The 57671-nt window shown below is 52.3% G+C and carries 44 protein-coding genes (2 of these 44 only partly in view); 12 read left to right on the forward strand and 32 right to left on the reverse strand.

What is annotated here, in order from left to right; translation table 11 throughout:
* The 4 genes from SACSAC_RS23265 to SACSAC_RS28110 all read right to left on the reverse strand — a co-directional run.
* Window positions 1-754: the 5' portion of a hypothetical protein gene (locus SACSAC_RS23265; protein WP_037290809.1), read on the reverse strand. It extends 371 nt beyond the left edge of the window; the window shows 754 of its 1125 coding nt (coding positions 1-754); it begins with the start codon at window positions 752-754; its stop codon lies beyond the left edge, outside the window.
* A 119-nt stretch (window positions 755-873) separates the two neighbouring features.
* On the reverse strand, window positions 874-2739 hold the full coding sequence (locus tag SACSAC_RS23270; protein WP_037290810.1) for a hypothetical protein: 1866 nt from the start codon (window positions 2737-2739) through the stop codon (window positions 874-876).
* Between the two features lie 741 nt (window positions 2740-3480).
* Entirely contained in the window at window positions 3481-5556 is a 2076-nt protein-coding gene (locus SACSAC_RS23275; RefSeq protein WP_037290811.1) for a DUF927 domain-containing protein, read from the reverse strand.
* A gap of 171 nt (window positions 5557-5727) precedes the next feature.
* Window positions 5728-5907, reverse strand: coding sequence for a helix-turn-helix domain-containing protein (locus tag SACSAC_RS28110; RefSeq protein WP_156951075.1), 180 nt, complete (start codon window positions 5905-5907; stop codon window positions 5728-5730).
* A 292-nt stretch (window positions 5908-6199) separates the two neighbouring features.
* Between SACSAC_RS28110 and SACSAC_RS23280 the strand changes: the two genes are divergently transcribed.
* Window positions 6200-7315, forward strand: a complete 1116-nt coding sequence (locus SACSAC_RS23280) for a tyrosine-type recombinase/integrase (RefSeq protein ID WP_037290812.1) — start codon at window positions 6200-6202, stop codon at window positions 7313-7315.
* 61 nt (window positions 7316-7376) lie between these two features.
* Here SACSAC_RS23280 and SACSAC_RS23285 read toward each other — a convergent pair whose 3' ends face one another.
* From SACSAC_RS23285 to SACSAC_RS23295, 3 genes are all read right to left on the reverse strand, one after another.
* On the reverse strand, window positions 7377-8309 hold the full coding sequence (locus SACSAC_RS23285) for an S-4TM family putative pore-forming effector (protein ID WP_037290813.1): 933 nt from the start codon (window positions 8307-8309) through the stop codon (window positions 7377-7379).
* A gap of 9 nt (window positions 8310-8318) precedes the next feature.
* Window positions 8319-9320: a hypothetical protein gene (locus tag SACSAC_RS23290; RefSeq protein WP_037290815.1), complete on the reverse strand. Its 1002-nt coding sequence runs from the start codon at window positions 9318-9320 to the stop codon at window positions 8319-8321.
* 544 nt (window positions 9321-9864) lie between these two features.
* The gene (locus tag SACSAC_RS23295) at window positions 9865-10815 is read right to left on the reverse strand and encodes a sulfurtransferase (protein WP_037290817.1); all 951 of its coding nucleotides are present in this window, start codon (window positions 10813-10815) and stop codon (window positions 9865-9867) included.
* A 369-nt stretch (window positions 10816-11184) separates the two neighbouring features.
* Between SACSAC_RS23295 and SACSAC_RS23300 the strand changes: the two genes are divergently transcribed.
* The gene (locus SACSAC_RS23300; RefSeq protein ID WP_037290819.1) at window positions 11185-12489 is read left to right on the forward strand and encodes a hemolysin family protein; all 1305 of its coding nucleotides are present in this window, start codon (window positions 11185-11187) and stop codon (window positions 12487-12489) included.
* A 111-nt stretch (window positions 12490-12600) separates the two neighbouring features.
* Window positions 12601-13665: a hemolysin family protein gene (locus SACSAC_RS23305; RefSeq protein ID WP_037290820.1), complete on the forward strand. Its 1065-nt coding sequence runs from the start codon at window positions 12601-12603 to the stop codon at window positions 13663-13665.
* Between the two features lie 89 nt (window positions 13666-13754).
* Here SACSAC_RS23305 and SACSAC_RS23310 read toward each other — a convergent pair whose 3' ends face one another.
* Window positions 13755-15413 carry an S-layer homology domain-containing protein gene (locus tag SACSAC_RS23310; RefSeq protein ID WP_037290821.1) on the reverse strand — a complete coding sequence of 553 codons (1659 nt, stop codon included), beginning with the start codon at window positions 15411-15413 and terminating at the stop codon, window positions 13755-13757.
* A 484-nt stretch (window positions 15414-15897) separates the two neighbouring features.
* Here SACSAC_RS23310 and SACSAC_RS23315 point away from each other — a divergent pair, with 484 nt between their 5' ends.
* On the forward strand, window positions 15898-17316 hold the full coding sequence (locus SACSAC_RS23315; RefSeq protein WP_051507357.1) for an aldehyde dehydrogenase: 1419 nt from the start codon (window positions 15898-15900) through the stop codon (window positions 17314-17316).
* Window positions 17317-17529: 213 nt separating this feature from the next.
* Window positions 17530-18195 (forward strand): S-layer homology domain-containing protein, encoded by a 666-nt coding sequence (locus tag SACSAC_RS23320; RefSeq protein WP_037293626.1) that lies wholly within the window; start codon window positions 17530-17532, stop codon window positions 18193-18195.
* A 119-nt stretch (window positions 18196-18314) separates the two neighbouring features.
* Here SACSAC_RS23320 and SACSAC_RS23325 read toward each other — a convergent pair whose 3' ends face one another.
* The 13 genes from SACSAC_RS23325 to SACSAC_RS23385 all read right to left on the reverse strand — a co-directional run bounded on the left by SACSAC_RS23325 (window position 18315) and on the right by SACSAC_RS23385 (window position 36249).
* A complete protein-coding gene (locus SACSAC_RS23325) occupies window positions 18315-19187 on the reverse strand; it encodes a CHAD domain-containing protein (protein ID WP_037290822.1) in 873 nt (290 codons plus the stop codon).
* A gap of 259 nt (window positions 19188-19446) precedes the next feature.
* Complete coding sequence (locus tag SACSAC_RS28115; RefSeq protein WP_156951077.1) at window positions 19447-19827, reverse strand: hypothetical protein; 381 nt, start codon at window positions 19825-19827, stop codon at window positions 19447-19449.
* Between the two features lie 214 nt (window positions 19828-20041).
* Window positions 20042-20968: an NADP-dependent oxidoreductase gene (locus SACSAC_RS23335; RefSeq protein WP_037293627.1), complete on the reverse strand. Its 927-nt coding sequence runs from the start codon at window positions 20966-20968 to the stop codon at window positions 20042-20044.
* Between the two features lie 282 nt (window positions 20969-21250).
* Window positions 21251-23317: a beta-galactosidase gene (locus SACSAC_RS23340; protein ID WP_037290824.1), complete on the reverse strand. Its 2067-nt coding sequence runs from the start codon at window positions 23315-23317 to the stop codon at window positions 21251-21253.
* Window positions 23318-24021: 704 nt separating this feature from the next.
* Entirely contained in the window at window positions 24022-24900 is an 879-nt protein-coding gene (locus SACSAC_RS23345) for a carbohydrate ABC transporter permease (RefSeq protein WP_037290825.1), read from the reverse strand.
* A 51-nt stretch (window positions 24901-24951) separates the two neighbouring features.
* Window positions 24952-25842 (reverse strand): ABC transporter permease, encoded by an 891-nt coding sequence (locus SACSAC_RS23350; protein ID WP_037290827.1) that lies wholly within the window; start codon window positions 25840-25842, stop codon window positions 24952-24954.
* A 184-nt stretch (window positions 25843-26026) separates the two neighbouring features.
* Window positions 26027-27715, reverse strand: a complete 1689-nt coding sequence (locus SACSAC_RS23355) for a type 2 periplasmic-binding domain-containing protein (RefSeq protein WP_037290828.1) — start codon at window positions 27713-27715, stop codon at window positions 26027-26029.
* Window positions 27716-28230: 515 nt separating this feature from the next.
* Entirely contained in the window at window positions 28231-29886 is a 1656-nt protein-coding gene (locus tag SACSAC_RS23360; RefSeq protein ID WP_037290829.1) for a response regulator transcription factor, read from the reverse strand.
* A gap of 27 nt (window positions 29887-29913) precedes the next feature.
* Entirely contained in the window at window positions 29914-31683 is a 1770-nt protein-coding gene (locus tag SACSAC_RS23365; protein ID WP_037290831.1) for a sensor histidine kinase, read from the reverse strand.
* 165 nt (window positions 31684-31848) lie between these two features.
* A complete protein-coding gene (locus tag SACSAC_RS23370) occupies window positions 31849-33582 on the reverse strand; it encodes a methyl-accepting chemotaxis protein (protein ID WP_037293629.1) in 1734 nt (577 codons plus the stop codon).
* A 159-nt stretch (window positions 33583-33741) separates the two neighbouring features.
* Window positions 33742-34491 (reverse strand): amino acid ABC transporter ATP-binding protein, encoded by a 750-nt coding sequence (locus SACSAC_RS23375; protein ID WP_037290833.1) that lies wholly within the window; start codon window positions 34489-34491, stop codon window positions 33742-33744.
* 25 nt (window positions 34492-34516) lie between these two features.
* Window positions 34517-35185: an amino acid ABC transporter permease gene (locus SACSAC_RS23380; RefSeq protein ID WP_037290835.1), complete on the reverse strand. Its 669-nt coding sequence runs from the start codon at window positions 35183-35185 to the stop codon at window positions 34517-34519.
* Between the two features lie 221 nt (window positions 35186-35406).
* The gene (locus SACSAC_RS23385) at window positions 35407-36249 is read right to left on the reverse strand and encodes an amino acid ABC transporter substrate-binding protein (protein ID WP_037290837.1); all 843 of its coding nucleotides are present in this window, start codon (window positions 36247-36249) and stop codon (window positions 35407-35409) included.
* A 386-nt stretch (window positions 36250-36635) separates the two neighbouring features.
* Here SACSAC_RS23385 and SACSAC_RS23390 point away from each other — a divergent pair, with 386 nt between their 5' ends.
* The 5 genes from SACSAC_RS23390 (at window position 36636) to SACSAC_RS23410 (ending at window position 43350) form a co-directional block, all read left to right on the forward strand.
* The gene (locus SACSAC_RS23390) at window positions 36636-37730 is read left to right on the forward strand and encodes an AI-2E family transporter (protein ID WP_037290840.1); all 1095 of its coding nucleotides are present in this window, start codon (window positions 36636-36638) and stop codon (window positions 37728-37730) included.
* A gap of 611 nt (window positions 37731-38341) precedes the next feature.
* Window positions 38342-39952, forward strand: a complete 1611-nt coding sequence (locus SACSAC_RS23395) for a gamma-glutamyltransferase family protein (RefSeq protein WP_037290843.1) — start codon at window positions 38342-38344, stop codon at window positions 39950-39952.
* A 210-nt stretch (window positions 39953-40162) separates the two neighbouring features.
* Complete coding sequence (locus tag SACSAC_RS23400; RefSeq protein WP_037290845.1) at window positions 40163-40846, forward strand: general stress protein; 684 nt, start codon at window positions 40163-40165, stop codon at window positions 40844-40846.
* Window positions 40847-40893: 47 nt separating this feature from the next.
* Entirely contained in the window at window positions 40894-41553 is a 660-nt protein-coding gene (locus SACSAC_RS23405; protein WP_156951078.1) for a general stress protein, read from the forward strand.
* Window positions 41554-41787: 234 nt separating this feature from the next.
* The gene (locus SACSAC_RS23410) at window positions 41788-43350 is read left to right on the forward strand and encodes a methyl-accepting chemotaxis protein (RefSeq protein ID WP_037290846.1); all 1563 of its coding nucleotides are present in this window, start codon (window positions 41788-41790) and stop codon (window positions 43348-43350) included.
* Window positions 43351-43485: 135 nt separating this feature from the next.
* Here the strand turns inward: SACSAC_RS23410 and SACSAC_RS23415 are convergent, their stop codons facing one another.
* Window positions 43486-44565 (reverse strand): M23 family metallopeptidase, encoded by a 1080-nt coding sequence (locus tag SACSAC_RS23415; protein WP_037290847.1) that lies wholly within the window; start codon window positions 44563-44565, stop codon window positions 43486-43488.
* Window positions 44562-45719, reverse strand: a complete 1158-nt coding sequence (locus SACSAC_RS23420) for a hypothetical protein (RefSeq protein ID WP_156951079.1) — start codon at window positions 45717-45719, stop codon at window positions 44562-44564. The genes SACSAC_RS23415 and SACSAC_RS23420 overlap by 4 nt, the downstream gene beginning before the upstream one ends.
* A gap of 364 nt (window positions 45720-46083) precedes the next feature.
* On the opposite strand from SACSAC_RS23420, the gene SACSAC_RS23425 reads away from it, so the two are divergent.
* A complete protein-coding gene (locus SACSAC_RS23425) occupies window positions 46084-47904 on the forward strand; it encodes a flagellar assembly protein A (RefSeq protein ID WP_037290849.1) in 1821 nt (606 codons plus the stop codon).
* A gap of 577 nt (window positions 47905-48481) precedes the next feature.
* Here SACSAC_RS23425 and SACSAC_RS23430 read toward each other — a convergent pair.
* Window positions 48482-49117 (reverse strand): XTP/dITP diphosphatase, encoded by a 636-nt coding sequence (locus tag SACSAC_RS23430; RefSeq protein WP_245608680.1) that lies wholly within the window; start codon window positions 49115-49117, stop codon window positions 48482-48484.
* Window positions 49114-49872, reverse strand: coding sequence for a ribonuclease PH (rph, locus tag SACSAC_RS23435; RefSeq protein WP_037290850.1), 759 nt, complete (start codon window positions 49870-49872; stop codon window positions 49114-49116). Before rph ends, SACSAC_RS23430 begins: the two co-directional genes overlap by 4 nt.
* A 231-nt stretch (window positions 49873-50103) precedes the next feature.
* Here rph and SACSAC_RS23440 point away from each other — a divergent pair, with 231 nt between their 5' ends.
* Window positions 50104-50661 (forward strand): phosphatidylglycerophosphatase A family protein, encoded by a 558-nt coding sequence (locus SACSAC_RS23440; RefSeq protein ID WP_037290851.1) that lies wholly within the window; start codon window positions 50104-50106, stop codon window positions 50659-50661.
* 43 nt (window positions 50662-50704) lie between these two features.
* Here SACSAC_RS23440 and SACSAC_RS23445 read toward each other — a convergent pair whose 3' ends face one another.
* From SACSAC_RS23445 to SACSAC_RS23470, 7 genes are all read right to left on the reverse strand, one after another.
* Entirely contained in the window at window positions 50705-51478 is a 774-nt protein-coding gene (locus tag SACSAC_RS23445) for an enhanced serine sensitivity protein SseB C-terminal domain-containing protein (protein ID WP_037290852.1), read from the reverse strand.
* 206 nt (window positions 51479-51684) lie between these two features.
* Complete coding sequence (locus SACSAC_RS28120; RefSeq protein WP_156951080.1) at window positions 51685-51837, reverse strand: hypothetical protein; 153 nt, start codon at window positions 51835-51837, stop codon at window positions 51685-51687.
* Window positions 51838-52044: 207 nt separating this feature from the next.
* Window positions 52045-53778 (reverse strand): copper amine oxidase N-terminal domain-containing protein, encoded by a 1734-nt coding sequence (locus tag SACSAC_RS23450; protein WP_051507358.1) that lies wholly within the window; start codon window positions 53776-53778, stop codon window positions 52045-52047.
* A gap of 459 nt (window positions 53779-54237) precedes the next feature.
* Entirely contained in the window at window positions 54238-55245 is a 1008-nt protein-coding gene (locus SACSAC_RS23455) for an MBL fold metallo-hydrolase (protein WP_245608681.1), read from the reverse strand.
* A gap of 5 nt (window positions 55246-55250) precedes the next feature.
* A complete protein-coding gene (locus SACSAC_RS23460) occupies window positions 55251-56483 on the reverse strand; it encodes an ATP-binding protein (RefSeq protein WP_037290854.1) in 1233 nt (410 codons plus the stop codon).
* A 183-nt stretch (window positions 56484-56666) separates the two neighbouring features.
* The gene (locus SACSAC_RS23465) at window positions 56667-57479 is read right to left on the reverse strand and encodes a DUF429 domain-containing protein (RefSeq protein ID WP_051507359.1); all 813 of its coding nucleotides are present in this window, start codon (window positions 57477-57479) and stop codon (window positions 56667-56669) included.
* A protein-coding gene (locus SACSAC_RS23470; RefSeq protein ID WP_037290855.1) for a hypothetical protein crosses the window boundary here: on the reverse strand, window positions 57476-57671 show its 3' portion. It continues 152 nt past the right edge of the window; 196 of the gene's 348 nt are visible here — the last part of the coding sequence; the start codon falls outside the window, past its right edge — the gene reads right to left on this strand; the stop codon is at window positions 57476-57478. The genes SACSAC_RS23465 and SACSAC_RS23470 overlap by 4 nt, the downstream gene beginning before the upstream one ends.

Raw genomic sequence — 57671 nt, forward strand, 5'->3', positions numbered from 1 at the left:
CCGGAGTATCAGAAAAAACAACGGGAGCAAAATCCATGCGAGAGCTCTGCTGAACCTGCGGGAAATGTTCAAAATCTGAAAGTGTGTATCGAAGATCTGAGTCAAAGTGGACGATTTTTACGTGCTTTGGGCTGTTAGGATTTTTAAGATGAAAGCCAACTGGAATCCTCATGAGCCGCATCGCGTCGCCACAGGAGTCTGCTCCCGTGTAAGCTTCAAGACGTCGGTTTGTTTGAACAACATCTTCGACAGGATAGGCAGTATCAAGCAAAAAATACAGGTGGTAGCCTCCAGGCGTTGAGATGATGATGCTTGGAAATGGATTCAAATTCGCAATAATCTCGTCCGCTTTAGCTTCAGCAGCCTGTAAGTTTTGGTCAAGCAATTTGAAATCTATATCCAGCCAGCAAGCTGTAGCTACGGAAACATCTGAACGGGCCGCGCGAATATACCTTTCGGTGTTCTTATTAATGATCCCGCGATCCCTCGGGCACACGGTGTAAAAAACACAGCCGTCTTGATTTCTAACATAAACGTGACCGCATATCTTTTCAAAGTTCTCTCTTCGAATGCGAAATGTCTTCGTCCGCATATATGATTCCTGAACTGGCTTATCGCAAATTTCGACAAAGTATTTTTGATCGTCGCCAGCTTCGAGAATAGGCGCGTACAGGGCTTTGAAGAAGCTTTTTAAACCTACATTGTCACGCGCTACTTTGAACTGCCGATGTTTGTCGAAGGATTGAGCGGTCATTGGAATTCCTCCTATTAGTGTTTTAGGTTTTGATGTTAGTCAGAGCGCTGTACCCGCGCTCTGACTGTATTCAGGCTCTTACAACGGGTCTTACATGACCCAGTTAATGTTAGTTTGGCTCAAAAATAGTCGTCTCTGTCTTTCATTAGATCTTCGAAATCTCCCAGCTCGAACTCACCTGGGTAAGTTTCGCATAGCTGCGTGAGGTCAATCGAAAGTACCCGCTGCGTACGTCCGGCAATGGATTTTAACAAGTTGACTGATTTCACGAACCCCCCATCGTCCGCATTTTCGCGAAGCTTCATCACAATGGCTCGCGCGGACAAATTGTCCTTACTGTACCCTCCAGTGACGGCTTCGATCAGTGGTCGTTGCTTGAAGTGGCCAAGCAGCCGGTCGTTCGTAAGCTCGACAAGAAACTCGCCAGGGTTGAAAATTTTGTTGTAACGGTCGCGCACGGTAGCCATGATCTCTATGAGCTGATCACCAAAAGTGTTCTCAGGACCTGCCGCTAGAGATGCAACGGCTTCGGTAGCTTCATCGAGCGTGTACACTTTGATGCCGAGATCGTTACACAGCCGCAGCCCAAGCAACAAGCCGAACATCACGCACGCGCCGTTCTTCCGGTTTCTCGGAGATGAAAAATCGTGCTTTGCTGCAACTTCCGTCGCCTGCTTGAAAAGATCGTCCCACACACTCTCATTTTGGAGCAACCACCGCATGTAACCGCCGACGAACTCGATTTTGTTTGGAATTTTGCAAAGTTCGGCAAAAGCTTCGGGATTTTGCTCTCTGCTTCGTATGGCGACCGCAACAATGCGCTCTTGGCAAGCCTGATCGAGGATCGGATCTTCGCCTGCTACGATTAGCGGTGCGAGCAGGTCGTACCGAACCAGTTCCTGACTCGATTGCCCTCGGCTGTCGTCCCTTCGATCGTAAGCATTTCGAAGAATTTGCTTGACGGAAGCGGCTTGAGGCAAGCTTTCCCTGTATTCATCGAGGTAGACAGGCAGAGTATTAGTCATCGACAACCTCTTTAGCACGCCAAAGCGTCTTTCTGTCGGCAAGGCCTTCGGGTCCTTATGGCCCAGAAACTTCAGCAGTTCCGAAATAACGGACGTTTTGCCTGCACCTTTGGAACCGTACAGTTGGAGCGATGGAAACTTCACACCATATTTTTGGAAAATCGGCTCCTTTAGCACGCTGGCCAGAATCCATCCCAACAGGATAAGCAGCTTTTTCCGTGCTCCGATGTTCAGAACTACGCCCAGAAACTGTTTCGCCAGAACTTGCCAAGCGCCGAGCTCAGGTACCGGTACATCGTAGATGTCTGCGTGCGAATCACCTTTTTTGGAAAGTAAGACGACAGCATCGGAAATACCTTCCGGTTGGATCACGCCGTCCATAACGAGGAATCCTTCACGACGGAATCCCAGCACATCGCTAGCTTGCACGGTCCTGCGTACGGATTTTCGCAGGTACATTACGAGAAGTGCATACTCAGCCGCAGTACCCGTAACAACGAGGCCCATAATTCCGAGCGATTGAATAAGATTTGACGCGGTTGAAATGTCTGCAACTTCGATACGGCGGTTTCGATATATGCGCCCACCAGACTCTACGGTCATGATGTACTCCTCGTGACCACTCTTCTCGTTAATCAGAAGAGTCGCTTCCAGCGTGAAATTCGTGAGGCTTTTGGTTTGATAGCTATCGCCGACCTTCGATTTGATGATGTACCCGACGGGGCTTAAAAACAGTTTTGAGCCGTTGTGCTCCGCCAGCCAAGCGATCGGCTTTCCTGCAATAGGCGCTGGGGTTGCGGATTCTTCAGCTTGTACCGAATAGTCTTCGACATCTGACGTTTCGCTTACAGGGGCCTGACCGTCTTGCAGAGTATTCGAGACGGCTTCTTCAACAATGGCTAACTGTTCCGATGTTGCCTGCTCTTGCATTTCCGATCCGTTTTTTTCGATTTTCGCCATAAGTGGCACCTCCAAAATTTGGTTTTGACATCCGACGTTCCGCCCTTGCGTGCCCAAATCCAGATTTTGGGCATAAAAAAATACGCACCTGTAACCAAGAAGGCCAGACTCAGGCCGATGGTTATTGAGATTGCGCACATTGTTCGTAGACGATTCATAGATTGTTTCAACACTTTTGCAACACCAATTTACTGAACATTTAGTGCTACGTCAACCCCCAAATTGTCAGAAAAAACGACTTAAAATTGCTGTGCCCTGCCATAGCGAGAGAATAGAAATCTAAAAAAATTTTTGAAGGCTGTTTACCGCTCTGCATACACGGGTGCACACATGCACTACCCTTTGTGAACAAAGACACATAGCGCTAAGAATAATTTTTATTATTCCGACCGGTTTGTTGGGTTTACAGGCGGTCCGTATATGCTATTGAAGTCAGGTTCTTTGCCAACAAGCCAAGAAAATTTTAATCAGACCTGTAGACCGTTTAATGTTCTCAGAAAATATAGAATACACAAGATGAATATATATCCATAAAAATATGTGAAGAACGATCTACAGGGTTTACAGGTTTACAAGATAGAAAGAGAAGATATTTTTTATTTTTATTTATTTCATTTTAATTTTTTGATTTATTATGTAGACCATGTATCTTCGAACGTAAACCACCCCTATTTTGATTGTAGACCGCATCTGTATAAAGAAGCCCCAGCTGGATTGGCCGGGGCTTGTTCAGTTTTTCTATTAAAGTCTAGATGCAATTTTCACTACATTGATCAATTTCGCCCGTTCAGCTTCTATCTCAACGACTTCTTCTTCGGTAAGCAGCTCTTTCACTCGACTCATCCTAATAACGGAACACGAGATGCGCGATTCTCCGATCATAACGGAGCTCACATAGAGCATCTTTGTTTTTCCGTTGCCGCGATTCACAATTTGTCCGTTTAAAACGCCAAGCTCTTTCCACTCGTCTATGATGTTATCTGCAATGTACCCAGCAACGTTCAGGTATTTCTTAAGCTCAGCATTTGTGAAGAAAAGTACATCGCACTCGACGCCTGCTATTTCTCTTGTACCGAATTTACCTAGCTGCGCGTGGTTCTTATTATTCCCTGTAAAGTGCTTTTCGTGGTTTGTGACGGCGAAGTTATAGACATCAGACAAAGCTTCAACGCTTTTCGCTTTGCCTGCGCAGAGCGAGGTCATGTAAGAAATCACTTCGTTACACAGTTCAGATACCTGCTCCTTCGTCACAACGTCAAGATCTAAAATTTCAACAAGTAGATCGAGAACCAGGTGCATACATGCCGTATAAGATGAAAAAGTTTTGTACTTCTCATTGTCAAACAGTACTGTTGCCTTCCCTGCTGGATTCTCATACTTAGCCAGATAGACTTTAAATCTCTCAGCCACATCCTCACGGTTAGGGATCACGTAATCAAGAAAAGCGTCAAGCGCTAGGCCATAACTGTCATTTAGCGCAGCCCCAAGCTCCCTATGCATGTTTTTCATGGCAGCAGGATCATCAAAAATACCTGCAAATACATCTCTGACGTTCAGTGGGATCACCCGCCGTGTAAGTCCATCGTTCTTCACACGAGACAGAATAGAACTTTCGCCGCTCGCCACTATAATGGATGAAAAGCGTCCGTCATCCCTACTTGTACCTTCAGACGTTGCCTTGTCACTAAGCGTGGAATTGAATACATTGTAGAGCGCATCTTCAAGCACTTCAGTGCTCGCCCTATGCGACTCTTCATAGCAAACTACATGGCTGTTGTGGAACCTGACTACGGAGTTCATCCCGGCAACGGTTAGTCTTGCGCAGGAACGCATGAGTTCTGACTTCTCTTTTGAACACCCCATGGGATTCATGGCTGTGTACTGTAGCAAGTTCTTACCCTTGCCTTTTGGACCAAAAATATCCACTGTAAGGCAGTTTCCAGGAATTACAGCCCCGTCAATGATGACATTTATAAATGGCGCTGTGTACACGATAAGCGACAAAGGGTGCTTAGCTAGCACATTAAGAATGCCTGATACATTCTTCTTAACGTCCGTGCCAAGTGTTACGTAACCGAGGTCCAGACTGCGTTTTTGCTTGCTGTCAGTAACGTTTATAACATGCGCGCTTGACCTCGGATTTATAAACTCGCTGTAGTCTTCCGTCCAACCAATCGAGGTATGCACAGTCAGTGTTGGAATCAAATGTTCATTCAGATCGAGATAATCTTTGAGGTATTCAGACAGTTCGTCAAATTCAGATATTCTCCTGTTTTTTAGCAAAATAAGGCCATTTGAAATACAGGCATCGCTGAACTTCTTGCTTGAGGTATAAATGTCTGTATCAGCGACGCTAAAGTACATCCAGTATTTTTTTCTTTCATTATAGAAGCAGATTTCCGTATACGGTTTGTTTGTAAGCTCCGACATGTGATTTCTTTTTCCGACCTCTTTGCCGTCAGCGATATGCTGGCTAATGTGGATCCCAAGCGCTGAAAACTTCTTATGTGCAGGTACAAGAGCCGCCTTATTCCCTGGGAAAGTAGGATGATGGTACAGCATGTAATCAGATACGGCGGCTGGCAGTACACTTGCATGTGTAACAATGTCTGCAACGACATCCTCCTCTGTCTTATCCGGATACAAAGACAAAACGTGTTTTATGATTTTCCGTCTCGCTTCAATATAAGCGATTTTATTCTCCGTAGTTGTAGAAGCAACGCCGTAGTTTAAAGCATGGATCGCTTTTTCAAGCGTCGCCCTATATTCTGTAATCCTAGCGTTCTCTGAGACAAATTTTTCTACATATTGCTCCATTCAAATCAGCTCCTTTGATTTGAAGGCGCATGATACCCAAGTCTTGACGAAAATTAAATTTCCGTATTTTAATAAACGTGAAGATCGGGCTGATGCGCCTATCCTCATTTGCGAATTGACTCCGGCCTTAGTGTCGGAGTTTCTTTTTATATGGTCTTCTTTTGTTTACACTCAACTTTTACGATTAGTGTTGGAACGCATCCATGCACGAACTTCATTATAATCAAATCTTGGCCTTCCATTCTCTGAAAGGGTATAGGTGGGCATTCCTTTGTTTCTCATACGAAGAACATGACGACGGCTAATGTTCAACTTCTTACACAGATCACTCAATGACAACATTTCTTCCATGATTTTGTTCCTCCCTTCCCCTCCATCAAAACATGTCTGTGTATTTTCGCACAATTATTTCATGTCCCAAAAGGTCTCATATTGTCTCAAAGCGTCTCTTCAACAAAACGAGATCAGAGCATCCAGCCAAGCTATATCTACAGAAGAAATTTGATCTGTTGATGTAATCGAATTTACTAAGGTTGGATAGAGTTTTCCTCTGTTTAACAAGTTTAACTCAGTTATGCGAGTCCCTTGATCCGTCGATTTTTCGCATTGTTTACTTTTCTCGAAATGAGAGAGGAGGAATGGAATGCGAGGTTGCGTCTCCAAACGAAAAAATGGAACGTATGCCTATACGGTCGAAATGGGCAAACATCCAGAGACGGGAAAACGTCGGCAAAAGATGAAGGCGGGGTTCGCCACAAAGAAAGAAGCCGAGCAAGCGCTCAACAAAACGCTAATGGAGCTCGGACGTGGCAGTTACATTGAGGAAACAACGGAGAGTGTGCAGGATCATTTTTTGAAATATCTGGAGTTAAAGCGTCCAAACGTTAGGCCTGGAACGATGAAAACCTACAAGTGGCTGGTGAACTACCACATTATCCCGAAGCTCGGGCAGATTCCGATAGCCAAGCTCAAACCGGCTCATCTTGTCGCCATGTACGAAAGGCTGCGGGTTGAAGACGGGTTATCGCCGCAGTCCATTAATCACGTCCATAAGGTTTTGCATGATGCACTGGCTATAGCTGTCAGGCACGAAACGCTCCATCGTAATGTAGCCACGCTGGTCAAGCCACCAAAAATCCCAAAGACCAAAATGAAAGTCTGGACAAACGACGAGCTTTCACAGTTTCTCGACTACGCAAAGCCATACCGCTACTACATGATCATCTTGCTGGCAGCTGCTTGCGGATTACGCAGGGGTGAAGCCCTTGCACTCCGCTGGATCGACGTTGATCTGGAAGCAAAAACCCTCACCGTCAGGCGATCCTACACACGAGGTGAACACGGTCATGCTTTCCATGAGCCGAAGACGAAAGCCGGGATCAGAACGATTGCGATGCCAGAAATTGTAGTTGTAGCAATGAAACGACAAAAAGCCCTGCAAGCGCAGGACAAGCTAGCCGCAGGACCGAATTACAAGGATTTTGGGCTGGTTAGTCAAACCAAACGAGGTTTGCCGATCAACCCGTATTATTTTGAAACTCGCTGGCTGGACATGCTAAAGAAATCTGGGTTGCCTAAGATCCGGTTCCATGATCTAAGGCATACACATGCTTCGCTACTACTCAAGCAGAATGTGCATCCGAAGATTGTATCAGAAAGGCTTGGGCATTCTTCTGTAGGAATTACGCTGGATCGCTATTCGCATACGTACGGGATTGATTATAAGGCTGCTGAAGAGATAAATCGATTGATCTATTAAAGTTACCAAATCACACAAAAAAGCCAATCATATGTTGAGGGAAATTGGCTTTTTTGTGTGGCTATGAATTTCTGCTATTCCTATAATCTTCGACTACAATTTCAGCACTTGAATTCATATTACATTCTTGTTTATTCCTAAATACCCAATAAAACCAGTCCCAAATCATCAATGCACTTTCTCTGTATTTATAAATATCATTTTGTAGTTTTCGTGAGGATTCAGATAATTCCGGATCCTGTATGTTACTTAGTAACTTTACCCACAAGTTTTCCGCATCGTAGGACAACTTAGTTGAACGCGATATTGTTGCCTTATTGTCAGTGTATTGCTTATAAGTGTAGATACATATAGGGGCTAAAGGCGCTGCAATTGAAACAAAAGTATTTACAACACTATCATTTTTAAGAAGCCCTATAATTAAAACTATCAATACACAAAAAATAAACAAAATTTTCAGGAAGTTCTGAAAATAATCTCTTAGCTTACCATCCCATACAGTGTTGACTTGTTGACACATGATTCTTCCTGCAAAAATTTCAACTTTTGAATATTCTTGAGGATACCAATCTTTTAAAGTGTTTAACGACTTATTCTTTTTGAGATATTTATTGAATATTTGATCCAAATCATGTACAGCTTGATTTCTCGGACCACAAAGTGCACTATTCCAACTTAAATCCAAGACCATTGTATCGAAAGTTTCTTGAAATCTGGCTGCCTTCTCTTTCTTGCTTTTTACAACTTTTTCGAAAATGAATGAGTTTGAAATAATAATCAAAATTGATAACAGTGTTATTATCGCAAGAATACTTGTATTTGAAGGAATAAGGGGTTTTACAAAAACAATTAAGATAGGTAGTAATACGCAAGCAGCGAACTGATAGTGAGATACAACTTTTGCTTCTTTGTACAATTGTCTTTGAGCAGCAAGAATTTTAATGTTTCTTTCAGAGTTTTGTCGCGTTGCTATTCCGTTATCTGCTGTTGTCATATTATAATCTCACCCCGTGTATTTGGGGAAGTTGCCGCCAAATATTTCTCCCCATTTTTTTATTGACGAGGCGTGATCTTTTTCATCCTCAGCCTTACGCGCCTCAATTGCCTTTGTATAATCTGAATATGCTTTGCTTGAAATTTTCTGCTTATCTTCATAAGATAAATTATTTAAATTCCCTTGAATATTTTTAGGGTCTGCTACAGCATTGAAAATTGCGGTGTGAATATGCAAAAGTACATCAGGAATTGTAAGATCTATATAAGAAGATACGCTACCCCTGGTATCAAGATAAGAAAGCAGTAAACATTCCAACAAATACGATCCCATCGTTGGCATAGAAGCTTTTCTATTCCAATACTTCATTAGACGAATAACATTCAGCACGTTTCCATCGTGTTTTTTATTGATTCGAGAAATATTGGCTTTGTCTATTCTAGGATCGGTCTTTTTCCAATGTCCATTTCCGTCTGGTATAAGATAATAATCTTTCCCAAGCGAATCAGATGCCGTGATAAAACAAGGAACTATGTCAAATACCCAAGAATAGGTTCTCAATTTTAGTGTAGCAGCTTCTTGGTTTCTTTTAATATCAGCATTTTCATATTGAGAAATTCCTTTTAAACTAGCCACAAATTTATTGATGACTTTTCTTGAATTGAGTTTATCTGTGTAATCATGACACAGGGGATACAGTCCTATAGCAGAATCAGGAACAGTTATTTCCACTTTCCCAGAACTATATTCCAAATAAGTGCTCTGTTGAGCACTTAATCCAAACATTAGGTCTATGTCATCCAATTCTCTGATTTTTGTCTTTCTTGCAAAGGATCCGAAATGAATATCTATATCGCTGTATAAAGTTGGGAATCCATCTTGCTGATCAAATTTATCGATCTGTTGAATGAGCCAATTTCTACTGCTTCGAGCCGAAGCTGTTACATTGGAATCAAGGTTGACGTAGTCTCTCATAAATTCATTAAAAGCAGAGTTCACTGTAGTTGCCATTTTTATTCTCCTTTGAGTAAAATTCCGCTTACAATTTGATTTTCTAAGAAGTAATTGGTCTATGTATTTAAAGATCATACGTTCGTATATAAATCATAACATACTTTTTATTTCCATCAAGATTCATTGCTACTCTTTTAACTAGGGAAAATGAATTCCTCGTCGTTTGTGCCCAGTATGACACATCTACACACCTTTTACAGGGCGAAAGTATGGCGACTTTACTCCCACCGACCTTCGTTTGTTGGCTTTTTGTTGATTAAACTCGCAAAATCTCTACAGTTCTGTTGATTCCACGTTGCATCTCTTCGGCTCAGCGCCTTGTTCTTCCCGTCATCTCTACACGCCCCGTGTACTTTGGGGCGTGTATTTCTTGTTGCCCACAAAAAACATTTTCTCCAGCCCAGCGTTGACTCCTTGTTGACTTCGGGTACATCGGAATACTACAAAGCAGCCGGGCTGATCCTTCACACCGTGTACTTCTGCAATCTCCGCAATACAAAAAAGCCCGCGTCCGCCGCGGGCTTCCCTGCTCCAAACCAACTTAAACCTCTTCCCCCGTCCCGATCGGATTATCGTCATACGAGATCCAATCGCTCCAACTTCCCGGATACAGCCGCACGCTTTTGAACCCGGCCTGCTCCAACGCCAACACATTCGGCGTCGCGCTCACGCCGGAGCCGCAGTACACGACGATCTCCGCTTCTTTGTCCACGGTCTCGAAGTGTTTCTCCAGTTCCTCCGTGCTTTTGTACGATCCGTCTTCGTTAAAAAGGTCTTTCCAGAAGAAATTGATCGCGCCCGGAATATGGCCGCCGACCTGGTCCATCGTCTCGTTCTGGCCCAGGTAACGGTCGTGAGCACGGGAATCGATCAGCACCGGGGTGAAAAAGACCGTCGGATCGCCGGCCGCGGGGATCACGATGTCCTGCACCGGCACGTCGCCGCGCTCGGCCGCCATCTCCTGCTCGACGCCTTCCACGATCTGTTCCGCTTTGATCGTGCCGACGATCCGCTGCACCTCGTTCACGTCCGTCACCAGATGCTGCTGCACGTTCGGGATGAACGTCGAAGGCACGCGTACCGCCTGCTTGTCGCCGACCGGAAAACCTGCTTCTTTCCAAGCCGTAAAGCCCTTGTCCAGCACCGCCACGTTCTCATGCCCGATCCAACGCAGCATCCACCACAGCCGCGCCGCGTTCATGCCGCCTTCGTCATCGTAAGCGATAACGCGCGTATCGTTGCCGATACCCAGCTTCGCGAGTTTCGCGGCGAACACTTCAGGTTCCGGCAGCGGATGACGTCCTCCGTGATCCGTCGCTTCCGCGGACAAGTCTTTTTTCAAATCCATATAGATCGCGCCCGGAATATGTTCCTGTTCGAAGGCCTCGCGTCCCGAGTCCGGCTGCCCCAAAATGTAACGGCAGTCCACGATCGTCTGCTCCGGCTCGTACAGGCGGGCCAGCAGCCATTTGTTCGATACGATATTTTGCATGGTCGTCTCTCCTTTTTTTCTTCTTCTGTTTCCGATATACACCGTATGTTCGGCAAGCGAAACTTTTCATCAGAATAGCACCTTCGCTCTTTAAAATCCAACATCGCCCTTTTCATAAGCGCAGTCGAAAAAAATTTCAAATTTGTGAACCCTAACGTGATGCTGCACGGTTACTAAAGGTTATGGTATAGTATCTAGTAATACATTCAGGAAGGAGGTAGCAGACTTGGGAAGGCGATTAACCGTATACCGTTGTTAAACCCTGTTTCTTGGACCTGCCTCTTTCAGACGGAAAACACACTGAAGAGGCGAATCTGCTTTAAACGTTAAAAACTTACTGGAGGTGAATCCCTCGAACGAGGGAACTTATTGGACCTAATGACGATCGTCAATTTATTGATTCTTGCCGTACTGCTCGCGCTCACCGCATTCTTCGTCGCATCGGAGTTCGCGGTCGTTAAAGTACGGGTATCCCGGCTCGACCAGTTGATTTCGGAAGGCAACAAGAAGGCTGTACGGGCCAAGCAGGTCGCTCAAGACCTTGACTACTACCTGTCCGCCTGTCAGCTCGGCATCACCGTAACCGCACTCGGTCTGGGCGCGATCGGTAAACCTGCCGTCAAGCTGCTGCTCTATCCGGTATTCGAATGGTTGAACGTCTCGGACGCCACGGCTTCCGTCGTCTCTTATGCGATCGCCTTTTTCCTCGTGACGTTCCTGCACGTGGTCGTCGGCGAGATGGCTCCGAAGACGCTGGCGATTCAGTTCGCGGAAAAGATGACGCTGCTGCTCGCGCCTTCGCTGTACTGGTTCGGACGCGTCATGTACCCGTTCATCTGGGCGCTTAACGGCGCGGCGCGCGTGCTGCTTCGGATGTTCGGCGTCAAGCCGGCGGGACACGAAGACGTGTACTCCGAGGACGAGCTGAAAATCATCATGGCGCAGAGTTTTGAAGGCGGCGAGATCAATGAAACAAAGCTTTCGTATATGGAAAACGTGTTTTCGTTCGACGAGCGCGTGGCGCGCGACATCATGGTGCCGCGAACGCAGCTCGTTACCATCGATAAGGATATGGATTACGCGGAATTGATCGCGGTGCTCGATGAGAACAACTACACCCGTTATCCGGTCACCGAAGAAGGCAGCAAAGACCGGATCATCGGAGTCGTCAATGCGAAAAAGATGCTTCCCCACATCATCGCCGGACGCGCGCGCAGGCTGGAAGAGTTTATCCGCCGGATTCCGATTGTATCGGAAGCGACGCCGATTCAGGAAACGATGATCAAAATGCAGCAAGAACGCATGCACATCGCACTCGTTGTCGACGAATACGGCGGCACCGCCGGAATCGTGACGATGGAGGACGTGCTCGAGGAGCTGGTCGGCGAAATTCGCGACGAGTTCGACGCCGACGAGATCGCCGAGATCCGTCAGACGGACGAACGCGAATATGTCGTCAGCGGCCGGGTTCTGCTGGACGAGCTGGAGAAGCGCTTCGGCGTGAAGTTCGAGGAACGCAGCGACACCGATACCATCGGGGGCTGGATTCAACATCGGAAAGGCACCGCGGCTGGCGAAGGCGAGAAGCTGGTCGAAAACGGTCACGTCTGGACCATCGTGGAAAAAGACGACCTACAGATCAAACAGGTGAGGTTAAACTACACGGAACAGTAAAACGTCCCGTTCCTCACCAAAAAACTCTCACAGCACCATCGAACAGCAAGTCATCAATCAACCAAATAATCCGAAACTTCTGGAGGTGAATCCCTCTTACGAGGGAATTTATTGGACGGAACAATTGCCTTAAACCTATTTCTGGTCGCCGTGTTTATCGGTCTTACGGCCTTCTTCGTCGGCGCTGAATTCGCGATACTGAAAGTCCGGATGTCGAGACTCGACCAACTGGTCGCTGACGGAAACAAAAAAGCCGTCATGGCGAAAAAAGTCGCTCAAGACCTCGACTACTATCTCTCTGCCTGTCAATTGGGTATCACCATCACCGCGCTCGTACTGGGTGCCCTTGGCGAACCGACTGTCGAACGCATGCTGCGACCGGTATTCGACCACTTTGAAGTATCGGAAGCCGTATCGACCGTATTGTCGTACGGTATCGCCCTGGCTCTCGTGACGTTCTTGCACGTCGTCATCGGCGAACTTGCGCCGAAGACGCTGGCGATCCAATTTTCCGAAAAAATGACCCTGATGCTCGCGCCGTCGCTGTACCGCTTCGGACGCATCACGGCTCCGTTCATTCGCCTGCTTAACGGTTCCGCAACCTTGCTGCTTCGCGCATTCGGCGTTAAGCCTGCCGGACATGAATCGGTTCACTCCGAGGAAGAACTGAAATGGCTGGTCGAGCAAAGTTACGAAAGCGGCGAGATCAACAAGACTGAACAAGCTTATCTGCAAAACATCTTTGCTTTCGACGATCGTCTACTGCGCGAGATCATGATCCCGGCGGACAAGATCGTCAAGATCGCCAAAGAAGTTCCGCAGGACGACCTGATCGAGAAACTCAGCGAACACGAATATACCCGTTATCCGGTAACCAACGGCAATCCGGATGCTTTTATCGGATTCGTGCATAGCAAAGAAGTCCTGACCGCGATCGCGGCGGGACGCGACGGACGGATCGAAGGCTTTATCCACAAGCTGCCTCAATTCGTGGAAACCGCGACGCTCCGCGAAGTTATGCTCAGCATGCAGCAAAGTCGCGTGCACATGGCTTCCGTCGCCGATACGTCGGGTCGTACAATCGGCCTCGTGACCATGGAAGACATTTTGGAGGAGATCGTCGGCGATATTCGCGACGAGGCAGACGGCGTACGATTGCCGCTTGCTCCTCTGTAAGTTCCTTTTCAACGTTAACTTAACGCAAAGCCCCGGCTTCCGCCTAAACGGATACCGGGGCTTTTTTTCGCTGCTGAACGTTTTTTATTTTATTGCTTGGCAGCCGCCAATTTCTCCAACACCGCCTCAACTTCCGCTCCGGTCACCAGACGATTCGGCTCGAAAGCGTTTGTGCTTGTCCCTTGCATGATTTCTCCGGACGTTACGCGCGCGATCGCTTTAGCCGCCCAGTACGAAGTCGGCACATCGGTATATGCAGAAGCCGTAGCCGCGTCCGCTTCATTTTTACTGCCTAATACCCGATCAGCCAGCACCGCCAATTGCGCTCTTGTTACAGCCAGATCAGGCGCAAAACGGTCACCGCCAACGCCTTGCATCACGCCCGCCGTAGAAGCCTGACGGATCGCCAAATCATAGGGAGAGTCAGCCGTATCCGCGTAGATCGACGTTCCCCGGACTTCTTCCAGATTAAGACGCTGCGCCAGCACTCTAGCCAATTCTTCGCGCGTTACGGATGCGTTTTTTTCAAGGGTCACGGGACGCACGAACTGTTCATTTTTCTGAGCAAACAGCCAATCCAGCATCTCCTTGTCGTTAAACACCGGAACCCACGACCAATGCTTCATTCCGCCGTAAAAACGTCCTTCGTCCATGAAGTCGTCATCATAGATCGTCAGCTTCGTCTGCGACGCCCCCATTTCCGCCAACGCCTGATAAGCGAGCGTGCTCGTGCGGCTGTCCGTCGTCGGATCATTTTCGGCATGCACGATCCACACCGGCGTCTCCGTAATATCCTTCAGCTCCTGCTTAAACGCATCTACTGAACCTTCGTAATCCGCAATCGTATCCTTCGCCGCAATCGCGATCGCTCCGGCGAACGTATTCGGATACTGCATCAGGAAACGGAACGTCCCTCCCCCGCCGCTCGATGGACCCACCACGTAAATCCGCTGCGGATCGACTTTTCCTTCGGACACAAGGCGATCGATCAATTCCATCTGTACTTCGAAAAAGTCCTGCATCCGCGTCAGTTCTTCCGTATTATCGTAGATTTTCCAGCCGTAGTTTTCCGGAAATTGCACAGCCAGCACCGACGTATCATAGCCCGATTCCGTCCAGACCGTCGCTCCGCGATTCTCCGTCAACTGCTTGAAATTATCGCTTCCGACTTCGCCGCCGCCATGCAACCAGACCACCAGCGGCTGCGGCTCCGTGCTTTCGGACAGCTTCATTTGGTAGGTCAGGCTTTCGCCGTTCGCTCCCGTAATTTTGCCCGCCTCGAAATCATCCACCGTGCGCGTCTCGACCTTGGACACCTGCTCCGCGTCGAACGATAGCTCCGGATAACGCTTATTGACGACAGCGAACTCCGATACATAGCCGCCCGGATATTTAAAAGGTTTGACCGTCATCGACAGCACGTTGCCTTCTCGCGTCAGTTGGATGCCGTCGTCTTCGTATGCTTCCTGCACGATCTCGCCTGCCGCATTCAGCGGGTAGCCGTCATAGTTGCCCGTAATGTCGAAGTCGGATGCTTGAAGACCTGCATACGAAGCGTTTGTCGGTAAAACCAATTCGAACGATTCAGCCATGCGTCCCGCATCGCCGATATATGTATGCGCGGTAATTTGAAGCGACTTCGTTGCGGGATTCGTTTCTGCGGCATCCGCTGCCGGCACGTTTCCTCCCAATGGCGCAACACCTAATACCAACGCAGCCATCCAGGTTAAGCCTGTTCTCTTTTTCATGTTCATCCCTCCGTTTAAGTATGAATCATCGATGGTTGGACGCGCAAAAAAACCCAAACGGTGCCCGCAGAAGAGAAGTTTCTCGTTCTGCCGACCCGATCAGGTTTTGCCCATCATGCGGTCACAATCCATCATCGTTCCTTTACCGTAACAAAAAATGAAAGCGTAGTCAAAAGCGTAAGCATGCAAAATGGGATAAAACGTACCGTTTCTCGGATTTCTGTTCGCGGGCACGCTCATTTTGGGTAATAGAGTTACTGAGGTTCTTTACCGATAGTCTGTTCGCTGCAGCCGATCTTTTCGCATATCGCGTTGAGACAGAACCGTATCCGGCTTTGGACCGCATTAGAGAAGGGCAAGTTTGACTTTACACCTGCCTAGGCTCTATATTTTTTATTAGAATGTTTAATGGTGAATTATGGCATGTTCGATGAAAAAAGTTGGTCGAATGTTTGCATTCCATTTTCCAAGGAGGTCAATACGTATGATCGCAAAGGACACGTTTGAAAAAGAATGGAGCGCCGAGGAAGTCGCGCAGATGCTCGAGGAGCACCGCGCTTTTTACGATACCGACCGCACGCGCAGTTATAAATTCCGCATCCGTCGCCTCGACAAACTGAAGGCGGCAATCCAACGTTACGAGCCGGCCTTGCTCGAAGCGCTGCAAGCCGATCTGGGCAAACCCGCTTTCGAAGCTTACTCGACCGAAATCGGATTTGTGCTGAACAGCATTTCCGAAATTTCGAAAGAATTGTACCGCTGGTCCAAACCGCAGCGCGTCGCGACTCCGCTCGCGCTGGCAGGAGCCAGCAGCTTCGTAATCAACGAGCCGCACGGCACGGTGTTGATCGTCGGACCGTTCAACTATCCGTTCCAGCTCGTGCTCGAACCGCTGGTCGGCGCGATCGCGACAGGCAACTGCGCGGTCATCAAAATGTCCGACAGCACGCCTAACGTCTCCCGCGTCGTGAAGCAGCTGATCGGCGACGTATTCGAAGAACATTACGTGCGCGTGCTGGACGGCGGCAAAGACACGGTAACCGCGCTGATCAACTCGCCGTTCGATTACATCTTCTTCACGGGCAGCACCGAAGTCGGACGCATCGTCGGCGAGGCGGCGGCCAAGCAGTTGATCCCGTACACGCTGGAACTGGGCGGCAAAAGCCCGGCGATCGTCGATAAACAAGCGGATATCCGCATGGCGGCCAAGCGCATCGTCTGGGGCAAGCTGGTCAACGCCGGGCAGACCTGCATCGCGCCGGATTACGTGCTGGTGCACGAAAGCAAAAAAATCCAGCTGCTGATCGCCCTGAAAAACGCGATTCGCGAATTCCTCGGCGAAGATATTCAAAACAGCCCGGACTTCGGCCGAATCGTCAACGAGCGCCACTTCGACCGCCTGAACGAGATTCTCGAAAAAGACAAAGACAGCATCGTGTTCGGCGGAAGCCGCGATCGCGGGAACAAGTTCATCGAACCGACGCTGCTGGACATCGATTCGTGGGACGCGGCAAGCATGCAGGAAGAGCTGTTCGGACCGATCCTTCCTGTCCTGACTTACGAAGACATCGAAGAAGCGATCCGACTGGTCAACAAGCACCCGCGTCCGCTGTCGCTCTATCTGTTCACGACCGACGAGCAGGTGCAGGACCGCGTGTTGGAAAAAATTCCGTTCGGCGGCGGCTGCATCAACGACACGCTGCTGCATGTCTCGAACACGAACCTGCCGTTCGGCGGTACAGGTCCTTCCGGCACCGGTTCGTATCACGGCGTTCACAGCCTGCGCACGTTCTCCCATCAAAAGAGCATCCTCAAACGCGCCTCCGCGGAAAGCGGAACGACGCTGATCTTCCCGCCTTACGGCGAAGAACAGATGGCGCTGATCAAAAAGATGCTGAAATAAAGATCGAGGCAATACGAGCCGGATCTTCGGCTTCATTGAGCCGCTTTCCCGAGAAATCTTTCGGGAAAGCGGCTTTTTGTTCCGGCATTTGCCCGGCGCGCAGCGACTGCAACCTTTTCCGACATCATGACGTCTGGAGCAGTAAGAAACACAATCGAAGCGGAATATTCGCAGCCTGTCCCGTGTGCCACGTTCCGTTATCCCAAGGAGGTCATCGAAATGAATAAAAAAACAATCTCTTCCGTATTAGCCGCTTCCGTCTTGTCCCTGTCGCTCGGCGGTCAACTCTTCGCGGCAGGTACCGGATTCGGCGACCTGAACGGCGTAACCGGGCAGGAGAAGATCGAAGCGCTCCAAAATGACGGACTGGTTAAAGGAGTGAGTACCACGTCGTTCAATCCGCAAGCCGCATTGACTAACGCGCAGGGAGTTCAACTCATCGCGGGAGGTCTTCAACTGAGTCTTGCCGCGATTACGTTCGAAGCCGGTAAAGTCCCTACGGCGCATGATCTGTTCCCTGCTGCAAAAGAGGATGCCTGGTATGCCGACGCTTTCGTCAATGCTCACTTTAACGGCGTGGAGCTTCCGGAATCGATCGATCCGTCGGCCTCCATGACCAAAGAAGCCTATACGCATTATCTGATGCAGGCGTTAGAGAAAGCCGGCAATCTGCCTATGATCAATATCAAGCCGAAGGATATTGCCGACGAAGACGACCTGACCGTCGAGTACCAAGGTTCGATTCAACGGGCGCTCGTTCGCGGGATCGTGAAGCTGGACGCGAAAGGCGAATTCCATCCGAAGGCCGAGATCACGCGAGCTGAAGCCGCGGTGATGCTGTATGACGCAATCGAGTTCCTCCGGGGAGAGCTCGCTTAGGAGGGCTGCGGGAGAAATTCGCCCATTCGCTCGCTCTGGTTTTTTGGGGAAGAAAGGGCAACACAAAAAGGCTCCTTCGGGGAGCCTTTTTCAGTTCAAGCGTATTCCTTCCGTTCGGCTTATAGTTCGCCTACGGATTCCAGCGACGCTTTCAATTGATCGTCCAGGCGTTTGAGGAAAAGGGTCCAGTGTTCTTGATCGACATTCAAGGCTTCGGGACCGTAGTCTTCGGCGATTTGGATGTGGAAGTGGCGGTCGTTAACTTCGCCGAGTTGTTTTTGGACTTGTTTGAAACGTTCCGCGTCTTCGGCGTGTTTGGCGTCCAATGCGAAAGCAGCGGCTTCGGAGGTGTAGCGGCTGCGTTTGGCGGCGATGCGCACTTGATGGAGGGATTCAAGCGCTTGTTCGCTGTACAAGCCTTCGCGATCAGCCGTGACTTGGTAAAAGTGGCGGCGTTTGCGGTAGTCGTCTTTCAATTCGCGCACGCTGCGGCGGACGTCGGCTTGAGCGGCCAGCTCGGGCAGGTCTTCTTTTAAGAACGTCTTCCACTTTTTGTCGAGTTTGCTGTTGACGATCTTGGGCAGTTTGCGACTCAGTTTCTTGCGTTGATCTTTGCGTTCGTCTTTTTCCAACTTCGCCATTCGCTTGAACAGCTTGGCTTCGTCGTCGCGGTCTTCCGATTCGGCTTCTTTGCGCAGTTTTTTGAACTCGCCGATGAGCACGTCCGCGTCGCGCACGCGGCCGAAGCGTTTTTGCGCTTTTTTGATCAACGGATATAAACCGGTCTCTCCGTCGGGATCAAGAACTTGTAACAGCGTGAGCAGCTTGCGCGCGCTAACCCGTGCTTGGTGCACATCTTCTTCGTCATAGTCCTTTAACGCGGCCCGGCTGCGTTTGCGGAATTCCGTATAGAGTTCTTGCAGCGCTTCATGCCATTGCTCGGCCAAATCCGCCGTCGTTACCGCTTCGCTTTGCTCCCGTTCGTTTCCCATAGGTTCATCCGACTCCTTTTCGATAAACTCCCTCTGCTTTCTTTTCCCGCTGTCTATCTGTATCATTACCCGAAAAAGCTGCCGCACGACGTATTCTTTCATCCAAACTTCGACCGGTCAAAGAAAGAAGGCGAGAGATAAAGAATTTGGCGGTTAGCGCGGCAGGGCAGCGAATCGTTGACAGACGAAAAAGGCGGACGGAGACATTCGTTCAAATCGCCGTCTCGCCCGAAAAAAGGATCGCATGGAAACTGAAAAGTCAACAAATGATGCGGAGGCATCCATTTTCGTTGGAAGGCCATTCGAGGTCGGACAAACTGAGCTCGGAACGGGAAAGGGATCGTGCGGGAAACGGTTGGCTTCGGTAATCGTAGCCGTCCCAAAGGTTCCAGATTTCTATTTTCGTGCCTGGTTTCAATGCGCCTATGTAGGTCCATAGCGTGGCTGAAAAATCGTATTCCGTTTCGAGGCTGTAGATATGCGTACGGCGGGTGAGCGGTTGCAGGCTTTTGGGGAAGATCCGGCATTTTTTCAAGGAAAAATCGTTAATCGCATGAGGGTCGGGGGCATACATAACGGTCATGTCGGGGTTCATCTCTTCCCACTGAAGATGCCCGGCAGGGATGCCGAGTTCCATCATTTCGCGTACTGTCGCAAGCCGGTAACCCGTGGGTTCGACTTCGGGGATCGGACGATCAGCCGTTATCCATTGAACAAAGCTTATTTCATTCGCCTCGCTTTCTCGGTTCGCGTTGCTGTTATTATAACCAAAATCACGGATTCCTTAACCGCCCCCGCGGAAGGAATCCGTGATTTTCGGATCGGAACGCCATCAAGCCTTTGATATCGCGCCGTTATTTTTCGCGAATGACGATCTTGCCCTTCGCATGGTGGCTTTCGCTTTTGGCATGCGCGTCGCGCACGCCCTGCTCGTTCAGCCAGTAGGTCGAATCGATGATCGGCTTCAGCTCGCCCTTTTTGATCAATTCGGCCAGTTTTTCGAGCTGTTCGCCTTTCGGCTCCATCATGAAGTGCGCCGTATGAATGCCGAGGTCTTTGGCCAGGCTTTCATCCGGTTTTTCCAAGATCGAGATCAGATGGCCGCCGGACTTCAGCACTTTGAAGCTTTTGTGCTGAATATCGCCGCCCATCGTATCGAGTACCATATCGTAATCCGAGAGTACCTCGGAGAAGTCTTCTTGTTTATAGTTGATAAAATGGTCGACGCCGAGCGATTTCAACAATTCTTCGTTCTCCGCGCTTGCCGTCGATGCGACTGTCGCGCCTAGATGCTTGGCAATCTGGATCGCCATCGTGCCGACTCCTCCCGCCCCCGCGTGGATGAGCACTTTATCGCCTGCTTTCACTTTTCCGTGATCCACCAGCGCCTGCCACGCCGTCAGACCCGCCAAAGGAATCGCCGCTGCTTCTTCGTAACTCAGATTGTCCGGCTTTTTCACGACAACATCCGCATCTACCGCTACATACTGCGCGTAGGTGCCAAATACTCTCGGACGGGCAAATACCGGATCTCGCAGCTTGAAACGACTTACGTTATCGCCGACCTCCTTGACGATGCCCGCGACATCTCCGCCGAGAATCAACGGAAACTCGCCGGCAGCCGCTCCCATCGCGCCTTCCCGAATTTTCGTGTCGACCGGATTCACCGATGTGGCATACAGCTTGATCAGGATCTGGTTCGCATCGATCTTAGGTTCAGGCACGCTCTGTTCATGCAGCTTGTCAGGTCCGCCAAACTCCTCAATTACGATTGCTTTCAAATACATCCTCACCTTTCTGTAGCAGGTTGGCCTTGCTTCCAATGCTATTACCCCGGCGATTCGAGACAGACCCTGGCCTTCGCGAAAGTTCATCCTTTCGACACGGAAAAAGGGTTCGTATCGTCTTGTTTCAGCGCTGTCAAGTCGAGAATAGAGACTTGGGAACCGCGTCCAAAGCCGAGTCGGTAACGATACAACTCGCGCCGATCCTTGCAAAAAAAACGGATACGCGTCGACTCCGAGCGTATCCGTCCTTCTCTTTGCGATTATTCCCTATCGGGCTTAGCCTCGGCGGCGCTCCAGCACCACCACGTCGTACGGCGCAAGCAGAAGTTCGCCGCCGACCTGTTCGCCCGTCTCCAAATCACGGTAGACCCGTTGATCCAACGGGAACGTGACCGCTTCGGGACGATAGTTTTGCACGAATACAAAGTCGCTTTCGCCGTTGGTCCGCAAGCTAACCGAAGTTCCTTGCGGCAGGGTCGTATCGAGCGCGCGGGCGACGCCTGCTTTTTGAACCGCCCCGGCATAGAAATCATCATGGAACGATCCTCCGGTTCGAGCCGCGATATAATAAGCTTCGCCTTCGCCGAATCGATTCACGGTCAGCGCCGGACGTCCCGCATAGAAGTCGGAAGCATATTCTCCCAGACTTTCCGCGCCTTCCAGATGGATCAGATCGCAGATTTCGGAAATTTCGTATTCGCCCGACAGCCCCAATGATCCGGCGCCGTTCAAACGCAAAGCGTTCCGATCCCGGTCATGCAGTCCTTCCAGCTCTTCGGACCAGATGCCCAGCACTTTGCGCAACGGTCCGGGGAATCCGCCCAAGAAGCACAGATCGGTCTCGTTCACGATGCCCGACCAATACGTGACCACCAAAGTACCGCCGTTTTCGACGAACTTTTCCAGCCTTTCTCCGACGCCTTCGCGTACCATGTACAACATCGGAGCCACGATCAACTTATACTTGGAAAAATCGACATCCATACTGATTACGTCCGTCGGCACGCCGAGCTTCCACAGCGCTTCGTGATGCTTTTGCGCGGTCTCCTCATACTTGACGCCCTTGTTGCGAGGTCCTTGCGAGTCGTTGACCGCCCAGCGGTTTTCCCAATCGAAGATCACGGCGGCTTCCGCAGGCACGGACGTCCCGACGATCCGGTCCATGCCTTCGAGCGCCCGACCTACGTCCGTAACGTCCGAGAACACGCGGGTATGCTCATGACCCACATGATCGACTACCGCGCCATGCAGCTTTTCGCTCGAACCTCGGCTTTTGCGCCATTGGAAATATTGCACGCTATCCGAACCATGCGCCACGGCTTGCAGAGAAGACAGCAGGTGCATGCCCGGACGCTTGAGCTTGCTCACGTCCTGCCAGTTGGTCAAGCTCGGCGTGCTCTCCATCAGCAAGAACGGACGGCCCCCTTTGATCGAACGCACGATGTCGTGCATCATGGCGATCTTCGCCGCTTGATTGGAATCTTCGTCGGCGTCATGCCAGGTCGGGTAGCTGTCCCATGAAACGAAATCAAGCGCATCGGCGAACTTCCAGTAATCCAATCCCTCATAAAACTCCATGAAGTTGGTCGTTACCGGAAGATCGGGATTGATCTCGCGCAGCGGCGCCGTCTCGTGATTGATAAAATCGACCGTGCGCTGCGTAATGAACCGGCGCCAATCCAGGTTCATGGCGTGCACCTGCGTCTCGCCGTGCGGCGCCGGAGACTCCACTTGCGACCAATCCGTCACCGTATGGCTCCAGAACGTCGTCCACCACGCATGGTTCAGTTCGTCCAGCGTACCGTACTTGTTTTGCACGAATTTGCGGAACTCCGCTTGACACAATTCGCAATGGCAGTCGCCGCCGAATTCGTTGGAGATATGCCACCCGATAACGGCCGGATGATCCGAATAGCGCTCGGCCAACTTGCGGTTGATGATTCCCGTCTTCTCGCGGTACGCCGGCGACGTCGGACAATGGTTATGCCGGAATCCGAACAGATTGCGGACGCGGTTCTGCTCGGTGCGCAGCACCTCCGGGTACTTCTGCGCCAACCAAGCCGGACGCGCCGCGCTCGGCGTGGCGAGCAGCGCATAAATGCCGTTTGCCGCAAAACGATCCAGCACCTGGTCCATCCATTCGAACGTGAACACGCCTTCTTCGGGTTCGAGCATGGCCCACGAGAAAATCCCGACGGACATCACATTACACTTCGCCAGTTTCATCAAACGGATATCTTCTTCCAACACTTCCGGGTAACGGAGCCACTGCTCCGGATTATAGTCGGCTCCATGCAGCATATGAGGCACCTTTTCGCTCACGGGCGGGTAAACATACGTCAATGTTGTCACTCTCCTTAAAAATGGTGGGGGGATTGGGGATTGGCGGTTGGGTGGCGCTACGGACAAAGGGGGCTTCGATCGCTGTTGAAAACCGATTCCCTCTGATTGTGTAAAACATTGCTGGGGGTAGGGAATCCATTTTCAAAGGCGAGCGCTGGCGCTTCTTCGCCTCCCTTTGTCCTCCGCTTGGGCAACCGCCGGGGTGGGGGTAAAAGGTCAAAAGCAAAGATCAAAAGAAAAAATCCAGTACGAAGATCAAGTATGAAGATCAAGTACTAAAGAATACTTACAAAGATTAGTCATGCAAGAATATAACGAATCGGTTAAAGATCATCCCAGTCTAAACCTTCGCTTCATTTCTAATAATATCCTTTAATATCACTCAATATCTGCTAACATCATTCCTACTTCACCTTCGAGCTTCCCTTCAAAACCAGCTGTTGTTCGTCTGTCTCTGGCGAATAACAGCCCTGCCCCTCCCTTAGAGGCGAGGGGCAAGGCTGAATGAGTCCTCCGTTTTCCAGCGCGCCCTTCGCAAAAGCAGCGCGCACGTGCGTACCAGCGGAGGGGTGAAGGGTCTGAGGTCGCCTTTGAACGCCAGTGAGACAGCGACCGAAGACTCTTCACCCCGCAGCGCCCCCGTACGCACGAACCCCGCGCCCTCCTTTTGCGAAGGCAAGCGCGGAATCCCGAGCGACGTTCGGTCAGCCTTTCACCGAGCCCACCGTCATACCTTTGACGAAATATTTTTGCAGGAACGGGTACACGATCAGGATCGGAGCGCTGCCGATAAAGATCTGGGCGGCTTTGACCGTGGTTTGCGAGATAAGTTCCATCTCTTTCGGATTCACGCTCATGGAGCTCATGTCCTGCTGAATGATGACCGTTTGCAGGAACGTTGCCAGCGGGAAGTCTTTGGCGTTGTTCAGGTACAGCAAACCATCGAACCAGGAGTTCCAGTGGAACACCATGCTGAACAGCGCAACGGTGGCGATCGAAGGGAGCGAGATCGGCAGGAAGATGCTGAACAGCGTCCGAAAATGTCCGGCTCCGTCGATCAGCGCGGCTTCTTCCAGCTCTTTCGGAATGCCGCGGAAGAAGTTCAGCATCAGGATGACCAAGAAGGTGTTAACCGCGCCTGGCAGGACCAATACCCAGAACGAGTTGATCAGGCCGAGCTTTTGAATCACGATGTAGAACGGAACCAAGCCACCGTTGAAAATCATGCTGAAGACGAAAATCCAAGAGTAGACGTTGCGGCCTTTGAATACGCTGTTTTCCTTGGACAATGCGTAGGAAGCCAGGAACGTGATCAGCAGCGTGATCGCCGTGCCGACGACGGTACGCATGACGGATACCCATAACGAGTGCAGGAACAGCGGATTGGCGGCAGTCTTTTTATACGCTTCGAGCGAAAATCCTACCGGCCAAAGTCCGACCAGATTGGCATCGGCCGCGGCTTTGGTACTGAACGATACGGCCAGCACGTGCACGAGCGGAATGATGCAGAGTACGGCAAGGAAGATCAGAAAAATCGTATTGAAGACGTTGAATATGCGATAACCTGTCGTTTTATGATACATGCGGTTCCCTCTTTCCCCGAAAGACGACCGCGCGATCGCGCGGCATCCGGATTAGAAAATGCGATACCCGGCCCATTTGTAGGCGAGACGGTACGAGATCAGGATCAGGACCATGCTAATGACCGATTTGAACAATCCGATAGCGGTACCGAAGCCCATTTCCCCGTTGAGGATGGCGGTGCGGTACACGAAGGTATCGATGATATCGCCTTTTTCGTACACGAGCGGATTGTACAGGTTGAAGATTTGGTCGAAGCCAGCGTTAAGCACGTTGCCGAGCGCGAGCGTACCGACGACCATCAGGATCGGGATCAGCGAAGGAACGGTAATGTGCAGCGTTTGCTTCAAGCGGGTCGCGCCGTCGATCTCGGCCGCTTCGTACTGCGACGGGTCGATGCCCGCCAGCGCGGCGAGGAAGATGATCGTGCTGTAGCCGAATTCTTTCCAGATGTCCGACACGATGACGGTGAAGCGGAACCAGTCGTTATCGCCGAGGAAGAAATACGGTCCGAGCCCGAAGACTCCCAGCACCCGGTTGACCAGACCGCCGGTTGCGAGCAAGTCGATCAGAATGCCGCCGAGGATAACCCACGACAGAAAGTGAGGCAGATAAACGAGCGTCTGAATGCCGCGTTGGAGAGCCGTTTTGCGAATTTCGTTCAGCAGAATGGCGAACACGAACGGGACGATCAGGTTGAAGACTAATTTCAGAACGGCGATAAACAGCGTATTCCAGATAACTTGAACGCTGTCCTCGCGCTCGAACAGGTAACGGAAGTTATCCAGCCCGACCCACTCGGAGCCGCTGATGCCCAGCCACGGCTTGTAATCCTGAAACGCCATCACGATGCCGCCCATCGGGATGTAGCTGAAGATAATCAGGAAGATCATTGCCGGCAGCAGCATCACGTGGAACGGCCAGGTTTTTTTTAATGTTTTCAAACGCTTCTCCTCCTTCGATTACTGAAAAAGGGCATGGGAAAGCAAAGGCCGCAGGGAAGGTCTCCCCCTGCCGCCTTCGATTTCCGCGGCTGCCGCAGAACGCTTTGGTGTTTGTTGACGATTCCGCGCTGCGTTCGGCTCGAGTGTTCAACACCGTGCGAGCCGAACGATCGCGGATCGAAGCTTATTTTTTAACCTGGTCGTACCATGCGTTGACTTCCGTCGTGATCTGGTCGCCGCCGCCCGCTTTCCAAGTGCTTACGAATTCGTCGAAAGCATCAGCCGTTTTTTTGCCGTAGATGATTTCGTTGAACGTTTGGTTTTCCATTTTGTTCAGATAGTCCATTTTGCTCTTCATCGTTTCGGTCGTCGGACCGGAGAACATGTTTTTGTACGAGATAGCATCCTGCTTCAACAGAACCTGAGCCGCGGCCGGCGTTTCTTTGCCGTAGTTGACCGCTACGTCTTTTTCCAGCTTGGTCTTCGGTTCGTTGCCTTCGGCCAGGCTTTGCAGAGCTTTCATCTGAGCATCCGGGATACGGGCGCCGTCGCGAACGAGCAGGTAACGCACCACGTTTACGTAACCGCCGTCGATCTCTTCGATCGGAAGCTGTTTGCCGTCGGCATCGAGCTGGTAATCATAGCCTGCGAACAGGCCGTTGTCGTACTGGCTGCCCGGTTCCGGGTTGGCGTAGTTGTCGAACAGATAGTTTTGGTAAGTGAAGAACGCTTCAGGGTGTTCCATGCCTTTTTTGATCAGCGTCACGCCGTTGGTGAACTGCGTGCCGTGTCTCATTGCTTTACCGTCCGGTCCGGCCGGGATTTCGATCGGAGCCCAAACGGCGTCAGGCGAGTTTTGCACCGTGTCTTTCAACGGCCAGCCGCTCATCCAGTAAGGTCCGGGAATGATGCCCGCCGTGCCTGCAACGGCCGGTTCTGCGGTTTTGTTTTCGTCCCACAGCGCGGCTTCTTGCGGAATGTAGCCTTTTTTCAGCCAATCGCTCAGCTTTTGCAGACCTTCTTTCATCCCTGGTTGGATCGAGCCGTAGGCGAGTTTGCCGTCCGCGTCGACATTCCATTGCTGCGGCAGCGTGCCGTAAGCGCCGAAGATCCAGGACGGATCGCCCATCCAGGTGTTCATCGAGGTCTTGAAGCCGATGCTCAAAGGAACGACTTGATCCGGGGAAAGGCCGTCCGGATTTTGGTTTTTGAACGCGTCCATGACTTTTTCCATCTCGTCGATCGTGGTTGGAGCTTTCAGGTTCAGCTTATCCAGCCAGTCTTGGCGAATCCAGAGCAGATAGTCGTGGTTGTAGGCGTAATCGAGGACAGGGATGCCCATCTTTTTGCCGTCTCTCATATAAGCGTTCCAGACGTTAGGATCTTGGTCGATCGCGGCTTTCCAAGTGTCGGAAGCGTATTTGTCGAACAGCGGTCCGACTTCTTCGTACATGCCGGAGTCGATCAGATCCTGCGCGATTTGGTTGTCGGCCGTGCCGATCGTCAGAATATCCGGCATTTCTTGCCCGGACGACATTGCGAGACGCAGCTTGGTGCCGAATGCGCCGTTGGTGTCGGTTACCGACCAGAGCGACTTGATGTCGATGCCGAATTGGTCTTTAGCCCATTTGGTTGCGACGCTATTTTCGATCGTTTCGCCGTTTTTGAAAGTCAGTGTCGGATCCACGCCCCAAGCGGTCGAGATCGTCACGGGCGGATCGTATTTTTCTTTGTATACGTTTTCAGCGCTTGGCGTCGCACTTGCCGCGCTTTCGTCTGTTTTGCCTCCGCCGGAACATCCTGCGAGTGTCGTAGCCAGCATAGCGCCAGCAGCCAAGAGCGGCAGCCATCTTTTGCGGGATATCGCTTTCATGTTGTTTCCCCCTTGTTTCGTCTACCTTGCCTCTTTATTATAGGGGCGGATCGCGGGGCGGCCTATGTCGCGATTGCAACATTCCTGCACCTTTGGCAAGCAAGGTGAAGAATGGTTGTTCCGATTAATCAAGTTCGGGGCGAGTGCAGCAGCCGTTCAAAATAAAGAAACTCCCGCGCCAATTTTCGAGAGGCGGTTGTAACGGATCGCATATCCGTTACACGTCTGTTTTGCTCGCTTTTGCGAATATAGCGGATCGTGGAGACACTTAGAAGTCGAAATGCAATAAAATCAGTGGGAAAATCGACTTTTTATCCCGCTAAGCGTCGTCTCGTTCCGTTAAAAATCATGAAGCTTCGATTTTCGGCTTTAAGCGTTGTGTCGATCCGTTAGAAATGGGACGGAAGAGAACATGCGAAGTTGAAGGTTGTTGTTTGCATGTTTGAAGGCAAGACCGTCGTTGAAACAAACGGAGGCGAAGAAAAGGGTGTGCCCTCCTTTTCTTCGCCTCCGTTTCAGCTATCTCTAAATTCATTCGGCGTCATGCCGTATTGTTTTTTGAACATCTTGCTGAAATACTGCGGATTCTGGTAACCCAACTCGCTCGTAATCTCATAAATCTTTTTCCCCGAATTTTTCAGCAGATGAGCGGCGCGTTCCATGCGCATGCGGATGATATAATCGCCCAACGCTTCGCCGGTTTCGGCTTTGTAGATTTTCGACAGGTATACGGGATGCAGATACACTTGATCGGCCAGCGTTTTGACGGACAGGTCGCCGTCCAACCCGGTGCCGACCAGTTGGCGGACGCGGCTGACGACTTTGCTGCGGCCGTCGCCCGCTCCGGCCGAAGTTTGTTCGGCCAAGCCGTCTAGCAACCGAAGTCCCCAGGTTCGCAGGCGCTGCGGCTGTTGAACCAGGCCGCGCGCCAATACGGGATCGAAGCCTTCTTCGCCGCCCAACTCGCCTACGGGCTGGCCTTCGCGGTGCGAGATAAACAGGAACGCGTTGGTCATCCACAAATAAATCTCGTACATCGGCGGACCGGCCAAGCCGGCCCGTTCCGCCGCGTCGAATACACCGGAGATTTTTGTTCGGACTTCGTCCCACTGATGCGATTCCAGCAGATGCAGCAGCGTAGGCGGCGCGTACATCAACTCGGTGACGCTGCCCCGGCCTTCGGTTGCGGGCGAAAGCGCATCGGATACCGAAGCTCCCGAAGCCGCGGCTTGCGGATCGACGTACACGGTTCGTCCGCTGTTTCCGGCCGCATACAGCGAACCGAGCGTGCGCCGGTAAGCCGCTCCCGGATGGCTGCCGCCAAGTTCGAACACGGTGGATACCGAGAGCGAAATTTCCCCTTTTAAATACAACCGCACATGCTCTTGCAGCTTCTCCAAACGCAGGTCGAGACCGCGCGCGGTCTGCTCCAATGTAGGCTCGCCACCGGAATCGCCTGGCTGAAGCAGCAGGACGAGACAGCCGTGCGGACCGCTTCCGTACCACAGCGGCTGACCGCGCAGCACCTCTTCGGCAATGTTGCCCGCTGCGAAGTCCATCAATTCCAACGAAGACTCATCCATTGTCGCAAAGCGACCTTCCAGACGAGCCAACAGCATGAGCGTAGGCCGTCCGGCTTGCAACGGCAGCTCGTACGCGCGAAGCTGCTCGCTAAGCGCTTGCGGATTCATTTCCCGCCCCAGCAGCAGCTCATGCAGCAGGTTTTCCCGCAGCACTTTGTAATCCGATTTCCGGCTGTACAGCAAGCGGTGAACCTTATCAAACTCGTCCCACTCTTCCCGCAGCGAATCGAGAGCTTCGGACACGGCCGCGACAAACTCGTCATCGTCCACCGGCTTCAGCACGTAATCGCTCGCCCGCAGCTGAAGCGCCTTTTTCGCATACGTAAAATCACTGTGCCCGGTCAGCAAAATGCAGCGTACCCCCGGCCAACGCCGACCGATCTCTTCGATCAGTTGAAGCCCGTCCATGCCCGGCATCCGAATATCGGTAACGACCAGGTCGATCGCTTCCTCTTCCATAATCGCCAGCGCCTCCGCTCCCGAAGCGGCGCGGCGTACCGTACTGACTCCGATCTCTTCCCAAGGAATCGTCAGCTCCAAACTTTCCGTTACATAAGTCTCGTCATCCACGAGCAGCACTTCGATCATGATGAGGACTCCTTTCTTTTTTAAAAATTATATCGAACGCCGCAGCGTCTCTTCATCATGGTCATCCTTCGGATGCTCGTTCCAGACCAACATCACCGTCAAACCGCCAAGCGGCGAATCTTCGGTTCGAACCCCGGCCTCCCGGGCGCTGCGCAGTTGCAGCCGCTGGTTGACGTTCCATAATCCGCAGCCCGTTTCTTCGCTCATCGGCTCGGCCAGACGCCGCTTCAGCTTTTCGCGCCCGACTTCGTCCAGTCCGCCGCCGTTGTCTTCGACGCGGATGATCACGGTTCCGTCTTCGCCCAGTTCTCCGGAAATCCGAATCAACCCGGATTCCGCATGCGGTTCGATTCCGTGAATGACGGCATTTTCCACGAGCGGTTGAAGAATAAGCGGCGATACATATAGGTCCAATAACTCTTCCGGCAATTCGATCACGTAATCGAGACGATTCATGCGCATCTTCTGAATCTCCAGATAGTGGCGCACGAACTCGACTTCTTCTTTTAAAGGAACCAGTTCCCGCTCCTGCCGCGTCGTGTACCGGTAGTACCTCGACAGGCTGTGCGACATCGCCACGACCGCGTCCATCCGTCCAAGCTTCGCCATGCTGGTCACGAACGACAGGCAATTATAGAAGAAATGCGGATTGATCTGCGATTGCAGCTGCTTCAGCCTCGCTTCTTTGACATGCAGCTGCTCCAAATACACGTGTTCGAACAGGTTCTGTATTTTGTCGACCATCTGATTGAAGCGCTCCGACAGAAAACTGAACTCGTTGCGGCCTTTCGGCTTGATGCGCACCGAATAATCTTCCTGCTGAAGACGCTGGAAACCCCGAATCAACTGGCGGATCGGGATCTGCACTTGCACATACAGCAGATAAGCCGCTACCGAGCCCATGACGAGCAGCGTGAGGATGGAAAAGTAGAACAGCAGATTGGATTTTTGGATCGGCGCCAGCATATCGGCCATCGGCATGTAATCGATCAAGTACCAACCGGTTTCTTTGGATAGCACGATGCTTACCATATAAGGTTCCCCGTCGATATTGACCGTGAGATTATCGCTTTCCGGCAGCGGCGATACGTTAAGCTTCTCCATCATTTTCTCCGTCAAATCGCGATCCGACGTCCGGTTGTAAATCACGCCCATGTCCTCTCTATAGTAAAAAGGATCATGCCGACCGTCGTCTTTGAACTTGTCGAGCATGTTCTGGATATTGCGGCTGTCGAATTCAAGCTCCACGATCGTCTCGGCTTTCAACGCGGGATCGGCGATGCCGTAAGGCGCAACCGTGAACCAGGAGAACAAGAAAATCTCTTCGTTGCCCTCTTTCGCCCGAGTCACCTGCCAGCCGGGCTTGATCGTGGCTTGCAGCAAAGCCGGATCGTAAGCGCGGGCATCATTCTCCGACACGACGCGGCGCAGCGACGGGGAATAGAGATGCAGGCGGCTTTTCCAATTCGACGAACTCTCCTGAATGCTCAGCTTGTTCTGAATGCGCTTGACCAGATTGATCTCGTCCAGATTAAAATAACCGCCGTTCGTATATAGTTTGCGGAAGCTTTCGATGTCCGGATCATGAATCAGCAGATTCGGCCAGGAAGCCAGCATTTCGATATTGGTATTGACCTGACTTTGGAAAAAGGCTAATTGGTTCTGATTCGATTCGCCGAGTTCCGCGCGCAGCACGTCGGTTGTCGTCTTGTTCGAATACCCGTAGAGCAGAGCCACCGGAATCCACATCAGGGTCAGAATCAGCATCATTTTCGCAAAAAGATTAGCGCGTGGCATCGGAGTCTCCTCCCTTTCGGTGTTTGCAAGCTCACTAATTGTAAGCGGTAACAATAAAGTCGGCAAGAGCATTCTCGCAACATTTCGGTTGTTTTCATAACGAAAAAAGGCTGCCTCGGCCATCGATGCGGCATTCGGGGCAGCCTTTATACGGAAAAGAATAGATTAAATCTTGAATTTAGCGATCAATTTGCTGAGTTCCAACGCGATCCCGTTCACTTCTTCCGAAGAAGCGGACACGATATCCAGCGATTCGCGTTGAAGCTGCGAGGCCTGCGTCACTTCAATCGCGCTGCCCGACGATTCTTTGGCGATTCCCGCCAGTTCATTCACCGAAGCGGCTACCTCTTCGGAGCTGGCCGACATTTGCTCCGTGACCGCCGACATGTCTTCCGTCTGCGTGGACACGTTGCCGATCGCCGCTTCGATCCGTCGGAACGCTTCGCCCGAACGCTGTGACAGCGTAAGGCCTGTTTCTACCTCGTGCATCCCCTCTTGCATTAACACGACCGCTTCATCCGTTTCCCGAATCATCAAGCCGAGAATGCCCGAAATTTGGTTCGCCGAAGTCGCTGACTGGTCGGCAAGTTTGCGCACCTCTTCCGCGACGACCGCGAAGCCTTTGCCGTGATCGCCGGCTCTTGCCGCCTCAATCGCGGCGTTGAGCGCCAGCAGATTCGTTTGCGAAGCAATGCCGGAGATAAGCCCCGCGATGCCTTCGATCTCGCGCGAACGCTCCTGAAGCTCGCGAATCCGCTCCGAGGAACGTCCGACCGACGTGCTGATGGCCGACATCTGGTCGCCGACGCGATCAATCGACTCCCCGCCCGCCGTCGCTTCCGTTTTCATCTCGGAAGCCGCTTCGGATACCTGATAAGCCGTTTGCGCGATCTCCTGAATGGCACGCGACATCTCTTCCATGACTCTCGACGTCTCTTCGGCCGAACTTTCCTGCGTGCGGGCTCCGACGCTCATGCGATCCGCGCTTTCCGTCACGCCGTTTTGAATGCGTACGTTTTTCTCGACTTCTTCCTGCAATGCGGCCGAAGAGTCGGCGGCTTGCTGCGCACGGCTTTGGACGCCCGAAATAATGGTTTTGATCTCAAGCGCCATCTCGGAAAACTTGCGGTTCAAATCGCCGAAGTCGTCTTTTCGATCCGTATGCAGCTGCACGTTCAGGTCGCCGTCGTTCATTTGGCCGATCGCTCCGAACAATTCGCGAATCGGCTTCATCATGCGGCGCATCACGAAATATTGAAGCGCAAGCACGCCGATGAAGCAGAGCGCCATGGCAAGCAGCGAAGTCAGTAAAATGTCCTTTGTATTTTGGGCAATATCCAGCGCATTGATGTCCAGTCCCATCACGGCGATCAGATTGCCCGAGTCGTCCAGGATCGGCTGAAGCATCGTGACCCAAGTTCCGTAGTCGTCGGTAAAAGCATTGGTGGTCGTCGCTTGTTTGCTCGCGATAATCGCCTGCATGGCTTTGAGCATCTCCGGAGGATTTTCATAGCGGGTACCCGGTACCATGCCGTCCGCCGTCAGATGGGTCGGCGAAGCCACGACGGTCTGCGTTCCGTTTTCCAGATCCGCGCCGAATACGTAAGCTTGCGCGACGTTCGGGTTCAAGTCCGACACTTGATCCAGCATCGGAGTCAGTTTTTTCCCTATTTCATTATCCGGAGCCGGATCGGCGACTGCTTCCGCAATCAGCGGATTGCCGATTTGGGCTCTTACGTAATCCGTTACGCCCAAGTATTGACTGCGAAGGCTGTCGAGCGCCATCTTCTGCTGCAATTTGACGGTGATACCCGTTAACAAACCCCCTACCAGCAAAATACCGAACGCGATCATGATCATATTTTTCGCAAAAAAGGTCAGTCTGAATTTGTTTCTCATGCGTTTCCCCCGTTTCTTCCGTTTCATCGCTTTATTTAGCGCCATATCTTTTTTTCGACAAAAAACCCGCCCTTTTAAATAGCTATATGTATAAAAATCAAAATAAAAGCCGCCGATCATAGTCTCGGCGGCTTTCTTGAGTCTGATTCATGTTCCGATTCATTCTTTGGACGTCAGCACATTCAAAAATTGGGAGGCGCGCTCGCTGGACGGGTTCTGAAGCACCTTCTGCGGCGGTCCTTGCTCCAAGATAACGCCGCCGTCCATCAGGACGACCTTATCCGCCGCTTCCGCAGCAAACTTCATTTCATGAGTCACGACAACCATCGTCATTCCCTCGGCAGCCAGCTCCTTCATGACCTTCAGCACCTCGCCGACCAGCTCGGGATCAAGCGCTGAGGTCGGTTCGTCGAACAGCATCACCTCGGGATCGGTAGCCAGCGCACGGGCGATGCCGACACGCTGCTGCTGACCTCCCGAGAGCTGGTGCGGGTATGCGTCTTCCTTGCCGCTCAAGCCGACTTTCGCCAGCAGCTCCAAGGAACGCTTGCGCGCCGCCTCCTTATCGCGCTTTTGAACCACGATCTGAGCTTCCATGACATTCTCCAGTGCGGTCTTATGCGGGAAAAGGTTATACGATTGAAAGACCATTCCGGTGCTCTGACGCAGCTTCAGCACTTTTTGCTTGTCCATTTTACGTCGCCCATTGAATTCTAGGGTAGTCTCTCCCAGTTGAAGCGATCCGGCATCCGGCGTCTCCAAGAGGTTCAGACAGCGCAGCAACGTCGTTTTCCCCGAGCCGGAAGGGCCGATGATCACGAGCACTTTCCCTTTTTCCAACGATAAATCAATGCCGTTAAGCACTTGCAGCGATCCGAACGATTTATGCAAATTACGAATTTCGATCATGGGATCTGACTCCTTTCCGGTCGGTTTATTGAGCGGAGAATCGGGATAACCGCTTCTCCATCACACTTTGCAGAGCATTCAATATCGTACAAATCGCGAGATAGATCACGGCCGCTTCCGTATAGAGCAGCAGCGGCTCATAAGTGGTTGCCGTAATCTGCTTCGCAACCTGGAACAGCTCGACCACCGTTATCGTATAAGCGAGCGACGTGTCTTTGACCAAGCTGATAAAAGAGTTCGATAGCGGCGGTACCGATACGCGTGCAGCCTGCGGAAGAATAACACGCCAGAGAGCCTGACCGCGCGTCATGCCGAGCGAATAGGCAGCCTCCCATTGTCCGTTCGAGATCGATTGGATCGCGGCACGGACAATCTCGGAATTATACGCGCCCATGTTGAGCGTAAAGGCGATAACCGCGGCCGGGAACGGATCGAATTCGATTCCGACGCTCGGCAGTCCGAAGAAAATGATAAACAGCTGCACGAGCAGCGGCGTCCCCCGAATTACCCATACATAAAAAATCGCGATTTGGTTGAGCACGGGGATTTTCCACACCCGTACCAATGCAACCAATACCGCTAGGATCAGCCCCAAAACGAACGAGATCAGCGCGAGCGTAATCGTGTATTGCAGCGCAGCCTTGATCATCGGCCATAAGGAATCGATCACAATTTGAATTTTACGATCATCCATGCTTCTTGTACCCCTTCCGCCGCTATCGGCATTCTTTTTCGCTATGAAGTCGGGCAAAACGTTCGTACTTCACTTTTACACGTAAATGCCTGCCATTGAACAAACAAAACGAGGCTGCTCCAGGACCCGCTTCGCGAATCCGGGATAGCCCCGCTTCCGTTGAAACCGTGAGCGGCTTCTTCCGTATCAGTAATGCGGCGTAACCGCGTTACGGATCATCATTATTTCGATACGTCTTCGCCGAAGTATTTCTCGGAGATCGTCGCGTACGTTCCGTCGCTGTGCATATCAGCCAGTGCTTTGTTCACGGCTTCGACGAGTTCCGGCTGGTTTTTCGCGAATACGCCGCCGCTTTGGGAAGCGTCTTCGGCTTCGGCAACGACTTTCAGCGCCAGATCCGGTTTTTGCTTTTTCAAATCGAGGAACGACAGGTTGTCGTTGATCGTCGCATCCGCACGGTTGGAATTTAGCAGATCGATCGCTTGCTGGAAGCCTTCGATCGCCACGATCTCCGCGCCGTTTTCCCGTGCGATATCGGCCAGGTTGCTGGTCAGCGATTGAGCGGACTTTTTGCCTTTCAGATCAGCTAGCGATTTGATGTCCGTATTGTCTTCGCGCACGATCAGCACCGCGCCGGAAGAGATGTACGGATCGGAGAAGTCATACTTTTCTTTGCGGTCGTCGCGGATCGAGACTTCGTTGAACACGGAGTCGAAGCGTCCCGCGTCGATACCCGCAAGCAGGCTGTCCCACGGTGCTTCTTCGAACTGAACTTCAACGCCGAGGCGTTTTGCGACTTCGCGAGCGATTTCCACGTCGAATCCGGTCAACTCGCCGCTTGCGTCATGGTAAGTGAACGGCGGATACGTGCCTTCCGTACCGATGACGATCTTATCGGCAGCTTTAATCTTTTCCAAAGAATTCGTTGCGGCAGCCGTGCTTTCTTCCGACGTGCCTGCGTTATTCGTAGCGGCTGTGTTGCTGCTCCCGTTATTGCTGCCGCAAGCGGCGAGCATCAAGGTCATCAGGATCGCAACAAGGCCGAGCATGGTCGCTTTTTTCATAAATGGTTTCCTCCGATTGGTTCTAAGATGATTGGACGATATTTCCAGCAGGACGCAACCCGCTGGCGGACATTTAGGTCGTGCAAGATTGAATTTTACGACCTGTCGGGCGGAAAGTCAATAGATTTTCGGTTAATTCCAATTAAATTTATCGGTTTTAAAAAAAACAATCGCGAAGCGCTATGTTTGCCCGTTTAGCCAAGCCTTGGCGCGCGCGGCGTGAACATCTCGTTTTTCGTTTAATATATAGAAGTGCATTTGCTTGCTAGGGCCGTAGATCATACATAGTTCATTGCCCAGTCTGCGCAAATCGCCCGGCTGACCGTTTTTGCGGCATTGCCGCTCATCGAAGCTCCGGGCACATTCATATCAGTAGGAGGACACATATGTTCAAGAATCGCTTTTTCGTCATAGGTGCGGGGGTCGCCCTTATTCTGCTGATTATATTCCTTGGCACGCTGGTTAAGTTCCTTTTCACGCCAGTCGTGTCGTTGGTCAGCTCCCTGGTGGTCCCGTTACTGATCGCCGCATTTTTCTATTACCCGTTACGTCCTCTTGTGCGCTTCCTGGAACGCAAAAAGTGGAAACGCTCCTGGTCCGTAATGTTGATCTTCGTGGTGTTTATTCTGCTTATCGTAGGCGCTTCTCTATGGGTATGGCCTACGCTGCGCGATCAGGTTGAAAGCTTCGTTACCAATGCGCCTCAGCTTGCGCAGGATGCGGTCTACCAACTTCAGCAGTTGCAAAACAACCCGACTATCAGCCGATTCATTCCGGCCGACTCGGCCCAGAACCAAGAACTGCTCGACCGCTTGTCGGGAGTGCTGGATACTTCGCTGACATGGCTGTCGGATAACATCACGAACATGTTCTCGTTCGTTTCGAGCTTCGTGCTGGTTATCGCGACCTTCCCGATCCTGCTCTACTTCCTGCTGCGCGACGATTATAAGCTGCCGGGTTATCTGCTGAAGATCTTCCCGAACGAACAGAAAGACGACGGAAAAGTAATGCTGGGCGAAATGGACGACGCGCTGAACGGCTTCATCGCCGGACGGGTTATCGTCAACCTGATGCTCTGCGTGCTGCTCTATATCGGCTTCCTGATCATCGGACTGCCGTATTCGCTGCTTCTGGTCATCATCTCGTTCTTCTTAAACTTCATTCCGTTCATCGGAGCGTTCCTCGCCGGAGTCCCTGTAGGCATCGTCGGCCTGATCGAATCGCCGAGCATGGCCATCTGGTCGATCGTCATCGTGATCGTGGCGCAGTTGATCCAAAACAACCTGCTGGAACCGCTCGTGTTCGGCAAACAGCTGGACATGCACCCGCTGACCGTCATCGTCCTGCTGCTCGTCGGCGGCGACATCATGGGCATCCTGGGCATGCTGATCTGCATCCCGATCTACATGGTGGTCAAGATCGGCATCCGTCATATTTATCAAATGTATTTGAAAAGCAAGATCAAAGGCACGATCAGCTAATAGCTTGACCCGTCTTAATCAGACAGGCGTAACCTTACATTCAACTGGCTCAAACTACTAGTCGGGCATTTAAATGCCTTGAAGCTGCCCTCGAAAGTTACGCATGCGGGGGGAAACGAGAAGACTGCGAGAGAAATTCGTTCAAGACGCTGTCTCACTCGGAAAACTGGATCAGAATTTTATTGGTTGTTTTCCAAGTTCAAAGGCGTCTTGAACTGAATTTCTCTCTACGTCTTCTCGTTTCCAGTTACGTTGGATTTTCTCGACATGTGCAGGCATTTGAATGCCCCTTTCATTCTCAAAAAAGGTCTTTTCGTTGCCCCAAGCTTCAGCGGAGGGGGAAATTCAGTGAGAGACGCCTTTGAGCCTGAGAATTGTAGAGTTGACCACAGGTTCAATTCTACAATTCTCAGGCGAGACAGTGACTCGAACGAATTTCTCCCGCAGCGCCCGCGCTTGTTCCAACGAACAGGACTTCCATCTCGTCAAGTCGTTCTCCTCCACTGGAAGAGAGCGGCTTTTTATTAGGCTCAAACGCGTATGCTTCCTCGCGGCGATATTCGTCACGCCTACACGCATTTTGATTTCGCAGACAGGAGATGATTGATCGCATGAATTTCGATCCGCTATATCAACCCTATCCCTCCCACCGTCTCCCCACCTATGCCCGCAACGGCATGGTGGCCACTTCTCAGCCTTTGGCTGCGCAAGCCGGATTGGATATTCTGAAAGCTGGCGGAAACGCGATCGATGCGGCGATTGCCACGGCCGCTGCGCTTACGGTGCTGGAGCCTGCTTTTAACGGAATCGGAGGCGACGCGTTCGCGCTGGTCTGGACCAACGGCGAGCTGCACGGCTTGAACGCCAGCGGTCCGGCTCCGGCTTCTTTGTCCATCGACGCGCTGAAAGAACGGGGAATCGAGGATATGCCGAAATACGGCGTCGTACCGATCACCGTCCCCGGTGCGCCTTCCGCCTGGGCCGAACTCTCCCGTCGATTCGGACGCTTGTCCCTTGAACAAACGCTTGCGCCTGCGGCGCGCTATGCCGAAGAAGGCTACCCGGTCCCTGCAAGCCTGGCTTATTTCTGGAATCGAGCTTACCGGATCTTCAGCAGTCAGCTTCAGGGTGAAGCCCATGCCGAATGGTTCCGTACCTTCGCGCCCGATGGCCGCGCTCCGAAAGCCGGCGAAATGTGGAACTCCCCTAATCACGCCGCTTCGCTGCGGGAGATTGGTCGAACCAACGCCGAATCGTTCTATCGCGGCGAGTTGGCGGCGAAGATCGTCCGGCATCTCAAGGAACATGGCGGATTTTTGACGGCTGAAGATCTGGCCGGTTATCAACCGGAATGGGTGAATCCCGTCTCTGCGCGCTATCGAGATTACGAGGTGTGGGAGATTCCGCCGAACGGCCAGGGAATGATCGCTTTGATGGCCCTGAATATTCTGGACGGCTTTGCTGCCGGAGAAAAAGACAGCGTTCCGACGCTGCATCGCCAGTTGGAAGCGATGAAGCTGGCTTTTGCCGACGGAGAAGCCTATATCGCGGATTCCAAGCATATGCGAATGTCCGTCGAAGGGTTATTGTCCCGAGAATATGCGGAAGAACGCCGTAAGCTCATTTCCGACGAGGCCGCTTTCCCCGGTCCCGGCACGCCGCCTTCGGGCGGAACCGTCTATCTCGCCACCGCCGACGGCGAAGGCAATATGGTCTCCTTCATTCAAAGCAACTACATGGGATTCGGTTCGGGAATCGTTGTGCCCGGAACCGGCATCGCGCTGCAAAATCGGGGACATAGCTTCTCCATGGATCCTCGGCACGACAACGCGCTTGGTCCCGGCAAACGAAGTTATCATACGATTATCCCCGGCTTCCTGACCCGCGCCGGCGAAGCCGTAGGCCCGTTCGGCGTCATGGGCGGCTTCATGCAGCCTCAAGGCCATGTCCAGCTCGTCATGAACACCGTCGACTTCAACCTGAACCCTCAAGCCGCCCTCGATTCCCCCCGCTGGATGTGGGAACACGGCAAAAGCGTTCAAGTCGAGCCGGATTTCCCTATTCATCTGGCACAAGCCCTCATGCGCAAAGGCCACGAAATTAAAATCGCGCCCGACAAAGGAGTGTTCGGACGCGGACAAATTATATGGCGCGATCCCGCAACTGGGGTTCTTTGCGGCGGAACCGAGACGCGAACCGACGGCTCGATTGCGGCGTGGTAGTGTTTTCAAGAAGGCTGAAAGCATTACGTATCCGCTAGCGAATTTCTCTCGCAGTCTTCTCTCTTCCCCCGCCTGCGCAACTTTCTCGACATGTCAAAGCCCTAAAAGCTTTTCATTCCCTTTCACGTTTCTATTTCAGGCGGAGGTTTAAATATGTGACGTATGGTATTTCGGTTCATCATCCTAATCCATCATGAGGAGGGCATAGACATGAACAGAAAAATTATCGGTATATTTGCCACGGAGCAGGAAGCTTCGCGAGCGATCGAAGCCTTGAAACAAAGCGGCTATAACTCGGACGATATCTCGGCGGTCACCCGCAGTGCCGAAGAAGCGCGAAAATTCGAAGACGAAACCGTGACGCTCGCGCAGGAAGGCGCGACGGGCGGCGCCGCAACCGGCGGCGTCATCGGAGGCATCGGCGGACTGTTGGCCGGACTCGGCGCGTTGGCGATTCCCGGCATCGGCCCTTTGCTTGCCGCAGGACCGATCGCAGCAACACTGGCAGGCGCGGCCGTCGGAGCCGCTAGCGGAGGGTTAATCGGAGGATTGATCGGACTCGGAATCCCCGAACACGAGGCGAAAGAATACGAAGCCCTCGTAGGCGAAGGAAGAATTCTGGTCATCGTGGATACCGAAGAAACCAACCGAAGCGAAATTTATCGCATTTTCCATGAAAATAATTCACTGAATAGACGTTACGACGAAGAGTTTGCGGACATCCATGCGACGACGACGGATGATCCCTTGTATCGGGAGACGCCTGCAATGGGCGCAACCAACATGGATGCCAACCGCATGGACGGCACGCCTGTCGGCAATCGGGGATTAGCGAGCCCGGCTGACTTGGAGAGCGACCCGAACAACCCGCTCGACCGCAAGCGCAGATCCTGATTTTTCGAGCACAGCGATCTATTTTTATTTCTAAGGAGGACGACCGCATGATGCAAAAGATGGTAGGCGTATTTCTGACCGAACGGGAGGCCGCGGAAGCGGTCGAAGAGTTAAAAAGTCATGGATATCAAACAGGCGATATCTCCATCGTGACGCGTAACCGCGAGCATGCCGAGGAGATTCTGGATCAACATCACAATAAGGCTCCCGAAGGCGCCGCAGGCGGCGCGGCAGCCGGGGGAATCCTGGGCGGCGTCGGGGGGCTTCTGGTAGGACTCGGCGCGTTGGCTATTCCGGGGATCGGCCCTCTGTTGGCGGCAGGTCCGATCGCGGCAGCCTTAGCCGGCATTGCCGTCGGAGCTACAGGAGGCGGCCTCGTCGGCGGACTAATCGGGCTGGGCATTCCCGAAGATGAGGCGAAAGCTTATGACGAGCACGTCGGAGGCGGACGCGTTTTGCTCATCGTGGAAGCAAACAGCGAATCACGCCCCGAAGTCGAAGCCATTTTCCGCAATCAGTACGCGCTGAATCATACCCGACTTGGCGGATCTGATGATCGAACGGACAATCTGCAGCCGACGAAGACTCACGGAGTCAACACTCCCGTAGATACAGAGAATTCCGTCAACCCATCCGTTAATCCCGGACTCGAGACTCCTTCTTCACCGATCGACGACCCAACTCTTCCTCCCCGCGCTCAACGGTAACACCTGATGGACGACGGGACTCCACAGCGCATTCCGCAAAGATTTTCATCGCAAACGTTTTCTGTTTAGCCGAATTCCAAAATCAGGAATTGTGCAGCTGTTCTCGCTTTCATTTCAAAAAAATCGACATTAATTTTCGCAAAAAGCCCCTACACGCTTAGGGGCTTTTTGACGATAATGGAAGTAGGTCTTACGTACTGCGCAAATTATCATATAGACGGGGGAAGTGAGCACTTGAGCAATTTCGAACGTGTTATGTACCAACGCAATAAAATCATCATGTGGATCTTGTGGGCTCTTTTCCTGCTGCTGGGCATCACCAGCCTCAACCTTACGCTGCAAACGCAAATCGGTGCGGGGGCATTGGGCGTTTTCGCTGCCGGGTTCACTTGGCTTACGCTCAGTAAAAAAGGCCTGCATATTCTTCCTTACGCCGCCGCTTTATTTTTCTCTATTACTTATGCAGCCGTTTTCGCGTCAACGATCAATGTGTTGATTGCACTTGTTCCGGTCGTGTTGCTGCTGCTGTATCCACGTTACCGCTACGTCTTGCTCTATTCGGCAATCGCCGTTATCGCATTACTGGTCTCCTGGATTCGCGGTGCCGATGTCTTCGTGCCCGAAGGCAGTACCATGGTGCTGGTCTTTACCGTTGTCTTGTTCGCGGCGATCGCGGCGATCGCCGTACTGATCGGATTCGTGAATGAAAAGCTGTTTGCCGACTTGGCTGCCCAAAGGGAAAAAAGCAAAGCCGACGCGGCTCAAATCGACCTTGTTTTATCCCAGGTGAAATCTTCGGTGGACGAACTCAGTAAATTTGCCCGTAAATCGAAGGAAAACGTAACCTTGAACGAACTGATTACCGGAGAGATCACCAATGCCTTTACCCAAGTCGCGCAAGGTGCCGAGAGCCAAGCCGACAGCGTATCCGATATTTCAGACAAAATGTCCGCGAGCGACCTGGAGATCGAAGGCGTCGTGCAGAACTCCTCGATGATGCGCGATCTGTCCGAGCATACGGCCAATGTGACGCAAGAAGGTTCCGGTCGAATGACCGAGCTGCGTTCGCATATCGATCAGGTGTACTCCGTCATGAACGATACCGCGAATGACATGGAATTGTTCCGCGAGCAAAATCAACAGATTGCCCAGATCCTGTCGACCATCTCCGAGATCGCCAGCCAGACCAATCTCTTGGCACTGAATGCGGCGATCGAAGCAGCCCGTGCAGGTGAAGCGGGACGCGGCTTTGCGGTCGTCTCCGACGAAGTTCGCAAACTGGCCGAGCACTCGCGCGAATCGGCCGAACAGATCAGCGGCATTCTCGGCGAGTTGCAGCACGGTACCGAGCGTCTGATGAATCAGGTGATACGCGGTCGCGAAGCTGCGGAGAACAGCCTTGGCGCTGCCCAACGCTCCGAACAGGCGTTGACGGAAATCAACGAAAATACGCATAAACTGCTGGACCAAGCCGGCGAAGTCGAACACCGTTCCGAGAAAATGAAGACCGCTTCTTCGGAAGTCTCGGTACAAGCCGTCGCCATCTCGGCCGTCACCCAGCAAACCAATGCCGCGATGGAAGAGATTCTGGCCGGCATGGGCGAGCAAAAATACATCACGGGTCAGATGACCAACAGCTTCAACCAATTGGAGCAATTGATCGGTAATCTCCAGGAGCTCACTGCATTGAAGATCGAGACCCAAGAGATCGACGCAACTCCCGAAACGAAAAGCCGCAAGAAAAAACGTCGGGCCGAAGAAGATCCGTCAAACGGCGAAAAGCCTATTGCAGGGTGATAAGTTCAAGCCGGACAATCAGGGCGGATCGGCGCTTTGACCGGTGCACTTTGGATTAGCTTTGATTAGCCTATAGGAAAAGCCGTTCCACGCCGCGTTTTTGCGGTATCGGAACGGCTTTTTTTCTATTCCGGATTACTCAATCGAGAATGCCCGCGAAGCCGCATCCGCTTTTGCCGAAGATGCCGCATACAATACGCGGTCCGGCTGCTTGTAAAACTGCGGCCATAGTCCGTGACGGTACGCGGCGGAATTCGGGAACGTCGGATCGTTGGCACGAATCGCAGCCGCGTAGACGTAGACCTTTTGTCCTTTGACCGCTCCGGTCGCTTTTTTCAGATCGATTCGATAACGAAGCGTGTTCGCATCGTACAGGCTAAATCGGGTCGTCGACATTTTCCATTTGCCGCTCGAACCGATCTTGTAATGCAGCTGGATCTCCGCCGGGCGATTGCGATCATATTGATTAGTCTGCGGATTATCCGTTCCGGCATACGCCGTCAGATAGAGCAGATTGCCATCCTGCCAATCCGCGGATACATAGTCGAGATCCGAGCCGGCATTCCAGGTCTCCAATGAAGCATGTCGATAGAACAAATACATCGGCATCGTCTGGATATCCGCAGCTCCGCTTCGTCCCCGGCTCACCTGCTGAATATGCAAATGCGGGTTGTAGCGTTTGGCGCGATCAATCGTGCCGATCACGGTCGTCTCCGTCACGTAGTCGCCGACCCGAATCCCCGATGCGCCTGAACCGGCCGGATCGATATGCACATACTGCACATAGACACCGTCCGGCGTTCCGTCTCCATCCGTATCCTGATCGATAATCACGCTGCCGAGCTGAGCGGAGGTATCGTGCTTAACCTCGGTCACTTTTCCCGGCAAAACGGCATACACCCGATCTCCCGACGCCATCGCCAGGTCAGCGCCGTTATGCGGATTGGTTCCGCTGACGACGTTACGCGGCTGGTTCGTCTTGCTCTCGACCGGCGAATAACGCTCGAACAAACCGTCCGCGTCGCTTCTGGCCGGCGTCATGGCAGGAGCGATCGACGCTTTAACGCCGTATTGTTGCAGGAATCTCGCGCCGTAATCGGCTGCCGACGCTGATGTTGCGGCTCCCAGCACGAGCAAAAGACCCGCGGTTAACCCGATTTTCCGCCCGATACGGCTTCGCGCTCCCGCGCCTTTTTTCCCAAGATCAAGTTTCATGGTTTCACCTCTTTGGCGATGTCGATGACGTAGGTCGATTCTCCCGCTGTCGTCCGGTTACGCGTCTGGACGAGCAGCGTCTGTTCATCCTGCCAGGAAACGCCGATGATCGAACTGCCCGCCGGCTCCTCGAACGCCTGGCTTTTGAGCGTTTTGGCGTTAAGCAGGATCAGGGTCGATACTCGGCTCGAACGATCCGGCGCGTTCACCAAGGCAAACCAGGGTCCCTCATCTGAAGCCGCTATGGAGCGAAGATGATTGAGCCCTCCGCCACGGAACGCCTGCTGTTTCCCCGTCGATAAATCGCGCACGTTCAACGAACCGTCCGTTGTCTGCGCCAGAAGGTGACTGCCGGATACGGCCGAGACGGAGAATCCCGAGACCAGCTTGGCCGAAGCTCCGCTTCCGCTGTCCACCTGCACGATCCCGCTATCGCCTAAATCCAGGTAAAAACGATTTTGCGCATCCCATCCCAGCACCGTATATCCGGCTCCGTAGACCTTTTTTTCCGCGCCCGTACGCAAGTCTTTCACCCAGTTCTCGCCGTCTTCATTCCGGGTCGCCGTCATATTTCGAGTCGTCCAAAAGAGCAGCTTGGTCCCGTCGGGGCTGAGCGAAGCTCGTTGTCCCCAGACCACCATTTTCGCCGAACCGCCGGATGCAGCCGTTTTGCGAGTTGTACCGGTTTGCCCTTTTAAAAAGACGGATAATGTGCGCTTCTCGGGATCAAGCCTGTAAATGGACGCCGCAACCTCAACCAGCACCCGGCCGTCCGGGAGCGTAAGCAGTTCGTACCCGAGATCCGGCGAAGGCAGGACGTTAATCTGATCTCCCGATTTTATGTAACGGAAAGTGAGCGTATCGTTTAACCCATCAACAGCCAGCTTGGCCGTGAACGTTCTCGTCTGGCCTTCGGCCGCTGTTGTTCCTGCACGCTTCCCTACTCGGCTTGTCGCCGGATCGATCGAAGATGCAGCTTGCTGCTTTTCCGCATACCCCGGCATTTCCAACCTGAGTCCTCGCTCCGCAACCTGTCGTCCCGCTTCCTTCCCCGCTCGCGTCCACACTGCCGAATCCGCCAATGCAGCGCCTGTAGCAAGTCCAAGTACAAGCGTAAGTGTGCCTATAGCCGCAATTTTAACTGTTCTGCGCATGCTGTTCCCACCGTTCCTTTCCCTCCTGAAGTTGTGGAATGAATCGTTGCGCCCAATGTACCTGAAAAAACCTCGGTATGCAATAAATCGGTCAATTTGGAAAAGGTTATTGAAAAATAGGTCTAAAGGTATTATTCTATTCAGTGAAAAAGACTTATTTTTTTGTTATGCCTACTTTAATTTTAGTAATTTTCTTAATAAATCATATCCATAGTCCTAGGGCGTGTTCTTTGAACGTCAGATGCTATATTTACTCCAATCCTCCCGACAGGTACCTTGTCAATTCTTAATCAGAGGTGTTCACCAAACTGGGTACTTGCTGTCATGCCGCCTAATTATCATCATCTAGAGGAGGTCTTTTCGTATGCCGGAATCACGCTCTGTGTCAGAAAATGAAGATACCGGATTCGTTGACGTCGCTCTGCTTTCGAATCGGGATTCCGTTATGTCAGACGGAAGCATCGCTATTCGCGAAAGCAAGTTGCACGTTACCGATCCGCACGGAGACGGCGCGTTTGCAATCCTGATTCCGATTCAGCCGCTTCGTCTATGGCTGAACGGAATGGAACTGACCGAAGCTTTGCCGGTTCGTTCAAGCGATCGTATCGAGTGGGAACGCCCCGCAGAACCTTTATACCGGATCGAAGTTTCGCCGGATCGGATGGAGGCGACTATACGCGTATTCGCGGACGTCGAATATGCCTGGAAGCTTGAAGACTGCGTCGCGGCTTCATCGCTGGCGCCGAAATGCATTCCTGATCCGGAAAAGATCGTGCGCAAATTGGAAATTACGGAGATCATGGCCGAAGTCGGAGCGCTGGGAATTCGCAAAAACCTGAATGTTTCCGCTATCGTGGAAGCGCTTCAAGAAGCTGCGGACCAGGTCGTTCGTTTTGCTTTCGGGCAAGCCCCGTTACCTGGTACGGACGCTCGGCTCGACTTGCTTTTCGAGCAAAAAATCGAAAATGCTTTCGAAGAAGTCGGCGGTTCGCTGGACTATCGCAATCATCTTCGCATCCCTTCCGTGCAAGCAGGTGACCTGCTCGCGCGGCTTCAACCTTCCGAACCGGGAGTGGCCGGCTTCGACGTGTACGGAGAAATCATCCAGCCTTTACCTGTCCGGGAGATCGACCTGCGTGCCCGGCAGCATGTCGAAGCACGGGAGAACGGCACCTTTGTTGCGCTCAAAGCGGGCCGTCCCTGTATCGCGGAAGGCGCGATTCATTACCTGGACGTCTCGGACGCTTATGTGGTCTCGGGCGACGTCGATCTGAAAACCGGACATATCATCTTCTCCGGCGATGTGACCGTACACGGAAACATCACCGACAATATGATCGTGGAATCGCTCGGGAACGTATACGTATCCGGCGGCGTGTATAATTCCACCATTACGGCGGCAGGCAGCATTATCGTGCAAGGCAGCATTATCGGCAGCCGTCTGTACTCGGGAAGCTTCGGACTGTCCTTCAATCGGCTGTACCATCTGTCGCAAAAGTTGAAGGATGAAGTCGGCATGCTGCTCCAAGCCACCCGCACCTTATACGCCGAAGTCGGCAAACGCGGACAATCTGCACGCTTCGGCCAAGTAGCTCTACTTTTACTTAAAAGCAAGTTCAAAGAGATTCAACCGGAGATCCGGGAACTGCTTCAGGTGCTGGTTACGGTCCAACGGGGAACAGGCGGTGCTTCGAACGAGTTCGCCGACGCGCTCAATCTGATGCTTTCGCCGACGCAAATGATCGAATCCCTCAGCGAAGAGCTGCTGACGCGCCTTCAGATCAATTTGGATCGGGAAAACTCTTTCGTGAACGATATGCAAAAAGGCGACTCCCAAATCGAATTGTCCCGCTGCCAGACCAGCACGATCAAGTCCAACGGCAACATCCTGATCCATAAGGAAGGCGTCCTGCAAAGCGATCTTTATGCCACGGGTTTTATCAAATTCGCTCATCCTTCCTCCGTCTGCCGCGGTTCCTGCCTGGAATCGGAGGATCGCATCGACGCCAGAACCGTCGGCAGCGCCGGAGGCGCCCCGTGCATTCTTCGGGCTAAACGAACGATACACGTATACCGCATGTTCGAAGGCAAAATCTCCGCCGGCGGCCTGCACCGCGAGATTCTGTCTCCGATTCAAGACTGCACCTTCGGCTGTATCGAGGGTGAAATCGCGATCTCGAATTGAAAATTTGGAAGCGTTAACTTGGTTGCTCGCTGAGAGACGAGGGAAACATTGTTTGGGAAAGAAGCTTGGCTGCGCTGCGGGGGAAATTCGTTTCGGTCGCGTGTTGCATTTGGGAAGCTGAATTGGATTTTATAAGGAAGCTTCCCAAATACAAAGGCGAACGCTGACGCTCCTTCACTGAATTTCCCCCTCCGCTTGTCGCTTCGTTCAAGATCGGATTCCCTCAACCCTCTGTTTTTGGCGCAGCCAAAAACAATTTTCACTTCTCGCTGCGCATTGAAGTGAAAATAAAAAACAAAAAGAAAGAGCCTGCGAAGAATAATTTCGCAGGCTCTTTCTTTTAAAATCTTTTTAAAAACCCCTCATGGACGAGCCCGACTTTAAGTTGTCGGGACGGCCCTATCCCCGAGCGAAGCGCCGGGGGGCGGAGGGAGAAATTCAGTGAGGGACGCCTTTGAACTCGGAAAGCCGTAGGCTTTCTGAGTGAAACAGCGTCCCGAACGAATTTCTCCCTCCGCCGCCCCTCCCGCTTCCGAAGCGAATAGGACCTTCCAGCGACCATTCAAAGTCGCGCGAATCAATGAAGCTTCGCGATTAGGCGGGTCAAAGCCACGCCGCGGTGGCTGATGCTTTGTTTTTCTTCGACGCTGAGTTCGGCCATGGTGCGCTCGAATTGCGGGACGTAGAAGAGCGGGTCGTAGCCGAAGCCGCCGGCTCCGGCGGTCTCGGACGTGATCCAGCCTTCGACGTCGCCTTCGGATTCGAGGCTGCGGCCTGTGGCCGGATCGTACAGGACCAAGGCGCAGACGAAGCGTGCTGCGCTAAGCAGCGGCTGCTCGGTATCGTCGCCTTGGCGCAGACGCATCAATTCGTCAAGCAGCTTGGCGTTATTGGCCGAATCGTCGCCGTGCTCTCCGGCGTAGCGAGCGGAATAGATGCCGGGCTCGCCGTCCAACAGGTCGACGCACAGACCGGAATCGTCTGCCAACACGGGCAGGTTCAAGAAATCTCCGATTTCTTTGGCCTTTTTAAACGCATTTTCCGCAAAAGTGTTGCCGTCCTCCACGACTTCCGGAGCGTCCGGGTATTCGTGCAGGCTGTGGACTTCTTTGCCGAACGGAGCCAAGGCATGCCGGAACTCCCGAACCTTTCCCATGTTGCGGGTTGCCACTACGACGATCTGCTTGTTGTCGCCGCTCATTCCTTCGATCATGCCAATCCCCCGATCTCATGGTTGCCGATCTTCAATGCGCCTGCACCCAGAACCTGCTTCTGAACAGCGATCATTTGCTTCACGCCGATCTCGCCCAATTCCAGCATCTGATTCAATTCAGCGCGACTAAACGGCCGATCCTCGCCCGTGCCTTGCAGCTCGACGAATTCGCCGGATCCGGTCATGACTACATTCATATCGACGGCAGCGGTGCTGTCTTCATCGTAACGCAAATCCAGCAGCGCCTCGTTTTCCACGACGCCCACGCTGACCGAAGCCAGGAAATCGGTAATCGGGTAGCGCTTAAGCTTCCCTTGCTCTTCCAGCTTGTTCACGGCCAGGCACATCGCGACAAAAGCACCGGTGATCGATGTCGTTCGCGTGCCGCCGTCCGCCTGAATCACGTCGCAATCGACGGTGATCGTCCGCTCGCCGAGCGCTTGCAGATCGACGACCGAACGCAAAGCGCGTGCAATCAGACGCTGGATTTCCATCGTGCGCCCGCCCAGCTTGCCTTTAGCCGATTCGCGGATGTTGCGCGTATGCGTGGCACGAGGCAGCATCGAATATTCAGCCGTTACCCAACCGCGGCCTTGTCCTTTCATAAAAGGAGGAACCTTCTCCTCGACCGTCGCGTTGCAAATGACTTTCGTGTCGCCGACTTCAATCATCACCGAACCTTCGGCGTATTTGTTCGTATTAATCTCAAGCTTGACCGGGCGAATCTCGTCCGGCTTTCTGTCATTCCTGCTCACTTCGTTGTCCTCCCGTATCCGCAATATGAGGTTAACCTTTTAGGCAACGTCATAGTTGTCGCTTTGTTCCCCTCATTTTAGCAAACTGGGACGCCAAACGCACGGTCATTCGCTTTTTTGGGGGGATTTTGATTCAGTGACGCCGAATATGTACAGATGTTAGGTATATTTTATAAATCTGAGGTGAATCTTATGCAAACTCCAGAGAGACCCACTCCGAAAGAAGAACAAATGGGCATACCCGAACGTCAGGCTTACTCGCTCAACAGCCGCAAGGTCGCGGAAGCGACAAGAAGCTGGCTGGAAAAGCGCGGCATCAAGATCGAAGAAATTGCCGAACTCGTTCTCTTTTTGCAGAAAAAATATTATCCGGGCCTGACGATGGAAGAATGCGTGCATAATGTGGAAAAAGTGCTGGAAAAGCGCGAAGTCCAAAATGCCGTGTTGACGGGCATTCAGCTCGATGTGCTTGCGGAAGAAGGCAAACTGCTCTCTCCGCTGCAAGAAATGATCAAAAACGACGAAGGCTTGTACGGTGTCGACGAAATACTGGCTTTATCCATTGTTAACGTCTACGGCAGCATCGGGCTGACCAACTTCGGTTATGTCGACAAGTTGAAGCCCGGCGTGCTGGAACGTTTGAACGATAAAAGCTTGGGACCGGTACACACCTTCTTGGACGACATCGTGGGCGCAATCGCCTCGGCTGCCAGCAGCCGCATTGCCCACAACAAGCAAAGCGAGCGCGAGGTGGAAATCGAACTACCGAAAGAACCGGGAGACGATTAAGCGACCGACGGCATGAAGCCGGATCACCCGATCCGGCTTCATTTTACGATTTGGCAAACAGTCCTTTGCGTCTGCGCTTTCGATAAAAAGGCGTACAGTCCGATTCAAAATACGTTTCAAGTCCACTCGTTCCGTCGAGCCGAAGAAAGTCGACGGGCGGGTCGGGCACCGGCGCAGAAGAAGCACGCCCGCCGGCTGCCCGAACAACCTCGTTCCAATCCCCATCCGCTTCTACGGCAATCAACGTATGCGGCGGATCACCCGTTTCCGGATTATAGTAATTTACATTATAGGCCAGCTTGACGTTCGGCAGCGCATGAAAAACTTCCGCCAGCTCATTCAACAATTCGTCCGGCTCTTTGGTCGGGCGTCCCAACATGACCTGCGTTTCCCGATCGACCGTGTAGCTTTGCGGAGAACCGAAAATACGACCATCCAGAATCGACTCGATCTCCGAAGCCGGGAATTCTTTCGCAAACTCTCCTCCGGGATTCAACCAGACATCCGATCCCCGCACCAAACCGAATAAATCGATCGCATTCATGGACAGATAACGCATTTCCCGATCGATGAATAGCTGCAGCATCGGCAGAGAGCTGAATACGGGCAGATAGGATTTTCCTTCAATCTCTACACTAGGTAATCTCACGGTCGTTTTCTCCTGCAGAACCCCTTGTTCCGCAGGCACGTCGCCGCCCATGTGCAGAGTGTACAACTCCGAGCGCTGAAGCTCCTCGTAAAACTCCCTTCTTCGCGAGGGATCTTCCACTGCGGCAGACAGAACTCGCTCCAGTTCGTTTTGAGGTTTGAAAATCATAGTCCTCCTCCTTTTCGTGCCCGATCGCTTGATTGAAATCCAGGCTGCATCTCCTGTCACATTTTCGCCAAAAAAAGGTTAAAAAACGTTTCATTGGATATTTATACCCGTTTGTTGCCTAAATCAAAAAGAAGGAACGCCCGAATTCGGGAATTCCTCCTTATGTCCTGCTCAAATCGTGCCTTGAGTCCTGAACGAAGCCTGCTTCAAACCGAACTTTTCTCCGCTTCTTCGTCCTCGCGATTGCTGACTTCCTCGAACCCCTCGTCTCTAGGGCCTACATAGCCGCGAAGCACGTCATCGTAATAGTCGTCGTAATCATACCAGTCTTCATAAAGGTTGGATTTCTTCCCGAACATCGAGAACGCCCCTTTCTTCTGATGGATATGAAGTATTCCTATCGTTAGCGTATCAACCCATGCCAATATCGTCAAAAAGATTCCGGCGCGTTGAGAAATGCTGAAACGACATAAAGCCGCGATGCCCGCAAAAGAAGCAGGCACCGCGGCGAATTATAGCTTTTTGCGTTCTTATTCTTTGGATGGCGCGGTTTCGAAACGGAAAGCTTACATCGATTTCGTCAGCGTAATCATCCAGTTGTTCGTGTTGACGTTAAAGTCCCAGCCCAGCAGGCCCGTGATAAAGCGAAGCGGTACGACCGTACGGCCGTTTTCGTCCGCGAATACTTTGGCTCCTACGGCTTGTCTCTTACCGTTGACTTCCATGAAGTCTTTGCCCAACCAGAATTTCAGCGTGTCGTTGCCGGCCATGACCGTAACTTCGTTCGCTTTTTTATTCCATTTCACTTGGGCGCCGATGCCTTCGCTCAGGAAGCGCAGCGGTACATAAGTGGTGTTGTTCCAAACGCGCGGCATCGTATCCATTTTGGTCGTTTTGCCGTTCAGCGTCAGGTTCGGGCTGCCGATCTGCATCATAACGGTCATCATGTTACCCGGCGTAGGCGCAGGCGTCGTCGGTGCAGGCGTAGTCGGAGCCGGTGCTGCCGGTTCTTGGAATTTCGCGTTGAACTGGTCGACGATCGCGCCGCTCAGCAGTTTGCCCACGTCGAACATCAGGGCATAGCCTTCACGTTCCGTTTTGTACGAACCGGCGTAGTTCTTAGCCGCGTATTGGTCCAGTACTTGTTGAACTTGGTTTTCGTGCGCCGTCAATCCTGCCAGCGCTCCGGCTTCAGGAATACGGTTTTCGGTCGCCGCGCTCAGGAACGCCGCCATTTCTTTGGTGAACTTCGTAATTTGAGCCTTGGCTGCCGTGATCGCGGCTTGGTCTCCGCTCTTCACTGCCGCTACGTACTGCGCTTGCACGTTGATGTGGTCAGTCGTCCAAAGCTTCTCGAACTGATCCGCTCCCGCATTGCCGTAGACCGAAGCGATTGCCGCTTTGAAGTCTTTGGTATTGCCGGCTTCAGCCGTTACCAACGCATTGCTGCTGGCAGTCATGCCGTCGTATTGCTCCTGCATTTGCAGCGTAGCCAGAGCGAAGTGTTCCGCGAACAGGTAGTTCAGCGCCGATCTCAGATCGCCTGCAGGCGTGTCGGATTTGGTATTCTGGAATTTCTCCGGCATTTGAGTCACGATTGCCGTCGAGAGTGCTTCACTGATGGTGAACATGGTGTTCAGACCTGTACGGTAAGACATGTATGCACCCGCGTAGTCGCCTGCCACGTATTTATCGAACGCTTCTTGTACTTGGTCTTCATGCAGTCGAATCGCTTTCTCGGCTGCTGCTTGCGGAAGTTTGCCGCCTGTCGCCGTTCCCAGGAAAGCGGAGAATTCTTTGACGAATTTCTCGACTTCGGCTTTTGCCGTTTGAACGCCTGCCGCATTACCGGCCTTTTGCGCTTTTACCAGATCGTCTGTCGCTTTGTTGTGGGCGCTGAAGATACGGCCGAACTCGGCTGCGCCTTCTTTGCCGTACAGCGATTCGATCGCCGGGAGCATGTCGCTTGCGTTCTGATTCAATGCCGCGAACGAGGCTGCCGCGTCGGGCGACCCTTCGTAGGTTTTGATCATCGAATCGACAGCCAGTTGATAATGTTCGGAGAGCAGATGGTCAAGTGCCGATCTCAGTTCGACCGCCGGAGTTGTCGTCGATGCCTTCATCGTGGTCATGGTAGCTGCCGTTGCTGCGATATTCGTCGGTGCTGCGCTTGCTGCATTTGCCGGAGCGGCCCCCGCCACTGTCGGAACAACCAAAGCCAGGCCGAGTACCGGTACCATAATCTTCTTGGCATTGAACTTCTTCGAATCGAGATTCTTCACATTGAACATTTTAAACATCTTAATCCCTCCAGTTGTGTGTTTGTATCTTGTTGGTGTGGCTGGGTCTTCTTCTGTTTTGTTGTCTGTTCTTGCGTCTCTCGCTTACATTGGGTGAAACGCAGGGTTCGGAAGTTTGGATCACATGATTTTAAATTTTTTTGAAAATTGTTTTTCGAGCCTGATCCTTCGGCCGTATTCGGCAGGCTCGAGCATCACGCAGAATTGAATTTTTATCCATTTGATCTATTCATTTAGATTTCCAAAAATCTGTTTGAGGCAAATCTAGTTGTCGACTCTCTTAATATAAACAGGGTTCTTAAGAACTAACCAAGCGAAATCCGATATTTCAAATTTTATTTTTTACGGACCTTGGATGCATGAAAAAAGCCCTGAGTCTTATCCGATGGCAAGCCAAGCAAAAAGCTTCCAAAACCCGATCGGGCTTCGAAAGCTTTCTTTGCCGGTTATGCGATTGATTCATTTCAAGCCGAAACGGACTTCCCGTTCTCCGTGTCTCGTCGCTCTGCCCCGGTCTTCCAGTTCAACCAGATGCGCGATCGTCTCCGATAGCGCAAAGCGCAGCTGATGGATGCCGAGAGAGTCGCCGAACAGCGAAACGCAGATTTCATAAGCGCTCTTCGGCTCGCCCTCCAGCAATTCCGCCATACGATCCAGCCGCTGCTCATGATGCTCCAGCAATTGCACTGTACGCTCCGAGAAGTTTTGGAACGGATCGCGATGGCCGGGAAACGCTTGGGTGACGTTGAACGCCCCGAGCGTTCGCAATCCGTTCAGATAAGAACGCAGCGGGTGCTCGTCGCCTCCGGGGCTGTACGAGATATTCGGCGAAATGCGCGGCAGCACCGCGTCTCCGCATAGAATCCCCCCTGTCGCTTCCTCGTAAAAAGACAGATGCCCCTCCGCATGGCCGCCCGTCTCGATCGGATGCCACAGTCTTCCGCCGAAGCGGATCGGCAATCCGGGTTCGATCACGGAAATTTCCGGCTGCGGCTCGACTTGCGGCAAAAATCCTTCCAAATGCGCAGGCAGCTGCGCCAACCGTTCAGGCTCCATGCCATGCAGGCGACACAACGCAATCGATGCTTCGACAAACGCATTCGCGCCGGACTCTTGCTGCGCGCCGCCCCAATTGCGCCAAGCCGCCTCGCTCGCCGCTTTTGACATCCAGACCTGCGCGCCGCTCTGCTGTTGCAGCCAACCGGACAAGCCGTAATGATCCGGATGATGATGCGTTAGCACGATCGAAGAGAGATCTGTCGCGCGAATGCCCAGCTCGCGAAAAGCTTCGTCCCACGCCGCTTCGTTTTCCGGCGAGCGCGGACCCGGATCGACGACGGTCCAGCCGTCTTCGCCTTGCAGCACGTAACTGTTTTCCCAACGCAGCGGAAAAGCCATCTCCATCCGCACGCGGATAAATTCGCCGTACGCGGTTATTCTTGATTTGCTCATTTGGCTTTGCGTCATTCCTTTCAATCCTGAACGTTCTTATCCATGGCCAGAATCGCGTTCAGAAGGTGAAGTTTGCGAATGGGCTTCGTAATGATCGAACGGAAGCGGCTTCTTTCTTCATCCTCCACCTTTTCGCCCAGACGCGCAAGCAAAAATACGTTCGCGCCTTTGATATTCGAAAGCAAACGGAAATCTTCGTCTTCGCTGACCGTGACGCGATCGGCAAGCACGATATCGAATTCGTGTTCCTGAACGCGCGCGATCTGACCGGCAATTGCTTCCTTCGCGCATTCCACCGAAGCCCCCCACCCTTCCAGCATTGAAGCGATCACGTTTCGGGACACCGGTTCTTGTTCGATCAACAAAAAACGCATCCCGTTCAGCACGTCGTCCTCGAACGGAATTGAAGGAATATTGGTATAACGTTCGAACGACATGGCGATCTCGATCGAAGTTCCCTCGTCTTTTCGGCTGGATACTTCGATTCTTCCGTCCAGCAGCTCGATCAGATTTTTCGTGATCGCCAGCCCGAGGCCGCTTCCTCCGTAATGATGATTCGACGCTTCGTGCACCTGCGAGTACACGTCGAAAATTCGGGCTGCCTGCTCTTCGGTCATGCCGATTCCGGTATCCCGGACGGCGAAGCCGACATTGATTCGGTCTTCGTGCAGCGACGGCAGCCGTCTCAGCTCGAACACGATCTGTCCCTCGTGCGTGAACTTGATCGCGTTCTGCACGAGATTAAGAAAGATTTGACGCAGCTTCAGCGAGTCGCCGACGACGAACAGCGGAATTTCGGATTCGACGTCAAGCACAACCTCAACGCCTTTTTGAAAAGCCTGCGGTGCGAGCGTGTACATCAAATCCTCGATCGTGTTGATCAGGTCGAACGGATTGCTCGTTACGAGCATTTTCCCCGCTTCCAGACGGCTCATGTCCAGAATCCCGTTAATCAGTTCCATCAACGATTCGTTGCTGGTCTGAAGGATATCCAAATAGCTTCGCTGTTCCTGATTTAGGTCCGTCCCGTCCAACAGATCGCTCATGGCAATGATGCCGTTGGCCGGGTTACGGATTTCATGGCTGAGAAACGCGACAAAATTCGCTTTATTTTTCGACTCCTGCTCCGCCTTTTTTCGAGCTTCGATTTCTTGGTCCAGCAGCAAGCGAAGTTGTTCCTGCTCAGTCAAGGAATCGGCGTACCTCGTTTCGAGCCGTTCTATTCTTTGCTTCCAATGTTGTTCGTTTGTCATGGATAAACACCTCTAAAGGCTTTCGAGTATATGCCTGTTGTGATAGGTCTATATACCCTCACCTTGCCTGCTCATAACCTTTTTCCGACAAATCATTCTTGCCGAGCCGTATGCCCGAAAAAAAGAAGACGGCGATTTCCGACATACGGAAACCCCGCCTGACTGCTTTGCAAAACTTGTCTTTTAAACGTAAACGATGTTCATTTCCAGCCTGCCTTCGTAATCAAACTGCCTGCGTTCTCCTTCAGTCACATGCTTGACCGGCGAACGTCCCGAAACGATCCGATACGCCGCAACCGCCAACGCAGCCGCATCGAGCAGATCGTCTTTGGCAGCCTGCTTTCTCGCAAAAAGAGTGAACAGTTTCTCCGTCTCCGCATTCGGCAATCCGGCTCTGTGCAAGATGCCCGACCGCTCGCGCTGCCCTTCGGCTTCCTTTTTCCCGTATAGGGGCGCTTCGTCGGCATTATCGTTCAATCTTAGAAAAACAAGCTCCGGGTGCGACTCTTCGATAAACCCGGATACGGGCAACCCTTTGTTCAATCGTGCGGCTAAAAAGTCGTCCGTTTCCCTGATCTTGGGCAAAATGTTGATCGTCTGGCGGCTTAGCTTGCGCCCCGTCGCTTGCGCGTTGGCAGACGACGGATCTTCCGCATGCAGCGCTTGACGCGCCGGAACCGGAAACACGCTCGACTTGCGGCGCTTGGGCAGCAGCTTCCGGCAGTCCCGGTCGCAATTCCGGTCCGCAACGCGGTTTTGAACTCCGTTTGCGCCTTCGGCCAGTCCGATCGGGATATCGATCAGGATACGGTCGGATAACGGATTCGGCGACAGGTCTTCCCATAATGCCGATAACGTCGGGTAGACGGCCGCCTGGCAGATCTGCAATCGTCCTTCTTCGGGCAACGCTTCGAGCACGACGGCTGCCCAGCCTCCAGGGCAGCTGTCGATGCCGATTCCGCGATACACGGCGTCTGAGTACGGGGACACGCTCACTTGGGTTCTCCTTCAGTTATTTGCTGCTCGGATTCTGCACGGCGTGCATTGAATTCTTGGTCACGTCGGCGGATATCGTTCATATTACTATGCCAAATCCCGTTGAACCGATCGAACAGGGCGGCGACAAGCACCAGCACCCCCAAGCCGATCAGAATGATGGCCAGCCAAAGCATCCAGTATCCTCCGCTG

Source organism: Saccharibacillus sacchari DSM 19268 (genome assembly GCF_000585395.1).
GTDB lineage: Bacteria > Bacillota > Bacilli > Paenibacillales > Paenibacillaceae > Saccharibacillus > Saccharibacillus sacchari.

Bases quoted from the DNA above. Each gene is read 5' to 3' on its own strand.
- SACSAC_RS23270 (WP_037290810.1), bottom strand. From the start codon at position 2,739: ATGGCGAAAATCGAAAAAAACGGATCGGAAATGCAAGAGCAGGCAACA.
- SACSAC_RS23275 (WP_037290811.1), bottom strand. From the start codon at position 5,556: ATGGAGCAATATGTAGAAAAATTTGTCTCAGAGAACGCTAGGATTACA.
- SACSAC_RS28110 (WP_156951075.1), bottom strand. From the start codon at position 5,907: ATGGAAGAAATGTTGTCATTGAGTGATCTGTGTAAGAAGTTGAACATT.
- SACSAC_RS23280 (WP_037290812.1), top strand. From the start codon at position 6,200: ATGCGAGGTTGCGTCTCCAAACGAAAAAATGGAACGTATGCCTATACG.
- SACSAC_RS23285 (WP_037290813.1), bottom strand. From the start codon at position 8,309: ATGACAACAGCAGATAACGGAATAGCAACGCGACAAAACTCTGAAAGA.
- SACSAC_RS23290 (WP_037290815.1), bottom strand. From the start codon at position 9,320: ATGGCAACTACAGTGAACTCTGCTTTTAATGAATTTATGAGAGACTAC.
- SACSAC_RS23295 (WP_037290817.1), bottom strand. From the start codon at position 10,815: ATGCAAAATATCGTATCGAACAAATGGCTGCTGGCCCGCCTGTACGAG.
- SACSAC_RS23310 (WP_037290821.1), bottom strand. From the start codon at position 15,413: ATGAAAAAGAGAACAGGCTTAACCTGGATGGCTGCGTTGGTATTAGGT.
- SACSAC_RS23315 (WP_051507357.1), top strand. From the start codon at position 15,898: ATGATCGCAAAGGACACGTTTGAAAAAGAATGGAGCGCCGAGGAAGTC.
- SACSAC_RS23325 (WP_037290822.1), bottom strand. From the start codon at position 19,187: ATGGGAAACGAACGGGAGCAAAGCGAAGCGGTAACGACGGCGGATTTG.
- SACSAC_RS28115 (WP_156951077.1), bottom strand. From the start codon at position 19,827: ATGATGGAACTCGGCATCCCTGCCGGGCATCTTCAGTGGGAAGAGATG.
- SACSAC_RS23345 (WP_037290825.1), bottom strand. From the start codon at position 24,900: ATGTATCATAAAACGACAGGTTATCGCATATTCAACGTCTTCAATACG.
- SACSAC_RS23355 (WP_037290828.1), bottom strand. From the start codon at position 27,715: ATGAAAGCGATATCCCGCAAAAGATGGCTGCCGCTCTTGGCTGCTGGC.
- SACSAC_RS23360 (WP_037290829.1), bottom strand. From the start codon at position 29,886: ATGATCGAAGTGCTGCTCGTGGATGACGAGACTTATGTAACGGAAAGT.
- SACSAC_RS23365 (WP_037290831.1), bottom strand. From the start codon at position 31,683: ATGCCACGCGCTAATCTTTTTGCGAAAATGATGCTGATTCTGACCCTG.
- SACSAC_RS23370 (WP_037293629.1), bottom strand. From the start codon at position 33,582: ATGAGAAACAAATTCAGACTGACCTTTTTTGCGAAAAATATGATCATG.
- SACSAC_RS23375 (WP_037290833.1), bottom strand. From the start codon at position 34,491: ATGATCGAAATTCGTAATTTGCATAAATCGTTCGGATCGCTGCAAGTG.
- SACSAC_RS23380 (WP_037290835.1), bottom strand. From the start codon at position 35,185: ATGGATGATCGTAAAATTCAAATTGTGATCGATTCCTTATGGCCGATG.
- SACSAC_RS23385 (WP_037290837.1), bottom strand. From the start codon at position 36,249: ATGAAAAAAGCGACCATGCTCGGCCTTGTTGCGATCCTGATGACCTTG.
- SACSAC_RS23390 (WP_037290840.1), top strand. From the start codon at position 36,636: ATGTTCAAGAATCGCTTTTTCGTCATAGGTGCGGGGGTCGCCCTTATT.
- SACSAC_RS23395 (WP_037290843.1), top strand. From the start codon at position 38,342: ATGAATTTCGATCCGCTATATCAACCCTATCCCTCCCACCGTCTCCCC.
- SACSAC_RS23400 (WP_037290845.1), top strand. From the start codon at position 40,163: ATGAACAGAAAAATTATCGGTATATTTGCCACGGAGCAGGAAGCTTCG.
- SACSAC_RS23405 (WP_156951078.1), top strand. From the start codon at position 40,894: ATGATGCAAAAGATGGTAGGCGTATTTCTGACCGAACGGGAGGCCGCG.
- SACSAC_RS23415 (WP_037290847.1), bottom strand. From the start codon at position 44,565: ATGAAACTTGATCTTGGGAAAAAAGGCGCGGGAGCGCGAAGCCGTATC.
- SACSAC_RS23420 (WP_156951079.1), bottom strand. From the start codon at position 45,719: ATGCGCAGAACAGTTAAAATTGCGGCTATAGGCACACTTACGCTTGTA.
- SACSAC_RS23425 (WP_037290849.1), top strand. From the start codon at position 46,084: ATGCCGGAATCACGCTCTGTGTCAGAAAATGAAGATACCGGATTCGTT.
- SACSAC_RS23430 (WP_245608680.1), bottom strand. From the start codon at position 49,117: ATGATCGAAGGAATGAGCGGCGACAACAAGCAGATCGTCGTAGTGGCA.
- SACSAC_RS23440 (WP_037290851.1), top strand. From the start codon at position 50,104: ATGGGCATACCCGAACGTCAGGCTTACTCGCTCAACAGCCGCAAGGTC.
- SACSAC_RS23445 (WP_037290852.1), bottom strand. From the start codon at position 51,478: ATGATTTTCAAACCTCAAAACGAACTGGAGCGAGTTCTGTCTGCCGCA.
- SACSAC_RS28120 (WP_156951080.1), bottom strand. From the start codon at position 51,837: ATGTTCGGGAAGAAATCCAACCTTTATGAAGACTGGTATGATTACGAC.
- SACSAC_RS23450 (WP_051507358.1), bottom strand. From the start codon at position 53,778: ATGTTTAAAATGTTCAATGTGAAGAATCTCGATTCGAAGAAGTTCAAT.
- SACSAC_RS23455 (WP_245608681.1), bottom strand. From the start codon at position 55,245: ATGACGCAAAGCCAAATGAGCAAATCAAGAATAACCGCGTACGGCGAA.
- SACSAC_RS23460 (WP_037290854.1), bottom strand. From the start codon at position 56,483: ATGACAAACGAACAACATTGGAAGCAAAGAATAGAACGGCTCGAAACG.